Raw genomic sequence first — 56,534 nt, 5'->3', positions numbered from 1 at the left:
CATTCTGCATAGTCCGAAAGGATAGATTTAAGAGGCGCGATATCCCTGGTCGGATTCGTAAAATTAAAAAAAATATGAAGGCGAGTCGTGAAAATCAGGAAGTCGAATAAGACAAATCAGGCTGCGCACCCACTATCCGGTGAGTCTTGCCTGGCCGGGCCGGCATCGGCGTCGGCACCGCATGGACAGGGGCGGCCATGCATGCAGTGCTTTTGACGGATTTTTTTGGAAATTCTGATTTCGTAAAAGTCCTAGTGATATTTTCGAATATTGACGAACAAGTTCTATTGACCGTCATGTAGGGTCGGCTGGCAATATTCGTGTCGTGGAATTGAATTATCCACGTACGGATTTCCGGTGTGAATTTAAAACGCCGGGAGTCGCTTGTTCGAAGCCTATTCTTGATAGAGACCAATCGATGAAACTCAGCAAACTCATTCTGGCGCTCGGCGTTGGCGGCGCGGTGTTCGGCGTCGTGCAAACGGCGCAGGCCGAAGCCGTGTCGAAGAAAATCACGCTGACCGCACAGATCAACGACGCGATCTTCGTGTCGAAGCCGGACGGCTCGTCCTGGTACAACACCGAAGAGCTGGCACCGACCGACTACACGCAGTCGAAGTTCACGAAGACGCTGCCGGTGCGCGTGTTCACGAAGAACGCCGATTTCAACATTTCGCTGGCGCAGCCGCTGAAGATGTCGAGCGGCGCGTACGAAATGAAGAATGCGAAGGTCACGCTGTCGTCCAACGCGGGCCCGTCCGAGGTCAAGTTCGGCGCGGTCCAGAAGATCACGCAGACGACGCCCGGCAACGGCGGCTTCGACGAGATCCACAACCTGAAGATCGACGTCGACGCACCGGCCCAGCTCGGCTCGATCAGCACCAACGGCAGCTATAGCGGCGATCTCGTGATGGTGTTCGAGCCTGCCGCTGCGTCGGGCACGCCGTAACCCACGAACGAGCCCCGCTTCCGGCGGGGCTCGTTGTCCCCTTCACGGCACGGTCATCGCACCGTGCCCGCCCGTCAAGAATCACGTCAGAAGAAAACAGCGTGTCCGCCTATCAAGCTCCGTTTCGCGTCAACAAGCTGTGGCTGGGCGCGTGTCTTTTCATTTCATCGCACTCGTATGCAGAACTGAAAGTATCGTATGGCGTGCCTGATGGATTCAGCGCGGCCGAGCTCGACGATACCGCGAATTACGTGGCGACGTTCAACGGCCGGACGTTGCCGGGTTTCATCGGCTACTCGCCGGAAGCGGCTGCGCTTGTCTTCGACGAGGAAAAGTACGAAGCGAACGGCATTTCGCGCGACGACATCGACACGCTTCGCCGTGTCGTGTCGCAGCTCGACTACAAGGAGTGCAGTCGCGGCTGCGATCTCGACATCGCCGGCTATCACGTCACCGTCGACAAGCTGAGACGCTCGATCGCCATTCGCGACGCGGGCGAGGACACCATCGCACCGCAGACGGGCGTCGGCATCGTCAACAACCAGTCGCTCGATTTGCGCGCGGCGTCCGACGGGTACCGCACGGTCAACGTCAATGGCAATACCTGGGTCGGACTGCCGTTCCAGAGCTTCGGGTATGTCAGCTGGTATGCCAGCCGCACCGAGACGCGCAGTTACAACAGCAGTACGAAAGGCGTGTCGTCGTATTACCTGCAGAAGAATTTCGCCAGCACCTACATGCGGGCGGGCAAGCAGAGCAGCATCGATTACGCGGCCGGGTCGGTCAGCACGCTGCTGACGCCGAGCTTCGACCAGTTCGTGACGCTCGGCAGCCAGACCCACCTGCAAGCCGACACGCGCGCGGGATCGCTGATCCTGTACGCGACGGCGGAAGGCAACTACGAATTCTATCGCGGCGGCCGTCTCATCCTGAAGCGTCCGGCCATGCTCGGCCGCAACGAAATCAATTTCGCCGACCTGCCGGGCGGCTATTACCCGGTCGACGTGCGCCTCGTCGACCGGAACGGCAACGTGATCAATCGCGAGACGCGCGAGATCAACAACCTCAATTTCGGCGCGAGCAACGGTAATTCGTGGCATGTGACGGCCGGCAAGGAGATGAGCGAGGGCGGATATCTGCTCGAGGCCGCGATGAGCCGGAACCTGAAGCTGTTCTACATGAACGCGTCGGCGATTGCCGGGCGCGGCGGCAAGTGGGCGGCCGAAGTGAACGTCACGCGCCCGATGCAGATCGCCGGCGTCGACGTCGCGCCGACGCTCGGCGTGCTGAGCGGCGAGCGCAGCACCGGCGCGTATATCAATATCTCGACCGCGAGCGAAGCGCTCGGCAGCCTGTCGGTGAGCCGGTACCAGAATACCAACGTGTCGCGTTTCTATGCGGGGCAGCCGAGCACGGCCGTGTCCTATAGCCGCAACGTGCGCGGGGTGACGTTCGGCTACAACTACCAGAAGTCGAATTCCGGCGAATCGCAGCAGGCCGAGGCGCGCTGGAACTACCGGCCGAACGGCCTGTGGGGCTCGTTCGCGCTCGGCGTGCAGAAGGGCGGCTTCCAGCCGAACCGCAGCAACGGCTACGGCGTGTACTTCAACATGACGATGATGCTCGATCGTGTGCAAGGCACCGTCAACGCGACCTATGCGGGCGGGAAGACACAGTTGAGCGGCGACGTCCGCAAGGAGTTCATCGACAGCTTCGGGTCGACCACGGCCGGGCTCACTGGTGCGCGCATCGGCAACGAATACAGCCTCAACGTATACGGCACGCGCGCGGGCACGCGCGGCGATGCATCGCTGAACCTCGGCCACAGCAGTGCGGGCAGCAACGTCGATTTCAACTATCGAGGCATGATCGCGGCCGGCCGCGACGGCATCGCATTCGGGCGTTACAGCCAGAGCGGCAGCGCGATGCTGCTGAAGACGCCCGCTCTCGACGGTCTGTCGTACGGTTTCAACGTCGAGGGCAGCCCCGTCGGCGATGGCGGCACCTATGCGGTGCCGTTGAACGCGTATCGCGACGTGCCGTTCGCGCGCGTGCTGAGCAACAGCGAAGGCGTCGACATGAACATCGAGGTGCCCGCGAACATCGTTCGCGCGCACCCCGGGCAGGTGTATTCCGCGAAAGCACGGATCGACATCAACATGATCTACAGCGGCTTCCTGACGGATACGGCTGGCCAACCCGTCAGCGGGAAGATCGTCGAGACGGGCGACACCGTGCACCCGAACGGGCTGTTCTCGATCGTCAGCAAGGCGATGCTGTCGACGATCACGCTCGATTCCGGCGGCCAGCGGCGCACCTGCAACCTGAAGCAGCCGGACGGCAACTACTTCCGCTGCGAATGACGGCTTCGACAATGAACTTTACGGATGGACACATGAATCGGAAATGGCGAATCGCACGCATCGCAGCGGGCGTCCTGTGGCTGGCAACCGCGCTTTCGGCACACGCGGAAGGCGAACTGATGGTGATGCCGGCCACCGTCAAGGTATTCGATGGGCACGAGCAGAAAGTGACGGTGCGCAACCTCGGCGATGCGCCGCTTTATCTGTCCGTTTCCGTGCAGAAGGTCACGAATCCGGGCATGACGCCCGAAACGAAGGTAGCGCTCGGCGATCTGCCGCATCCGGGCATCCTCGCGAGCCCCGACAAACTGACGCTCGGGCCGAACCAGGATCGCTCGATCTCGCTGAAGTCGCTTGCGGAGCCCGGGAACGAGGAGCTGTACCGGCTGTACATCGTGCCGGTGAAATCGCTGAAGGTGGACGATGCGCCGCAAGACAAGATCACCGCGCCGATGTCGGTTTCCGTCGGATACGGCGTGCTCGTCCGGCTGATGCCGCCTCCGGGAAAGCAGCGCAGCGGATGGGCGCATCGGTGTGACGGCGGCGGGTTGACGCTCGAAAACACCGGCAACGTGCGACAGGTCTTCACGGACGTGACATACGACCAGGCGCCTGCCGCGCAAACCGTCGCCGTGTTTCCGGGCACGCCGCAGCGGTTCGCCACGAAGCGGATGACGCTGCGGGTCGACGACAAACCTCGGACACTGCAGTGTCCGTGACGACCCGCCGCGCCCGGATGGCGATGGGCATGCTGGCAGGGCTGGCGTGTGCGGGCAGCAGCGTGGCCGCCGGCGTGCTGAAGCTGTCGCGTGTGGAACTGACGCTGGAGCCGGGCCGGCCACCGGGCGAACTGTATGTCGAGAACGTCGGTGATACGCCGCTCTACCTGGATGTCGAGCAGCACCTGCTGACCAATCCGGGAGAGGCGCCGGAGCGGCGGGTGCCGATTGCCGAAGTGGCACGGCCGAGCTTGCTGGTGCTGCCCGGCCGGCTCTCGCTCGCACCGGGGCAGCGGTACAGGATGGTGCTGAAAGAACTGAGTGTGCCGTCACGGCCCCAGGTATGGCGGGTCACGTTTCGGCCGAACGAGCGGGTACGCGTCGAAGGTGGCGAGCGCGAGGGCGCGGCGGCGCCGCTGTTCGTCAAGATCGGGTACGGCGTGGTGATATACCAGCGCGCGACCGGGAAGGAATAGGCAGGAATGCGAACAGGTTCGTTGTGACGAGAGACTGCAACATGACTGGAGCGACATGAAAAGAGTGATTGGGGTAATCGGAATGGCGAGGTGGCGGCAATCCGGTGCATTGGCATTGGCGTTGGCACTTGCCTTGTTCTCGCGTGGTGCGTCGGCGGCGCTCGAGTTTGGAAACGTCATGGGCTCCTTCACCAAATGCACATGGAGGAGCAACGGTGACGGAACCAGCACGATCGAGCTGAATGTCTTTTACCTACCGATTAGAGACGCACTGGGCAAGGACCCGTCGGGAGCGTTCCGGCCAGATAGCTGGTTCACCTCCAGGCTCGTGCGGGTATATACGTACGACAGCACCGGGAAGCCGGATCCAGGCCCTCAGGCGGCGGCGGCCACATTGGTGACGATGAATGGCACTTACCACACGCGTGCCGGAGCTGTCTACACGGCTCGGATTTATGACGGAGGCACCGTGGCCGGTCCTGTTCCTGGGTGGGATTTCGGAGGTTTCCGGGACGTCACTGTCCGGATTCTGATCAACGACGCGAAGATCAAGGACTGGCCCGCAGTCGGCGTGGGCGCCGGCAACAGCACGCAGAGCGGCTGGGTCTTTGATTACCAGGCGCTTTATGTCAGCGACTTGGGGGGCGGCTCGTGTCGCAAGATCGATCCTGGAATCCGGCCGCCCAAGCCGCCGCCTATCGTCACCGTCGACATGGCCGCTCCGGACTGGGACCTCGGCGAACTGCAGCGGGGCGAACATGAAGTCACGCTCGCCAAGCCCGCGGATCAGCTGTGCTTTACCTATATGGGCGAAGACGGCTTCCGGAATTTCGTCATCGACGCGACGAGCGCAAACGGCGTCGCCGGAAATCGCTATCTGCTTCGGAACGTTCGCCAGCCGGCCCAGAGCATTCCGTACAGCCTGACGCTCGACAGCGGCACCGAACGGTTCCCGTTGCCGAACACGGGCAGTGCGGGCGTGAGACTGAACAAGGCGATGCGCACCTGTTTCATTCCGACGTTCAAGACGTCGGTGGAGATGTCCACCGAGCCCGGCGACTACAGCGATGTGCTGTCGTTCACGGTCATGACCAAAACCTAGGAGTCTGAATGAAGCAGCACATCTGGGGTTGCCTGCTTGCGGCGTCGGCTTGCCTGCCGATGTGCGCGGCGGCGCAGGAGATCAAGGGCAAGACCGTGAGCAAGGTCACGGCTCGCGTGGTGCGCGCGGACAACCTGATCGTGACCGACGACAAGGGCGGCTGGTTCGGCAGCGGTCTGACGATGCAGCAACTCGGCGGCTGGGATACGGCCTACGAAGTGCAGGCGCGGCTGCGTGTCGTATCGACGACGGGACGGTTCCGGGTCCGGATGGACGAACCGCTGGACATCAGGAACCAGGCGAAGCCAGCCGTGGTCTTCCGGTCGCCGGCGGTCAGTCTCGGCGCCGAAGGCGCCGAGCGCAAGCCGCTCGTCGTCGGGCACGGCGTCGATTTCCAGAACCCGGCGGCGCCGTTGCCTAACGTCGACTCCGAGGGCTATTACAACCTCGCTGTTTCCGCCTATCCGCCGGTGGGCGATTTCAAGAGCACGGCGGGGACGTATACGGGCACCTTGTCGCTGGTCTTCGAACCGCTCGTGGCGAAGCCGTGAAAATGCGCCCTTTTCTTTTCCTGCTCGTGACGATGATCGCCACATTTGGCCCCGATCACGCCGGGGCCACAATCGATGTGTTGCCGAAAGAGATGTCGATCGGCTCGGACACAGCCACGGTGCAGGTCATGAACAACGGCGGCCGCGCCGAGTACGTGACCATTTCACTGTCGCGCCTGCTCAATCCGGGTGTGCCGCTGGACGAGGAAAAACTCGAGCCAGTAGGCAACGCGGCCAGGCCGACGCTCTACGCGTCGCCGTTCAGGTTGAGCCTCGGGCCCGGGCAGACCAAGACCATCGTGCTGAAGCCGTTGAGTCCGGTCGATGCGGAGACGGTCTACCGGCTGGACGTCAGGCCGGAAATCAAGGTGTTGGGCACGGAGCAGCAGAAGGCTGTCGGCAACGTCGTCGTCAATCTGGGGTTCAGCGCGCTGGTCCGTCAGTTGCCCGCTCACCCGGAAGAAAAATTGTCCGTCGCGTGCGACGCATCCGGCGCCCGCCTGACGGCCGCGGGAAACGTGCGCTACGAGGTGAAAGGCGCCCGGGTCGACGGGCGCGCGGTCGAGCGCTTCAATGTCTACCCGGGCGTGCCTAGGATGCTGCAAGGGCGCGTCGTGGAGATTCCAGGGCAGCCGGCGTGCCGCGGCGGCGATGCGCGTTGACGGCGCGCCGGTGTGATGCTGGCCGCCGTTAGCCGTTCCTGAAGATCTCCGCATACGCGCTCGAAGCCGGCACCCCGCCCGACTGCGCATACAGCACCTTCGACCCCGGCTCGAATTCCCCGCGCGGCACCGTGTCGGTCATTTCTTGCATCGCTTCCGTCGCAAACCAGAACGGTCGGTGCGCTCTCTAGCCACGTACGCGGGCGGATCGCGTCGAGCATGCCGTTGAGCAACGTATCCGGATCCGGATTGCCGTCGCGCAACGCAAAGCCGCGATCGAGATCATCGGTGCAGGAATGCGGCGGTCGAGATGTCTATCCCGTCCCGGATCAAAGAGCATGGGTCGATCCTATGCATCCGCACCGACCCGTTGACGATCTCTGGGATATCGCGAAAGGGCCGCACACTTCGAAATCGGGCAAGTACTCGCGCGAATGCGTGATCGCCTCGGCACGCGCAATTTCGGTGGGCGCTGCAGATGTTGCCATTTCGGCCGGAAACGAATCTGCAACCCGTGTTCCCGAACCAGGCGTGCCGGCAGGCACGGCAGCGGACGAGCGGTGCGTCGCGGCGATGTTCATCCGCAGGTCGTTGCGCGAAGGCGGGCGGACACACATTGCAGGGCTCGGTCGATCATTGACCACCATCAATCCGTCAGGTACGTAAATGCACTTCATCGAAAAATCGGACAAGACTCGTCCTTATTTATGACGTTTTGGGACGTGACCGATTTAAACCGGAAGATCGTGCAGGCAATATTCGGGTTTGCTTCGTCTCGGTCAGCATTGAGCTCGCCGGCAAGCCGCAGGCGGCAGTCCATCCGGGGTGTGCCGATCCTGTCACCGGAGTTTGAAATTTGACGGTTCATGAAGTTTGGCGGTTAGCCAGCATCCATGAAAAAAGATTCGTATCGCTAAATAATTTTCAGGAATCGCTCTACACTCGATCATCGATTCGTTCCGGCATGACGTGTGCGGCGTGTAGGCACGTTGCTGTCCTGTCGTCGCTCGATTGTGACGGGTGATCGATCAGGGTTATGTCTTCGTTGAACCACGCCAGATACGTCTCCGTCGCGCGCAGGAAGGTTTACCGGTTCGGGCTGGTGGACGCCGGCCTGCTTGTCGCTACCGCATGGGCGGCGAGAAGCTGGCTCGGCGGCTCGTCGTACGCGCGAGCCGACTCCGTGCAGATCGCCATCTCGATCGTTTGTGCGCTGGCCTTGTTCTCGCTGCTCGGTCTGTACGGCGATCCAGGACGCGGCGCACCGCGGCACCGCGTATGGCTGGCCCCGGCCGGCCTGGCCGTCGCGTTGTGTGTCGGTACGGTTTGCGTCACCACGCTCGACGAGCAGTCCGAGGTGGCGCTCGGGTGGGTGATCGGCTGGTTTGCGCTGTCGGCGGTTGCGCTCGCCGCGTCGCAGGCATTGAGGCGATGGCTGGGCGTTCGCGCGGCGGCTCGGCATCTCCGGCGCAAGCCGATTGCGCTCGCCGGATATCGCGAACGCTGTCGGGCGGTCACCCGTCCCGACGCACGGGAAGCGGGCAGTCCGTTCCAGGTGGCCGCGATCTTCGATATGTCCGGTTCGTCGCCGGTCGGCCCGGATGAACCGGAAGTCCATCGCGATCTGGCCGCGTTTGTCGATAGCGTGCGCCGCGCCCACATCGGGGAAGTCTGGATCGTGCTGCCGCTGTCGGCGGCCGATCGCGTCGGCGAGATCGTTCGTGCGTTCGCAGAGGATCTGGTGGACATCCGCTTCATGCCGGACCTGACCGGCATGACGCCGCTTCATCCGCATCGGGCGAATCGCGGTCATGCGCTCGATCTCGTCGCGTCGCCGCTATCGGCGCGGGCGCTGGCAGGCAAGGCGATGTTCGATCGTGCATTCGCCGGCCTGGCGCTGGTCGCGATCGCACCGTTGATGGCCCTCATCGCGATCGCGGTGAAGGGGTCGTCGCCGGGGCCGGTGCTGTTCCGGCAGCAGCGCCGAGGCGCCTACGGGCGCATCTTCACGATCTACAAATTCCGGACGATGCACCGGCACGATGCGGGCGAACAGGGCGAGGTCAGGCAGGCGACGCAAGGCGACCCGCGCGTCACGCGCATCGGCGCGCTGTTGCGGCGCACGAGCCTCGACGAACTACCGCAGTTCTTCAATGTGCTGAAGGGCGACATGTCGGTGGTCGGGCCGCGCCCGCATGCGGTGGAGCATGACCGCTTCTACCAGCCTCTCGTCGACGGCTACATCCAGCGCTACCGGATCAAGCCGGGCATCACGGGCTGGGCCCAGGTCAACGGATATCGAGGCGAAACGGATCGCGTCGAGAAGATGCAGAAGCGGGTCGAACACGATCTCTATTACCTGAACAACTGGTCGTTTGCGCTGGACGTGCGGATTGTGGCGGCCACCGTTCTGTGCGGATTCACGCATCGCAATGCCTATTGAACGACGCGTCGCCGCACGCGGTCTGGATAACGGAAATGGAAACTGGAAAATGGTCGCGCTCAAGGGCGCCACGCCTGCGATCGGTGCTGACGGGGTTGCCCGTCATGCTGCTGTCCGCTTGCGCAGTCGAGCCTGGCATGCACATGAACCTCGCGAACGATACGCGGCAGGATGCCGGTCTCGCGCGGACGCATGACGGTGGCGTGACGGTGTCGATGCATCGCATCGATGCGGCCCTGCTCGATCAGTCGCAACGTGAGCCTGCGCCGCGCGAAGCGGCGCAGGTGCCGATCGGGCCGATCGACGGCGCGCTGATCGCAGCCCAGCGGCGCGACGCGCGCACACAGGGCGAACGCACGCGCGCGGCGCTTTTCGCCAAGCCGGCGCCCTACGTGGTCGACGCGGGCGACGTGCTGCAGATCACCGTGTGGGATCACCCCGAGCTGGCCGCGGCACAGGGCAATCCGGGCAATCAGCAGGTACGCCCCGCCGATCCGCCGGCGGGCTTCGTCGTCGATCAGGCCGGAAGCGTGTCGTTTCCGTACGTGGGTGAACTGCACGTTGCCGGTATGAGTACGAGCGGGATTCAGGCGGCGCTGCGTGCGCGGCTCTCGAAGTGGTTCGTTGCGCCGCAGGTGACGGTGCGGGTCGCGTCGTATCGCGGGAATCGCGTCTATGTCGACGGCGAGGTCCGTGCGCCGGGCGCGCAACCGCTCAACGACGTGCCGATGACGCTGCTCGAGGCCGTTGGGCGCGCGGGGGGCTTCACGGCCGATGCCGACCAGAGCCGGATGACGCTCGTGCGTGCCGGTACCGCCTATCCGGTCGATCTGCCGGCGCTGATTCGCGAGCGCTTCGATCCGTCGCGCATCGTGCTGCGCAACGGCGACCTGCTGCAGGTCGCCGCGCGCGACCAGTTCGGCGTGTACGTGATGGGCGAGGTCAACAAGCCGATGACGGCGCTGCCGCTGCGCAACGGCCGGCTCACGCTGGCCGACGCGCTGTCGCAGGCCGGCAGCGTGAACCAGGGAACGGCCGATCCGAAGCAAACCTACGTGATTCGCGCCGGCGCGGACCGTCAGGCGCAGGTGTTTCATCTGGATGGCAGCTCGCCGGTGTCGATGGTGCTCGCCGATGAATTCGAGCTGCAGCCGCGCGACGTCGTGTACGTCGACAGCACGAAGCTGGCGCGCTTTGGCCGCGTGCTCGCGCAGCTGCTGCCGGCCATCAACGCGGGCCTGACTGCCGCGATCGTCACGAAATGATGCAGCGGATCCTGGTGGTGTGCACCGGCAACGTATGCCGCAGCCCGGCCGCACAGGCGCTGTTGTCGCATGCGCTGCTCGGGCGCACGGTGCAGTCGGCCGGCGTCGCGGCGATCGACGGGACGGTGGTCGACCCCGTGATGAACGAGTTGCTGACCGCGCGCGGTTTCGACCTTTCCGCGCATCGGGCCCGGCGCATCGGTGACCGGACCTGCCAGTGGGCAGACCTGATCCTGGTCATGGAGAGCGCGCATCGCCGACTGATCGAACGGACGTACCCGATGACGCGCGGCCGTGTGTATCGCCTTACCGAGCGCTACCAGACCGACGTTCCGGATCCGTATCGCCGTAGCCGCTACGTCTACGACTATGCGACGAAGCTGATCGAGCACGGCGTTGCCGATTGGGCTGCGCGGATCGCGACGTTGGAACCGAACCGGCCGCAGTGTCCGGATACCGGCGTGGATGCGCCGGAACAATCGCAGTGAACCTCAAATGAATGCATCGAACCTACGCCAACCTCATTTACGCGACGCCGATGAACTCGACGTCCGCGGCCTCCTCGACGTGCTGATCCGGCACGCGGGCCGCATCGTCGCGGTCACGGTGACGTGTGCGGCGCTCGGCGCCGGTTGTGCGTTCGTCGCGAAGCCGGTCTACAAGGCAGACATCGTCGTGCAGGTGGAAAGCGGCAGCTCGGACCTGCGCAGCACGGCGGAAGGCGGGCTCGTCGGCGGCCTCGGCGCGTTGTTCAACGTGAAGTCGACCGACGACGGCGAGATGGAAATCATCCGCTCGCGGCTCGTGACCGAACCGGTCGTCGACGGCCAGCATCTGCACATCGAAGCGCGTCCGCGCCGTGTGCCCGTGATCGGCTCCATCGTCGCGCGCTTCAATCGCGGGCAGTCGGCACCTGGCCTCTTCGGGATCGGCGGATTCGTCTGGGGCAGCGAGCGCATCGATGTTCCGACTTTCGACGTGCCGCGCGACTTCGTGGAGCACGCATTCATCGTCACGACGCTGGGCCACGGGCGCTATCGCCTGTCCGGCGGCGATCTCGATCGCGATGTGGAAGGCGCGACCGGCGAACTGCTGCGCGTGAAGACGGGCGCCGGCGACGTGACGCTGCAGGTGGCCGGCATCGAAGCCGCGGCGGGCGCGCAGTTCGTCGTGAAGGCCGATTCGAAGCAGGTCGTGCTCGCCGAACTGCAGAAGCAACTGACGATAGCGAACCGCGGCAAGGATCAGTCCGGCGTGATCGGCGTGTCGTACGAAAGCCATGATCCGGTGCGCGCGGCCACTGTGCTGAATGCGATCGCCGACAACTACGTGCGGCAGAACGCGAACCGCAAGGCGGCTACCGCCGAGAAGTCGCTGGCGTTCCTGAGCGACCAGATCCCGACCGTGGAGCGGCAGTTGCGCGCGGCCGAAGATCGCCTCAATGCATACCAGGCCCGCCATGAAATCGTGGACCTGACCGAACAGGCAAAGGCGATGCTGACGCAATCGACCGCCGCGCAGACGTCGCTGTTCGAGCTCGAACAGAAGCGGCTGGCGCTGGCGTCAACGCTGACGCCGGCGCACCCGGAGCTCGCGGCGGTCGACCGGCAGATTGCCGCCGCCAAGGCGCAGATCGGGACGATCAACGACACGATCCGGCGCTTGCCGGACGCGCAGCAGAACGTCGTGCGCCTGCGCCGCGACGCGACCGTGCAAACGGAGATCTATGTCGGCTTGCTGAACAGCATCCAGCAGCTTCGCGTGGCGACCGCGAGCAAGATCGGCAACGTGCGCGTGATCGACCGGGCGATCGTGCCGGACGAGCCCGTGCGTCCGAAGCCGGTGCTGGTCGCCGCGATTGCCGCGCTGGTGGGGCTCGTGCTCGGCACGTGCGCCGTCATCGGCCGCGCGGTGTTGTTCGGCGGCGTGACCGATCCGGCGGAGATCGAGCGAGAGACGAACCTGAACGTGATGGCGACGATTCCACACAGTGCTGCTCAACGCCGGGTCGCGCAGCGCTGCGCCGCGGCAGGCGGAGCAACGGTTCTGGCGCTGGCGCGACCGGGGGAGCCCGCTGTCGAGGCGCTGCAGAGCCTGTGCACGGCACTGCGGTTCCAGTTGCTGGACCGGCCCGAGGGCAACCGCGTGCTGATCACCGGACCTTCCGCGGGAGTCGGGAAATCGTTCGTGTCGGCCAACACGGCCGCGCTGCTCGGACGGTCGGGCAAGCGCGTGCTGCTGATCGACGGCGACCTGCGTCGCGGCGAACTGGCGACGCGCTTCGGCATGCAGCCGCGTATCGGCCTGTCGAGCGTCCTTCGCGGCGGCGTGAGCGCCGCCGACGCCATCGTGCGCGACGTCGCGCCGAACGTCGACCTGCTGCCGTCCGGGCCGCGTACCGACCGGCCTGTCGAGCTGCTGTCGTCGAATCGTCTGCCGGCGCTGCTGACGCAAGCTGCGCGCGATTACGACGTCGTGCTGGTCGACGCGCCGCCGCTGTTGCCGGTGACGGACGCGGTCGTGCTGGCCGCGCACGCGGACACGATCCTGCTCGCGGCGCGCGCCGGCGTGACGACCTCGGGCGAGCTGCTGGAATCGGTGAAGCGGATCGAACGCGTCGGCGTGCGACCGACGGCGGTCGTGTTCAACGGCTTCCGGCCGGGGCTGCGCTCCGCTCGGTACGGCAACTACGGCGCGTATGCGTATGACGGCGCCGATGTGCAAACCGCTGTGGATCGCGCGTGATCCGCCGATGGAGAATCCGATGACTCATCGCCACGAAAACATCCTCGTTACGTTCGGCACGCGCCCGGAAGCCATCAAGATGGCGCCGCTCGTCCACGCGCTGCGTGCCCGCGAAGGCGTGCGATGCGGTGTCTGCGTGACGGCCCAGCATCGCCAGATGCTCGATCAGGTGCTCGACCTGTTCGGCATCGTGCCGGATTTCGATCTCGACCTGATGCGCGCCGGGCAGACGCTCGGCAGCCTGACCGGGCACATTCTCAATGCGCTCGACCCGGTGCTGGCATCGTTCCGTCCCGATCTCGTGCTTGTGCACGGCGATACGACCACGACGCTCGGCGCGACGCTCGCGGCGTACTACCGGCGCATTCCGGTCGGTCACGTGGAAGCCGGGCTGCGCACCGGCGACCTGTACTCGCCGTGGCCGGAAGAGGCGAACCGGAAGGTGACGGGCGCGCTCGCGCTGCATCACTTCGCGCCCACCGAAACCTCACGGGCGAACCTGCTGGCCGAAGGCGTCGAAGCCGATCGCGTGCATGTGACCGGCAACACCGTGATCGACGCATTGCTGACGATCACCGGGCGCCTCGAGCACGACCGGGCACTGGTGCGGCAGATGCACGAGCGGTTCCCGTTCGTCGACGACGAGCGGCGCATGATCCTCGTGACCGGCCACCGCCGCGAGAACTTCGGACGCGGGTTCGAGCAGATGTGCGAAGCGATCGCGACCATCGCGAAGCGCTATCCGGAGTGCCGCATCGTCTACCCGATGCACCTGAATCCGAACGTGCGCGAACCCGTCCTGCGGCTGCTCGGCGATATCGGCAACGTCGTGCTGATCGAGCCGCAGGCGTATTTGCCGTTCGTCTATCTGATGAGCCGCGCATGGCTGATCCTGACCGACTCCGGCGGAATCCAGGAAGAGGCGCCGTCGCTCGGCAAGCCGGTGCTCGTGATGCGCGACACCACCGAGCGGCCGGAAGCCGTCGCGGCCGGCACGGTGCGGCTTGTCGGCACCGGGGTCGACCAGCTGGTCGGCGCGGTGGTCGAGCTGTGGGAAGACGGCCGCGCCTATCGCGCGATGAGCCGCGCGCACAACCCGTATGGCGACGGCCGTGCCAGCGAGCGGATCGCGGATCTGCTGGTCTCGCCGCCGGTCCTGACGCAGGGGCCGACATTCCCGGCCGGCTCGCCCTGCTGAATCCCCCGACGTCCTGAGAACCTCATTCATGTCATTCGAAACCGTTTCCGTCATCGGACTGGGCTATATCGGCCTGCCCACCGCGGCGGCCTTTGCTGCGCGCCGTAAAAGCGTGATCGGCGTCGACGTATCGCAGCACGCGGTCGACACGATCAATCGCGGCGAAATCCATATCGTCGAACCCGAGCTGGACATGCTCGTGCATGCCGCCGTGGCGCAAGGCTACCTGCGCGCGACGCGAGCGCCCGAGCCGGCCGATGCGTTCCTGATCGCGGTACCGACACCGTTTGCCGACGGCAACAAGCCGGACCTGAGCTACATCGAGGCCGCGGGCCGGTCGATCGCGCCCGTGCTGAAGAAGGGCGATCTGGTGGTGCTGGAGTCGACTTCGCCGGTCGGCGCGACCGAAAAACTGGCCGCATGGCTCGCCGCGCAACGCCCGGACCTGACATTCCCGCAACAGGCCGGCGAGCGCTCGGACATCCGTATCGCGCATTGCCCCGAGCGTGTGCTGCCGGGCCATGTCGTGCGCGAGCTTGTGGAGAACGACCGCGTGATCGGCGGGATGACGCGCAGATGCGGCACGCGTGCGCAGGCGCTGTACGAGGTGTTCGTGCGAGGCGAATGCATCCTGACCGATGTGCGCACGGCCGAAATGTGCAAGCTGACCGAGAATGCGTTCCGCGACGTGAACATCGCGTTCGCGAACGAGCTGTCGGTAATTTGCGACCGGCTGGACATCAACGTCTGGGAACTGATCCGGCTGGCGAACCGCCATCCGCGTGTCAGCGTGCTGCAGCCGGGGCCGGGCGTGGGTGGCCATTGCATCGCGGTCGATCCGTGGTTCATCGTCGATTCGGCGCCGGAGCACGCTCGGTTGATCCGTACCGCGCGCCACGTGAACGACGACCAGCCGCACTTCGTCTACGAGCGCGTGCGGCAGGCGGCGAGCCGGTTCCGCGACCCGGTGATCGCGTGTCTCGGGCTTGCATTCAAGGCGGATATCGACGATCTGCGCGAGAGCCCGGCAGTGAAAATCGTCGAAGCGCTGGCGGAGAACGCCGGCGCGACGCTGCTGGTCGTCGAACCCAACATCGCGGCGTTGCCGGCGTCGCTCGAAGCGCAGACCCGGCTGTGCGACCTGAACACCGCGCTGGCCGAAGCCGACGTGATCGCGATCCTCGTCGACCACGCGTCGTTTCGGCGCATGGACCCGGTGCGGCTGCAGACCAAGGTCGTGATCGACACGCGTGGCGTGCTGGCGCGCGGGTAACAGGTAGGTGCGCGAAAGCCATGCTGCGGAATACCGACGCCAAAAAGCTGCAGGGCCGTGTCGAGGCGCTTGTCTGCACCGGCGCGCCCGGCCTTTATCGCGTGCTGACATTCTGGCTCGTCCAGCGAATTTATTCGCTGGACGAGCTCGGACAGGCGGCGTCCAACCTGTCGATCGCACAGATGATCGGCTTCTTCACGGCGATCGGCTGGGCGACGCTGATTCTGGTACGCGTACCGGCAACCGACGGGAAGCAGGCGGCGCGTGACGCGTTCTACGCGCTGGTGTCGATGGCGGGATGGACCGCCGTGGCCGCCACGGTCGCCTGCGTGCTGGTGTCCGCGACCGGCCTCGCCGCGTTCGATCTCGGCGGCGTGGTCGCGCTGACGTGGGGTTGGGCCGTGTATCAGCTCGCGCGACATTTTTTCGTGTCGTACCGCCGCTACCGGATCACGATCGCGTTCGACGGCATGCTGATCGCGGGTTCGTGCGCGATGCTATGGGTCGGGATGCGCCACGGCTATTCCGCGTCGTCGTGCCTGGCCGTTGCGTTGGTCGGGGTGGCTGTCGCGATGTTTGCCGCGATCGGGGTGCCCGGTCGTCGCGCGTTCTCGATGCGCATCGACGTGAAGGGGCTGCAGTTCGGGCTGACCAATTTCCTGTCCGGCGGTGTTGCGCTGGTGACGGTGCCGGCGGCGAAGGCGATGTGCGGTGCGTCGTTCGCGGGAATGCTGTCGTTGTTTGCTTCGGTGACCGCAGTTGGCAACCTGCTGCCGCGCGCCATTTCGATCGCGCAATTGCCGGACCTCGTGAAGCGGAAGAAGGACAGGGCGCCGCTCGACGCAACGCTGGGCGCGATGCGGCGCAATATCGGCGTGTCGAATCTGGTTGTACTCGTCGCGAACGTTGCGATGGTGGCGGGGCTGACCTACCGCTATGGGCTCGACGGCGACGGCGTGTACGTGGTGTTCGCGGGCGGCGTGCTGCTGGCGATCCAGTGCGCGGCGGGCGTGCTCGGCGTCGTCAGCAGCAACGTGATGATGGCGTTCGAGGAGAGCGCGATCACCGCGCGGATCAACATCGGCACGTCGTCGCTGTTCGTCGCGCTGCTCGGCGGCAGCATCGCGATCGGCGGCGACGCAGGGTTCTTCTGCATGCTGGCGTCAGCCGTGATCGTCACGCTGATCCGGAACGCGATCGTCGTGATGCAGGCGCGGCGGGTGTGTGCGGCCTATGCAGGCTCGATCGGGGCGGTGGACGTTGCCGATCTGAAAACGGTGCCGGCGTCGTCGGGGGCCCGTTCATGAACGTGGCGGCCCGATTCCCGGCGATCGCGCCACATCGTCGGTCGCGCGTAGCCGACGTGGGCGCCGGACTGCTGGCGCTCGCGTACTTCGTCTTCTGCGTCAGCGACACGCTGCTCACGCTCGACGACGATCGTTCGCAAGCCGTCAAGATGGGCGCGTTCGGCCTCGTGTTCGCGGCAATGCTCTTGCGCCCGCGCTTTCATCGGCTGGCCGTCGTCGTGCTCCCCATCGCCGTGTCGCTCTGCATCGGGATGCTGTTGTCGTTCAACGTCCGTGCCGGGATCGAGGAACTCGTCCGTTTCCTCTTTCCGGTCGCGATCACGGTGGCGATCTTCCCGTACCGAGACCGGCTCGACGTGCTGCTCAGAACGTTCATCGCTGTGGTCGTGAGCAACGACCTGTTCCAGCTGTATTTCTACGTGTCGTATGCGACCGGGTTGCCGCTGTTCATGCCGGTGCGGATCGACTCCGGACTGTTCCTGCGTGCTCAAGGGTGGATGGGGTTCTTTTCGGAGTTCAGCTTCATCAATTTTTGTGCGTTTCTGCTGTGCCGCTGGCACTGGTCCGGCCGTCGCGCGGCGATCGCGTCGTGGGGGTTCCTGTTCTTCGCGTTGCTCGGCTTCTCGTTCAAGCTGTTCGCGGCGCTGGCGCTCTATCCGTTCGTGAGGAACGTCAGGGATATGCGCGCATGGCTGGCCGCTGCCGGCATCGCGGGCACGATGCTCGTGCTGATGGCGATGGGCGTGCTGGATTCGCTGTTGAAGGTCGGCATGGCGAAGATCCTGTTCTACGTCGTCGCGGGCAATTCGGCGCGCGCCGAGTCCTATCGCGTGATGTTCGAGTCGATCCGCAACGGCCATCTGCTCGGCGAAGGGCTGGGCAGCTTCGGCGGCCCGGCATCGGTGAAGTTCTCGTCGCCGCTCTACCCGCTCTATCACTTCGATTGGTACGGGCTGGGCGGGCTGTTGAAGACCACCGACACGTTCTACCCGCACCTGTTCGTCGAGATGGGCGTGTTCGGCGCGATCGCGTGGCTGGCGTTCGTCCTGGCATACGGGCAAGGCCGGCGCAAGCCGGCCGTCTGGTTCTACATCGTCGGCGCGTTCTGCTTCGACAACATCTTCTCGATGGCATTCGTGTCGCCGTCTTACGTATTTTCCTCGCTTCTCACGATGTATGCGTTTTCGTGGGGGCGGCCGCGCGTCGGCTCGGTACGGCGCGGCGGGGAGGTGGAGGTCCGCTCATGAATATTCTCGTCGTGACGAACATGTATCTCGGCAGCAACCGCGCAAGTCCCTGGCAAGGCGTGTTCGTGACCGAGCAGGTCGAGGCGTTGCGGCGTTCCGGCGGTTGCACGGTCGATGTGCTTGTCATCGAGGGGCATGGTGACAAGCGTGAATACCTGCGCTCGGCCTGGCAGGTCTGGAAGACTGCTCGCGCGGGACGGTACGACATCGTGCATTACCACTTCGGCCTGAGCGCGTGTTCCGCGCCGCTGGTCCGGCTGTTCACGAAAGCGCGGGTTGTCATCACGTTCCACGGCACCGACATCCTGGGTCCGCTCTGGATGCGCGCGCTGTCGAAATCGATGGCCTGCTTCGCGCATGCGTGCATTGGCGTGAGTGCGGAAATTTCATCGCGTCTGGTCTGGCTGCGCCGCGGATGCGTGACGATTCCGTGTGCCGTCAATGAGAAGGTCTTCGCTGAGGCTCGCGACGATGCGCTCATGAAATCCGCCGTGCCGATCGTTGTCTTTCCGTCGTCGCCGAAGCGTCGGGAGAAGAACTATCCGCTGTTTGCGCTAGTGCTGCAGCAACTCGCGGAACAGCACGGCATCCGGGTGCAGGAGCGGCATATCGACGGCCTCGATCGCTGCGAGGTGCGCGACCTGCTGGCGCGTGCCGCGTGCCTGCTGATGACGTCGACCCGGGAAGGGTCGCCGCAATCGGTCAAGGAAGCGATGGCACTCAATCTGCCGGTCGTATCGGTCGATGTCGGCAACGTGCGGCAACTGCTCGACGGCGTGTCGCCGGGCATGGTGGTGTTCGGCCACGACGCGGGCCGTCTCACGAACGGCGTTGCGGATGTGTTGATGGACGGCGCGCGATCCAACGGGCGCGAGAAGCTTGCGGCGCTCGGTTACTTCTCCGCCGATGTGTCGGCGAAATTGAAGGCACTGTACGCGTCGCTGCGCGGGGCGCCCCGAATTGTCGACGATACCCCGGATGTCAAAAAAAGATAACGAGGCCCTGCCATGAACCGCGCCGAAATATTTTCATGCCCGATCCATCTGATGTCGATGAACGAGACGGTTGACTGGATCGGCGCGCGAGTCGAGAAACGGCAATTCACGCAGCACGTCGCCGTCAACGTTGCGAAGATCGTCAACCTGCAGCGCGATGCGGAACTCGCCGCGTCGGTCCGCGAATGCGACATCGTCAACGTCGACGGCATGGGCGTCGTCTGGGGCGCGCGGCTGCTCGGCATCCCGGTGCCGGAGCGCGTCGCGGGCGTGGATCTGTTCGATCGTCTGCTGGCGCTGGCCGAAGCGAAAGGGCTGCCGGTCTATCTGCTCGGCGCAACGCCGGAGGTCGTCGAGCGGGTCGTCGCGGTGACGGCGGCACGCTTTCCGCGGCTGCCGGTCGCCGGATATCACCACGGCTATTTCCGGGACGACGAACAGGCCATCGTGGACGACATCCGCCGGTCGGGCGCGCGGCTGCTGTTCGTCGCGATCACGTCGCCGCGCAAGGAAACCTTCATCAATCGCTGGAAATCGCAGTTGGGCGTCGATTTCGTGATGGGCGTGGGCGGGACATTCGACGTGGTGGCGGGGAAGGTGAAGCGGGCGCCGATGTGGATGCGGCGCAGTGGGTTGGAGTGGGCGTTTCGCGTGATCCAGGAGCCGGGGCGGATGTGGAAGCGCTATCTGTGGACCAATAGCCGCTTCCTGGCGATGCTGGCGCGCGCGTATGTATCGCGGTTGTTTCGGCGAAAAGGCGGGCCGAATGCGCGGTAGATTCGTCGTTGCCGCATGCGCGCTCGTTGCATCGGTTTGCCGCGCAGGTCCGGAAAGTGGCAAGCATGACGATGCGCGCTTTTATCGGTCGGACTGGGCGCGTGGCATCGATTCGCGGCTTCGTTTGCAGGCGCCGGTGGCGCAGAACATCACCACTGCCGAAATTTCCGGTATTCACGGCACGCTGTTGAGGGTGACGATGAGCCGTTCGCAGGACTTCAGCGGCGTGGCGAGCGGCACGCCACGTTCCGAGATCAGCTTCTCTCCGGTGTTTCGCTTCGTCAACGGTCGCGACTACGAGGTGCGTTGGTCGACGGTCATTCCCGCCGACTACCGGTTCGATTCCGGACAGCCGGAACTCATCGCGCAGTTGCATCAGGGCGGCAGCGACGGATCACCGCCGTTTGCGTTGCTGCTGAATAACGGAAAGTACGAAGTCGATGTGCGCGGCGTGCCGGGCATGCCGAGCCGATCCATTACGTTCGGCGACCCGTCGGCGGATCGCGGGAAGCCGGTCTGGTGGAGGCTGCGGTATCGAGCGGACGATCAAGGCGTCGACGCGCTGACCGATGTTTTCCGGAACGGCGAACGCGTCGTGCATGTTACGGGTGTCCCGAACGCGTATCCGAACGATCGCAACGCTTACTTCAAGCTCGGCCTCTATAAATGGTGGTGGAAGACTCGCCCGTCCGATGTGACCGAGCGAACGATGTATTACGGCGACATCGAGATGAAGGTATTGCACGAGACGGAGCGGTGAGCGGAGTCGAACCGGGCGGCTGTCTTACCGGTTCGACGGAGGAGCGACGCAGGTGCGCACCACGCCTCCGCCCGGCCCCCATCACCCCTGCCGGAAAATCTCCGAATACGCACTCAACGCCGGCACGCCACCGAGGTGCGCATACAGCACCTTCGACCCCGGCTCGAATTCCCCGCGCCGCACCTTGTCGATCATCCCGTGCATCGACTTGCCTTCATAGACCGGATCGGTCAGCACGCCTTCGAGTCGCGCGCACAGCCGGATCGCTTCGAGCGTGCCGTCATTCGGCAACCCATACTCGGGGCCCGCGTAGCGCGTGTCGAGCACGACGTCGCGCTCGTCGATGCGACGCCCGAGTTCGACGATTTCAGCGGTATGCCGTGCGATGCGCGTGATCTGCGCATGCGTTTTTTCCGGCGTTGCGGACGCGTCGATGCCGATCACGCGATCCGCGCGCCCGTCGGCCGCGAAGCCGACGACCATGCCTGCCTGCGTGCTGCCCGTCACCGAGCACACGACGATGTAGTCGAACTTGAAGCCGAGCTCGGCTTCCTGCTGGCGCACCTCTTCCGCGAAGCCGACGAACCCGAGCCCGCCGAGCGGATGCTCGGAGCATCCGGCCGGAATCGGATACGGCTTGCCGCCCGCCTGCCGCACGCTTTCCATCGCTTCTTCCCAGCTCCGGCGAATGCCGATGTCGAAACCGTCCGCGACGAGCCGCACGTCGGCGCCCATCATGCGCGACAGCTGGATGTTGCCGACGCGATCGTAGACGGGGTCTTCATAGTTGACCCAGTGCTCCTGCACCAGCACGCATTTCATGCCGAGATGCGCGGCGACCGCCGCGACCTGCCGGGTCTGGTTCGACTGGACGCCGCCGATCGACACCAGCGTGTCCGCGCCCTGTGCGAGCGCGTCCGGGATCAGGTATTCGAGCTTGCGGGTCTTGTTGCCGCCGAACGCGAGGCCGCTGTTGCAGTCCTCGCGCTTCGCATACAGCTCGACCTTGCCGCCGAGGTGCGCGCTCAGGCGCTTGAGCGGTTGGATCGGCGTCGGGCCGAACGTCAGCGGATAACGGGGGAAGCGTTGCAGGTTCATCGAAGCGGTCTCCGGTAAGGCGGAATGTGCATGGGAATCGGTGCGCTCGGGAGCAACCGGCACGGCGTCTCCCGATAAAAAATGATAGGCATGCAGGCGAGAAATGAGCTTGCGAAATAAATATCGTCGGCCTACGTTGATAATGATTCGAACATCAATATCAAAATTTGAGTTCGCAGAAACGGAGGAAGACGCAATGAAATTAAGTGGACGTTCGGCTTCGTCGGCTGACGCCGCACCCGCGCTCGATCGCATCGATCGCGCGATCCTCAGGCAGCTTCAGCAGGACGCGTCGATCTCGAACGTGAGCCTCGCCGCGAAGGTGAAGCTGAGCGCGCCGGCGTGCCTGCGGCGCGTCGAGCGGCTCAAGGAGATGGGGATGATTCGCGGGATCGTCGCGCTGCTCGACCCGAAACCGCTCGGGGCCGGCATGCTCGTCGTGATCGGGTTCGTGCTCGACCGCTCGACGCCGGAAGCGTTCGCCGCGTTCGAGAAGGCCGCTCAGAAGGTGTCGGGGTGCGTGGAGTGCCACGTCGTGACCGGTGAATTCGATTACTTCATGCTGGTGCGCACGCGCGACAACGAGAGCTTCAACCGGCTGCACGCGGAGCAGCTGATCTACCTGCCGGGCGTGCGGCAGGTGCGCTCGTTCATGGTGCTCAAGGAGATCCTGTCGACGCACGCGCTGCCGGTGTAGCGCGGCGCGCGGGCGGTTCCCGGTAGTGACGGCTATGCCATTTGGTTGATTGGAAGTTCTCGATTGGTTGCATGCAATGGGAATTCACATTGACCCATTTGGGAGTCGCAATGACGGCGACCACACCCGCGGCGCCGGCGGGCAGTTCGAACGGTCTGGGCGCCGGCAAGGGCGATTTCGACACCTTTCGCCGGATGGCGCCGATGTTGCAGCGGCGCACGATCGCGGAGGGTTTCGATGCGGTCATCATCGAGCGCGTCGCGCGCGAGTTGCTTGGCGTGCCGGTTCAGTCCCTCCTGAGCGCGCTGAGCCTTCCCAGCTCGACCATTCTGCGGAAAATCGCCAAACACGGCCGGTTGTCGCAAGGCGAGTCCGATCGCGTTGCGCGCGTGCTCTATGTGCTGGATCTCGCTACCGATCTGTTTGAAGACCGCGAGCGCGCAGCGGTGTGGATGAGCCGGGCGAACGCGGAGCTCGAACGGTTGAAGCCGCTCGAAGTGCTCGACGTCCAGCCCGGCTACGACCGGGTGCGCGACATTCTGAACCGTGCCCAGTTCGGGGTCGCCGCGTGAGGTTGTATCGTCTCGCGAAAGAACGAAAGGGGCACTACCTGGCCGACGACCTGAGCGGGAACGGCGCGGCGATCGCAGGTGGCCGCTGGAATCCGCGCGGCATGCGTGTGCTGTTCACCTGCTGCCATGCGTCGACGTCGTTGCTCGAGGCGCTCGTCCATCTGTCCGGCTTGCTTCCCGCTGGCGGATTTTTTCTGGTGACGCTGGAAGTGCCCGACACCGTCCATGACAACGCGTACCAGCCGGACCTGCCGGACGATCGGGCGGTACTGTCGCAGGATCCGGAGTCGACCGCCCGGATCGGGCAGGTCTGGCTTGAAGCGGGCGAGCCGTTGGCGATGCGCGTACCGTCAATCGTTTGACCGACCGACTTCAACGTGTTGCTGAACCCGCTGCATGCGGATTTCGCTTCGAGTGTGAAAGTGTTCAGCAAGGAAGCGTTCGCGCTGGATCCTGGCCTCTTTGGCTAACCGGTTGGTTTGCCTGGATCGACGAACAGTCGTCGAGTGCCGGGCGGTCGCGTCGTCCGGTCAGCGCTGCCATGGCGCGACGCCTGGCTGCGCGGGCTTGCCGAGACGCGCTCGCGCGTCGCGCACGACAGCCGCATCGAGTTCCCCATCGTCCGCCAGCGCCTTCAGCGCGGCGAGCACGATGCTCGCGCGATCGACTTCGAAGAACGCACGCAGCGCGTCGCGCGTGTCGCTGCGCCCGAACCCGTCGGTGCCCAGCGTCACGTAGCGGCGCGGCAAGTACGCGCGGATCAGTTCCGGCACCGCGCGCACGTAGTCGGTCGCGGCAATCACGGGCCCGCGCGTTGCGGCGAGCGCGGCGGTCACGTAAGGCATTGTGCCGGTATCCTCACCAAGCCGCGTGAGTCGCTCGGCTTCCATCCCGTCGCGCTGCAGTTCGGTGAAGCTCGTGACGCTCCACACGGCCGCGTCGATCCCCCAGTCGTCCTTCAGCATCCGTTGCGCGGCGAGCACCTCGCCGAGGATCGCGCCCGCGCCGAGCAACTGCACGCGCGCGCGCGCATTCGATTCGGCCGGCAGCAGATGAATGCCCTTCAGGATGCCTTCGCGCAGCACGTCGGGATCGCCGTCCGGCGCGGACGGCTGCGCGTAGTTCTCGTTCGTGACCGTCACGTAATAGAACACGTCGCGCTGCTGTTCGACCATTTCGCGCATGCCGGCATCGACGATCGCCGCGACTTCATACGCGAGCGCCGGATCGTACGCGCGGCAGTTCGGGATCGTCGACGCGGCGAGATGGCTGCTGCCGTCCTGATGCTGCAATCCCTCGCCGCCGAGCGTGGTGCGCCCGGACGTCGCGCCGACGAGGAAGCCGCGCGAGCGCTGGTCGGCGGCGGCCCAGATCAGGTCGCCGATGCGCTGGAAGCCGAACATCGAGTAGTAGATGTAGAACGGCAGCATCGGCAGGTCGTGCACGCTGTACGACGTCGCGGCCGCGATCCACGACGAGATCGCGCCCGCCTCCGAGATGCCTTCCTCGAGAATCTGGCCGCGCGTGTCCTCGCGGTAATAGAGCATCGAACCGAGGTCTTCCGGCTCGTAACGCTGGCCGAGCGGCGAGTAGATGCCGACCTGCCGGAACAGGCTGGCCATGCCGAACGTGCGCGCTTCGTCGGCCACGATCGGCACGACGCGCGAGCCGATGTCGCGATCCTTGATCAACGCGGCGAGCATGCGCACGAGCGCCATCGTCGTCGACATCTCCCGGCCGGCCGCGTCCAGCGCGAACGCTCCCCAGGCCGGCATCGAAGGGACGGTCAGCCCCTTCGATGCCGCCATCCGCCTTCTGGGCAGATAGCCTCCCAGGGCAGCCCGGCGGGCATGCAGGTAACGCATTTCCGGGCTGTCTTCCGCTGGCTTGTAAAACTTCAGTTGCTCGACGTCGCTGTCCGACAGCGGCAACCGGAAGCGGTCGCGGAACGCCTTCAGATCGTCGACGTCGAGCTTCTTCTGCTGATGGGTCGTCATCCGGCCCTGGCCGGCCGCACCCATCCCGTAACCCTTCATCGTCTTCGCGAGAATCACCGTTGGCTGGCCGCGGTGCGCGAGCGCACGCGCATACGCGGCGTGCAGCTTGCGCGCGTCGTGGCCGCCGCGGCGCAGGCGGTCGATCTCCGCATCGGTGAGCTGCGCGGCGAGCGCTTCGAGTGCGGGATCCTGGCTGAAAAAGCGCGCGCGGTTGTATGCGCCGTCGTTCGCGGAGAAGGTCTGGAACTGTCCGTCGACGGTGCCGGCGAACGCGCGCGCGAGCGCGCCCGCGTGATCGCGCGCGAACAGCGGATCCCAGTCGGAGCCCCACAACACCTTGATCACGTTCCAGCCGGCGCCCGCGAACTGCGCTTCGAGCTCGTCGATCACGCGGCCGTTGCCGCGCACCGGGCCGTCGAGCCGCTGCAGGTTGCAGTTGATCACGAACACGAGGTTGTCGAGCCCTTCGCGCGCGGCGAGCGACAGCGCGCCGAGCGATTCGGGTTCGTCCATCTCGCCGTCGCCGAAGAAACCCCACACGGTGCGGCCCGCGGTGTTCGCGAGGCCGCGATGCTGCAGGTAGCGCATGAAGCGCGCCTGGTAGATCGCGTTGATCGGGCCGATCCCCATCGAGCCGGTCGGGAATTGCCAGAAATCGGGCATCAGCCACGGGTGCGGATACGAGCACAGGCCCGGGCCGGCGATTTCGCGGCGATAGTGCTTCAGGTGATCCTCGGTGAGGAAACCTTCGAGATACGCGCGCGCATAGACGCCCGGCGACGAATGCGGCTGGAAGTACACGAGATCGCCGCTGGCCGTGCCGGTTGCATCGCCGGTCTCGGGCGGCGCCGCGCGGAAGAAGTGGTTGAAGCCGGTTTCGAACAGGTCGGACGCCGACGCATAACTCGCGATGTGGCCGCCAAGCTCGCCGTACGCGCGGTTCGCGCGCACGACCATCGCAAGCGCGTTCCAGCGCAGCGCGGCCGACAGCCGTTCCTCCAGGTCGAGGTCGCCCGGATACGGCGGCTGCTCGGCGAGCGCAATCGTGTTCAGGTAGCGCGTGACGGGTGTGCGCGACGATGCGAGGCCCGTCGCGCGCGCATGCTCGGCGAGCCGGTCGAACAGGTATTGCGCGCGGTCGCGGCCGACGTGTGCAACCACCGCGTCGAGCGCCTCGAGCCATTCGGCGGTTTCTTCCGGGTCCGCATCGACGCGCGCGAGGGCCGCGCGCTGCGCGTGTTCGATACCGTTCGACAGATCCGTCATGCCAGTCTCCTCGCGCGCCGGCGGCGGCACGCATCAATGGGACTCATGCTACGCGCCGATCCGCAGAATATGCGTCTGATTTCATTGGGAATTTGTGTCTGGATAGTGTAAATATTCTGGAATCGTCGCGAGATAAGGAATATTCAGGCCATGAGCACCTCCCCGAAGCGGCTCGACCGCATCGACATCGGCATCCTGAACCAGCTTCAGCAGAACGCGCGGATCACGAACGCGGAACTGGCGCGCGCGGTGAACCTGTCGACGACGCCGTGCTTCAACCGCGTGCGCGCGCTCGAGAAGCTGGGGTTGTTCCGGCAGCAGGTCACGCTGCTGGATCCCGAGCCGCTTGGGCTGCGGATCAACGTGTTCATCCAGGTCAGCCTCGAGAAGCAGGTCGAGGACGCGTTGCAGCGCTTCGAGGAGGCGATCTCGCAGCGGCCCGAGGTGATGGAGTGCTACCTGATGTCGGGCGACGCCGACTACCTGCTGCGCGTCGTGATGCCGGACATGCGCACGCTCGAACGCTTCATCATCGAGCGGCTGACGACGATTCCGGGCGTGTCGAACATCCGGTCGAGCTTCGCGCTGAAGCAGGTGCGCTACAAGACCGCGTTGCCGCTGCCGGCGGCGGGGCTCACGCTCGTCGATCCGGACGAGTCGGCGTCCGACTGGAGCTGAGCGCACGACCTGTCCGCCGGTCCGTTCGCTGACGGCGCGGTGACGGAACCATGACGCTCGCCGCACCGGATCGAACCCGTCGCGCGCCAGCGCGTCCTACGGCAGTCGGCCCGCTTGCGCGGTCACGACGCGGCGCGGACCAATCGCGTATGCTCGTTCGGTCGCTGCCGGCTGCGCATGCACGTCCGGCTCATGCGTGTCTCGATCCATCAACAGCGAGGGCATCATGGCAAGACAATCGATGGCGGAATACCTGGCGAAGACGCTGGCGGCAGCGGGCGTCGAGCGCATCTGGGGCGTGACGGGCGACAGTCTGAACGGCCTGTCGTTCAGCCTGAGCCAGATCGGCTCGATCCGCTGGATGCATACGCGGCACGAGGAGAGCGCCGCGTTCGCGGCCGGCGCCGATGCCGCGTCGACCGGGCGGCTCGCGGTGTGCGCGGGCAGTTGCGGCCCCGGCAACCTGCACCTGATCAACGGGCTGTACGACTGCCACCGCAATCACCAGCCGGTGCTCGCGATCGCCGCGCACATCCCGTCCACCGAGATCGGCCTCGGCTACTTCCAGGAAACCCATCCGCAGGATCTGTTCCGCGAGTGCAGCCACTTCGTCGAACTCGTGACGAATGCGTCGCAGTTTCCGCGCGTGCTCGCGCGGGCGATGCGCACCGCGATCGAGGCGCGCGGCGTTGCGGTGATCGTGCTGCCGGGCGACATCGCGCTCGGCGACGGCCCGGAAGAGGCGCCGGCATGGAGCGATTCCGCGCCGCCGTCGATCCTGCCGGCCGATGCCGATCTCGACCGGCTCGCGGCGCTGCTCAACGCATCCGACGCGGTCACGCTGCTGTGCGGCAGCGGTACGCAGGGCGCGCATGACGAAGTGGTCGCGCTGGCCGACATGCTCGGCGCACCGGTCGTGCATGCGCTGCGCGGCAAGCAGTTCGTCGAATGGGACAACCCGTTCGACGTCGGGATGACGGGGCTGATCGGTTTCAGCTCCGGCTATCACGCGATGGAATCGTGCGACACGCTGCTGATGCTCGGCACGGATTTCCCGTACCGGCCGTTCTATCCGACGAACGCGAAGGTCGCGCAGATCGACTGGAAGGGCTCGCAGCTCGGCCATCGCGCGCCGCTTGCGCTCGGCCTCGTCGGCACGGTGAAGGAAACGATCGCGGCGCTGCTGCCGCGCCTGACACGCAAGACGCAGCGGCGCTTCCTCGAGAATGCGCTGAAGCACTACGCGGCGGCGCGCAAGGGGCTCGACGATCTCGCGGTGGCCGAGCCGCCGGGCCGCGCGATTCATCCGCAGTACCTGACGAAGATCGTCGACGAAGTCGCGGCCGACGACGCGATCTTCACGGCCGACGTCGGCACGCCGACGCTGTGGGCCGCACGCTACCTGACGATGAACGGCCAGCGGCAACTGCACGGCTCGTTCAATCACGGGTCGATGGCGAACGCGATGCCGCAGGCGCTCGGCGCGCAAGGCGCGCATCCCGGGCGGCAGGTCGTGGCGCTGTCCGGCGACGGCGGGCTGTCGATGCTGCTCGGCGATCTGCTGAGCGCGCGCCAGCTCAACCTGCCGATCAAGATCGTCGTGTACAACAACAGCCTGCTCGGCTTCGTGTCGATGGAACTGAAGGCGGCCGGCTATCTCGATACGAACGTCGACCTGAGTCCGACCGATTTCGCGGCGATCGCGAAGGGGGCGGGCATCTTCAGCGTGCGCGTCGAGCATTCGGAGAACGTCGAGGAAGCGCTGCGCATGGCGTTCGCGCATGACGGGCCGGCCGTTGTCGACGTCGTGACGTCGAAGTACGAGCTGGCGATGCCGCCGAAGATCGAGTTCGCGCATGCGAAGGGCTTCAGCCTGTTCATGCTGCGCGCGATCCTCAGCGGGCGCGGCGACGAGATCGTCGAGCTTGCGAGAACCAACCTGCGGTGATGCGGTACGGGGCGCGTCGTGGCCGCGCCCGTTTTGCGTTGCCGGTCGAACGACACGGAAGCATGGATATCCTGATTCGCACCTACCAACCATCCGACCTGCACGCACTGTCGGCCATCTGGTTCGACGCATCGATGCTCGCGCATCCATTCCTCGGCGACGCGCGCCTGCGCCAGCAGCGCACGCTCGTCGAGGACATCTACCTGCCTCGCTCGGAAACCTGGGTTGCCTGTCGCGCGGACGAGCCGGTCGGTTTCATCGGCCTGCTCGACGGGGCGATCGGCGGGTTGTTCGTCGCGCCGGCGATGCACGGCCACGGGATCGGTCGCGCACTGGTCGAGCACGCGCTCGCGATCAAGGGCGCGCTCGCCCTGGAGGTGTATGCCGACAATCGCGACGCCCGCGCGTTCTACGGACGGCTCGGTTTCGAGGAAGTCTCGCGGCGCGACGAAGACGACGACGGCCTGCCGTTCGCGAACATCCGGATGCGTTCGACACGCTGAGTGCGCAGGCAGGCTCGGCGTGCCGCGTGCGTTCAGTCCGTCGCCGCTTCGCGTCCGGCAGCGGCCCACTCACGCACGGCCTCGACGAACAGCCGCAACGCGGCTGGCGGATGCCGGTTCGCCGGATAGTAGAGGCACAGCGCGCCGAAGTCCTGGCCCCATTGCGGCAGCACGTGCACGAGCCGCCCGGCGGCCACGTGGTCGGCGACACGCGATGCCGTGACCCACGCGATCCCGAGGCCGCCCAGCGCCGCGTCGATCATCAGGTTCTGGTTGCCGAGTGTCAGCGGCCCGTCGACATCGACGGTCACGCGTCTGCCGTCGCGCATCAGGTCCCAGCGAAGGAGCGTGCCGCTTTCGAACCGGTAGCGGATGCACGCATGACGCGCGAGATCCTGCGGGCTCTCCGGCGCGGCGTGCCGCGTCAGGTAGCCGGGCGATGCAACTGCGATGAAGCGCAGCGGATCGCCGAAGCGCACCGCGATCATGTCGCGCGGCACGTCTTCGTGCACGCGGATGCCCGCGTCGAAGCCGTGCTCGACGATGTCGATCAGCCGCGAATCGACGACGAATTCGACGTGGATGTCCGGATAGCGCGCGGCGAACGCCGGCAGCACGTGCAGGATCAGCGGGCGCGATGCCGCTTCCGACGCGCTGATCCGGATCTGGCCGGACGGCCGGTTGCGGGCGGTCGCGGCGTCGTTCAGCGCATCCTCGAGATCGGCCACCGCGGGCCGGACGCGCAGCAGCAGTTGTTCGCCGGCTTCCGTCAGCGCGACGGAACGCGTCGTGCGGTTGAACAGCCGCACGCCGAGCCGCGCTTCGAGGTGGCGGATCGCGTGGCTCAGCGCCGACGGCGATACGCCCAGGATACGCGCCGCGCCGCTGAAGCTGCGCTGCTCCGCGATCGTGATGAAAGTCGTCAGTTCGCCGATGCCGGTGCGCAGCATTTGTGAGATTCCCTCAATAACGCATGAAATGGTACGCCGATTGTTGAGCAGTATCCATCAACCTACACTGGCTTCCTCGGCATTCGCCTTCATTTTCAGCAGGAGCCATTCATGCAAAAGCGTGCACTGGGAAACAGCGGCCTCGAAGTCTCGGCAATCGGGCTCGGCTGCATGGGATTGAGTTACGGCTACGGCCCGGCCACCGACAAGGCCAGCGGCATCGCGCTGATCCGTGCCGCGTTCGAGCGCGGCGTGACGTTCTTCGATACGGCGGAAGCGTATGGCCCGTTCGTCAACGAGGCGCTGGTCGGCGAGGCGGTTGCGCCGTTTCGCGACCAGGTCGCGATCGCGACCAAGTTCGGCTTCGAGGACGGGCAGGCGATGAAGGGCGTCGACAGCCGGCCGTCGCGTATCCGCGAAGTGGCCGATGCGGCGCTGAAGCGGCTGAAGATCGACCGCATCGATCTGTTCTATCAGCATCGCGTCGATCCGAACGTGCCGATCGAAGACGTGGCCGGCACGGTCAAGGACCTGATCCGCGAGGGCAAGGTCGCGCACTTCGGACTGTCGGAAGCCGGCGAGCGGACGATTCGCCGCGCACACGCGGTGCAGCCGGTCGCCGCGCTGCAAAGCGAGTACTCGCTGTGGTGGCGCGAGCCGGAAGCGCGGATCCTGCCGACGCTCGAGGAACTCGGCATCGGCTTCGTGCCGTTCAGCCCGCTCGGTAAAGGTTTCCTGACCGGCGCGATCGATGCGAACACGACGTTCGCCGCCGACGATTTCCGCAATCTCGTGCCGCGTTTCTCCGAGGAAAACCGCAAGGCGAACGCGGGCCTCGTCGATCTGCTCGGCCGCATTGCGACCGATAAAGGCGCGACGCGCGCGCAGATCGCGCTGGCCTGGCTGCTGGCCCGCAAGCCGTGGATCGTGCCGATTCCGGGCACGACGAAGCTGCACCGGCTCGACGAGAACGTCGGTGCGGCCGCCGTCACGCTGACGGCCGACGATCTCGCCGCGATCGAGGCCGCGCTGCAGCAGATCCGGATCGTCGGCGAACGTTATCCCGCGCACTTGCAGCAGCGCGTCGATCGCTGAACGCGTCCGGCGGCTGATCGGGCACGAATTGATCAGGGGAATCAGGGTCAATCTTCACGTCGCCTTAAGTTTGCGTTTCCTAGAATCGATTTGATCGTCGCTCTTCCTGCGGCGGACCGATTCGTCCAGGAGGATGCGCATGCCAAAGCCCCGTGTCGCCGTAGCCCTGTTCCATCAAGTCTTCGGCACGTCGCCGCGGGCGGCGCAACTGCTCAAGGGCTGCCCATGATGTGGCCGAATGCGTGGCGTGTCTCGGCACTGTTCGTGCGCGAGTGGGTCGGCCGTCCGGCCGCGGTGGGCGCGTTGTGCCCGAGTTCGCGGCACCTGGCGCGCGAGATGGCCGATGCGGTGCCGGACGGTGACGGGCTGGTCGTCGAGCTTGGCGGCGGCACCGGCGCGATCACCGCGGCGTTGCTCGAACGCGGCGTCGCGCCACGGCGCCTCGTCGTGGTCGAGCGTTCGCCGGCGTTCGTGCAGCACCTGCGACGACGCTTTCCCGGCATCTCGGTCGTATCGGGCGATGCGCGGCAGCTCGAGCGGCTGTTGCCGCCCGATGCGCGCGTCGATGCGATCGTGTCGTGCCTGCCGTTGCGCACGCTGCCGCGCGAGGCCGTGACGGCGATCGTCGATCAATGTCGTCGCGTGCTGTCGGCTGACGGCGTGATGATTCAGTTCACGTACGATCTGCGGCCGCCCGGCCGTCATCCGCTCGGCGATTCGGCATTCGTTGTCCGCGGCAGCCGGATCGTCTGGGCAAATATTCCGCCCGCGCGCATCGTGACCGTGCGCAGCGCCACTGCCGAACACGCGGAGTGACGCGGCCACGCGCGGGGTATCCGGACGCGGCGGCCTGCCGCATCCTTTCATAAGTCATACCGATCCTTCCAATTTCCATTCATCTTGCCGTCACATCAGGTTCCTACCATCGCCTTTCATTTCGAAAGCATCAACGGCGGGGAGAACCGGCAACATGAATCGAATCAAAATGGCGGCGCTGCTGTGTGCCGGCGCCTTTGCGCTGGCCGGCTGCGGCAGCGACGACGGCCCGACCAGCTCGACGCCCGCCCCCGTGAAGGCAGCGGCGCGCAACGTGATCTTCTTCCTCGGCGACGGGATGGGGATGACGACGCTGACGGCCGCGCGCATCTACGGTGTCGGTGAAGACGGCGCGCTCACGATCGACACGCTGCCGGAAACCGCGTTCATCAAGACGTATTCGAACGACGCGCAGGTGACGGACAGCGCGCCGTCGATGTCGGCGTACATGACCGGCGTCAAGACCAACAACGAAGTGATCTCGATGTCGCCCGACACGAAGGCGATCGAGCCGAGCGCCGGCCTCACCGGCAACTGCGGCGCGAACAACGGCAAGTCGGTGTCGACGCTGCTCGAAATCGCGAAGGCGAAGGGGATGGCCACCGGCGTCGTGACGACCACGCGCGTCACGCACGCGACGCCTGCTGCAACCTACGCGCACGTGTGCCATCGCGATGCCGAGAACGACATCGCCGCGCAGCTCGTGCCGGGCGGCGCGGGCTACAACGGCGCGCTGGGCGACGGCGTCGACGTCGTGCTCGGCGGCGGCACGCAGTTCTTCGTGCCGAAGGACGGCGGCGGCAAGCGCACCGACGGCCGCCACCTGGTCAACGAACTGAAGGCGAAGGGCTATGCGGTCGCGCAGAACCGCGACGACCTGCTGGCCGCCGATGCGACGAAGAGCGGCAAGCTGGTCGGCCTGTTCTCGTCGAGCCACATGAGCTACGACCTCGATCGCGGCGCGACCAAGGAACCGAGCCTCACCGACATGGCGACGCGCGCGCTCGACGTGCTGCAGAACAACCCGAACGGCTATTTCCTGATGGTCGAGGGCGGCCGGATCGATCACGCGCTGCACGACACCAATGCGAAGCGCGCGCTGCAGGACACGGTCGCGTTCGACAACGCGATCAAGGCGACGCTCGACAAGGTCCGCAAGACCGATCCCGACCTGAAGAACACGCTGATCGTCGTCACGGCCGATCACGACCACACGCTGGTGCTGAACGGCTATGCGGCGCGCACGGGCAAGACCGAAGCGGGCAAGCCCGGCGTGCTGGGCGTGCTGCGCAGCTACCAGACGGGCGCGATCGCGAAGGACGCGGACGGCGCGCCGTACACGATCATCGGCTTCGGCAACGGCGAGAACCGCGTGCAGGGCAGCCGCGCGGGCACCGCGCTCACCGATGCGGTGACGGGCGCCGACGACTATCGCCAGGAGGCGGTCGTGCGGATGGACAAGGGCAACGAGACGCACGGCGGCACCGATGTGTTCCTCGGTGCGATCGGTCGCGGCGCGGATGCGTTCCACGGCGTGATCGAGAACAACAAGGTGTTCGAGCTGGTGCGCAACGCGGTGCAGCTTTGAGCGCCGACAACACGGGTACAGGGGAATACAGGATGTCGACCATCAAGTGCATCGCGGCGGCGCTGGCCGTCGCGGGTTTCGCGTGCGGCGCGGCGCAGGCCGCCGGCCAGGCGAAGAACGTGATTTTCTTTCTCGGCGACGGCATGGGGCCGACGACCGTGACGGCGAGCCGGATCTACAAGGTCGGCGAGTCGGGACAACTGACGATGGAGAAGCTGGCGCGCACCGCGCGCGTCAAGACCTTCTCGAACGACGCGCAGACGACCGACAGCGCGCCGTCGATGGCCGCGTACATGACCGGCGTAAAGATGAACAACGAAGTGCTGTCGATGTCGTCCGACACGCGCGCCGTGGCGCCCGGCAACGACGCCAATGGCAACAAGACCGTCAACAACTGCGCGCCGGGCAACGGCCAGCCGGTGTCGACGCTGCTGGAACTGGCGAAGGCACGCGGCAAGGCGGTCGGTGCGATCACGACGACCGAGCTCACGCATGCGACGCCGGCCGCGACCTATTCGCACATCTGCCATCGCGATGCGCAGTACGACATCGCTGCGCAGGCGGCACCGGGCGGCGCCGGCTACAACGCGGCGCTCGGCGACGGCGTCGACGTGCTGATGGGCGGCGGCCGCAACCACTGGACGCCGTTCGATTCGGTGTCGAACAAGCGCGGGCGCGCGGACGGGCGCAACCTGCTCAACGAGATGAAGGCAAAGGGCTACACGGTTGTTGCCACCAAGGATCAGCTCGCGCAAGCCGGCAACGGCAAGCTGGTGGGCCTCTTCAGCTCGACGAGCCATCTCGAGTACGAACTCGACCGTGTCGCGGGCAAGGGCGAAGGGCCGACGCAGCCGAGCCTGGCCGACATGACGTCGAAGGCGATCGACGTGCTGTCGAAGAATTCGAACGGCTATTTCCTGATGGTCGAAGGCGGCCGGATCGATCACGCGCTGCACGGGACCAACGCGAAGCGCGCGCTCGAGGATACGGCGGCGTTCGACGAAGCGATCCGCGTCGCGCTGTCGAAGGTCGACCTGTCGAATACGCTGATCGTCGTGACGGCCGACCACGACCACACGATGACGATCAACGGCTATTCGAAGCGCGGCAATCCGATTCTCGACATCAGCCGCAATTATCGCGACGGCCAGCCGAGCAAGGATGCCGACGGCAATACCTACACGACGCTGGTGTTCGGCAACGGCGCGAACCGGCCGAACGTGCGTACGTCGGTCGATTCGGCCACCGCGATGAACGAGGCGTATCTGCAGGAAGTGGGCGTGCGGATGGGCAGCGCGGGTTCGGAGACGCATGGCGGCGGCGACGTGATGCTGTTTGCCGACGGCGCGGATGCGAAGGCGTTCAAGGGCACGATCGACAACACGAAGGTGTTCGGTCTCGTCCGTTCGGCGTTCGGTTTCTGAGCCTGGTGATTGCATGATGAACGGGAACGCCCGATGAAACGTCAGATCCTCTGTGCGCTCGCCTGCGGGATGGCTGCACTGCCGGCTTTTGCAGCGGCGGACCTCGACGCCGTGCTGCTGCACGAGAGCCGTACGGTCACGGCCGACGGCGTGACACGCACGACGCTGTATCGCGAACGGATGGTGCGGCGCGACGGGCACGTATGGGTCGAGCGCATGCTGCCCGCCGCGGCGGCCGGCGGCGGTCATGGCGACGATCACGGCCATGACCACGACCATGACGCGGGCCGCCGCACCGGCGTGCAGCCGGCTGCGGCACACGCCGGGCACAAGCACTTCAACTTCCAGGCGGCCGCGCGGCACGTCACGTACGACGGCAAGGCGGCGCGCATCGAGTACGTCGATGCAACGAACCGGACGGTCGTCAGCGTGCCGCCGGCCGAGTACGAAACCACGGGCTTCGACGGCTCGTGGGACAACGCGTATTACGTGACGCCGCCTTCGCAGCTGAAGCGGCTCGCGGTCGCCAGGCGCGGCGACGCGCCCGGTACGCTCTGGTACGAGCAGGCCGTCGATACGCCCGGCGCGCGTGGGGTGAACCGGATCCTGTGGAGCGAGCGGCTGCAGGCGCCGCTGTCGGTCGAATACCGGAGTGCCGATGGGCGCGTCATGCGCAAGCTGACGCTGACCCCGGCGGCGGCCGCGCGGCGCGAGACGTTGCCGTGGCAGACGCTCGCCGGTTATTCGCGCAAGGAATACGCGGACTATCTCGATTGATCGAAGTGTCGTAGGCGGGGCTTGCGGTCAGGCAGGCCGTATCGTTGCGCGATACGGTCGGGTCCTGGCCGATTTTTCTTTCCTCGCCGACGTGCGCGGGAAGCTACACGCGCGCGCTGTCCGTCACTTGCACCGCAGGCCGTAATGCGACCCGCTTGATCAAGCGGTCGAGCGGCGTCGCATAGCCGCGCGCGATGATCGCGCTCAATCCGGCCGACAGCACCAGATACGCGACGAGCAACGCCAGCTTGCCGTCGCCATGCATCGCCGAAGGCGGCCAGAACGTGCGCAGCGCACCGAGCACGATCAGGTGGAACAGATACAGCTCGTAACTGAGCCGGCCGCTCCAGCGCAGCGGTGCGAGCATGCGGCCGTGCGTGCGTTCGCGCTCCGCATGCGCGCCGATCAGCAGCACGGCCGTGCCGAGCGCCATCGCGGAGACGCCGGGCACATGGCTTTCGGCGATCGGCCATGCGAGATACAGCACCACCATCGACGTTGCCGTAATCCATTGCACCGGCGCTGCCGCGAGCGCCTGCCAGCGTGCGCGTTCGGCCAGCAGCGCGGTGCAGCAGCCGATCGCGATGCCGTCGAAGCACGCAAAGTACGCGTAGAGGAAGCCGCCTTCGTCGCCTGGATGCGTGTAGCGGTACACGGGACCGATCGCGGCGATCAGCAGCCAGAACGCGAACAGCCGCGCGTCGCGGCGCAGCGCGATGCACAGCAGCGGGAACGACAGGTAGAACACCTCCTCGACCGACAGCGACCACAACACGCCGAGCGCGTAGTTGACCCATCCGTAGGTGCCGATCAGCACGTTCATCCAGAACGTGAGCGACGCGAGATTCACGAGCCAGTACGACACGGCGACACCCTGCGGCGCATGGTTCGTGAAGATCGGCACGCCGGCCGCCGCGAGGCCGTTGACGAGCGCGAGCAACAGAAGCAGGCACGGGACGATGCGTGCGATACGCGACACGTAGAACGCGCGTACGTCGAGTGCGCCGAGGCTGCCCCAGCGGCGGCGCGCGTTCGACGTGATCAGGTAGCCCGAGATCGCGAAGAACATCGTCACGCCGTAGTTGCCGTTGCGCACGATTGCGTGGAGCGTGTCCCAGCCGAGCACGCGCGCGAGCGCGGTGTCGCGCAGCGAGTACGCGATGTTGAAGTGATGCAGCAGGACGAGCAGGATCGACACGCCGCGCAGCAGGTCGATGCGGGCGTTGCGCGGTCCGGTGCTCATTGCGGCTGGCCCGGCTCGGCGAACGCCGGCAGCGCCGCGAGGAACGTGTCGCGCGAGCGCAGGCCGGCATTCGGCGTCTGCCGCTTGTCGTCCTGGATCAGGTTCGCGAACACCAGCGTGCGCGGCCCCTTCGTCGCCCAGCCGACGAACCAGCCATACGCGTGCGCGCCGTCGTACTTGAGGCCCGGCGAGCCGGTGCCGGTCTTGCCGTGCACGGTCCAGCCGCCCGGTTGCGCGTCGATCAGCGTGATGCGCTCGGTCATGTCGTACGCATGCGCGCTGACGGGTAGCGTGCGGCGCACGATCTTGCGCATGAACGCAACCTGTTCGAGCGGCGAGATCCGCAGCGACGAGTTGGCCCATGCGCCCATCACGCCGCTCAGTTCGCCCTGCTTGCTGGTCACGTCGGCGTTGCCGTAGCCGAACGCGCTCGTGTACTGCTGGAAGCGTGCCTGTCCGAGCGCCTGCGCGACCTGCTCCGAATACCAGAAGATCGACAGCTTCATCCAGCGGGCCGGGTCGGTCGGCTCGCGCCACGGCGCACCGCCCCAGTCGGGGTAGCCGGCGTGGAAGTCGAGCGTGGGCGTGTGCTCGTCCTTCAGTACGCCGGCGTCGAAGCCCATCAGGCTGATCGCGACCTTGAACGTCGATGCGGACGTCACGCGGGCCGCGCAGTCGCCTTGTTGCACGAGCACCTGGCCGGTGGCGGCGTCGGCGACGACGGTGCAGACCGGATGGGCGTGAGAGGACGCGGCGGCCAGGAGGCCGGCGGCGAAGGTGAACAGCGCGCGGCGCCAGGGCTTCAAGTGACACTCCTCGGGGATGGGCAGCAGGCGCACGGCGCGGGCGAAAGGCGGCAGGCCGTGCGCAAGGAAGGCGACGGCCGGCATCGAGGAAGGCGGGGATGGCGGCCGTTGCGCAGGCCCACAGTGTATCGACGGATCGTCGTTCGTTGACCTGTCACGGTTGACGGGGCAATTGCGTGCCCGTTACCCGTTGCCGGCGGCAATGGCCGGTCGCGCGTGGCGGCGCGCATGAAAAAGCCCGCCGGCAGACTGGCGCCTGCGGGCGGGCGAAGACACCTCGGGCCGATCGGCGCGGGTGTCGCGTGAAGAACGGACAGCCGGGTTGCGTCAGAACTTGTGGCGCAGCGCGAGCCGCACGGCCACCTGGTTCGACGTCGACGACGGCGCGTCGGTGCCGGGGATGAACGCGTTGTCGAGGATCGAGTTCGTCTTGTCGCCGGCGATGTGCTGGTACGCGGCCTGCACGTACACGTCGGTGCGCTTCGACAGGTTGTAGTCGGCCATCAGCCCGACCGAGTGGATCTTCGGCTTCGCGTCGCCGGTCGATGCGTCGTATTTCTCGAGCGACAGCACGTACTGTGCGCCGACCATGAACGCCGGCGTGATCTGGTACGAACCGTTCACCTCGAAGTTCTGGTACTTGATCGCGCTGACCGTCGTGCCCGGTGCGATGATCGCGCCCGGCGTGCCGAGGTAGCCGTTGCCGGTCGGGTTCTTGTAGTTCGAGTTCGTGTACGCGAAACCGACCGTCGCGGGCCCGAACGTGTAGTTGATGCCCGCGCCGAACACGCGCATGCGCTCGGCGATGTAGCTCGCGTCGTTCGCGGTGATCGCGCCGGCCGAGCCGTCGCCCGGATGGTTCGCCTGCAGGTACGCGGCGCCGATCAGCAGGCCGTTGTTCTGGTATTGCGCGCCGAAGCTGTACGCGCGGTTGTCCGAGAAGTTCGTGCTGTTGCTGAAGCTGTACGCGCCGCCGAACTGGAAGCCGCCGAAGTTCGGGCTCGCGTACTTCACCGTGTTGTCGAGGCGGAACGAGTTGTCGGTGTTGTCGTTGTCGAACGGGTGCGCAAGCAGGTAGCCGCCCCAGTTGCCGTTGGCCGTGGTCGGCGCGAGATAGTCGACCACGGAATCGTACTGGCGGCCGAACGTCAGCGTGCCGTACTGCGTCTGGCTCAGGCCGACGTACGCCTGGCGGCCGAACATGCGGCCGCCCTGGTTGAGCCGGCCGGTGTTCACGTCGAAGCCGTTCTCGAGCTGGAAGATCGCCTTCATGCCGCCGCCGAGATCCTCGCTGCCTTTCAGGCCCCAGCGGCTGCCTTGCGCGTAGCCGCTTGCCATCTCGTAGACGTGGCCGGTGCCGACGTTGTTCGTGTAGTTCAGGCCTTCGTCGATCACGCCGTACAGCGTGACGCTGCTTTGGGCGAACACGGGGGCTGCGAAGGTTGCCGTTACGGCGAGCGCCGTCAGGGTCTTTTTCATTGAGAGATCTCCGGGATGTCCAGCTTGTATCGGTTGTCGTGAGCGCGTCCGGCGAGGCGCGCCCCGTCATCCGGGGCGTTTCCGGCGCAGCGCGCGCGGCGCCGGAAACGCGCGATGCGCGGCGGCGCGGCGACCGGCTGCGACGGGTCGTGTCTCCTCCGATGACTCCGCGCATTCTTCCGAAGCCGAAAAGGAATCGAAAGCGAGTAATTTCGATGGATGGGATCGGGTTCGCCAATGGGGGCGCGACAGCTCGTTTCGACAGTCGAAACGGTGTGCGCGGCGCGGTGGTTCAAGGCTGGCCGGGCCAGCGCCACGACGCGGTCCGGGCGGGGGCTTGCGCCTCCCGGAATCCCGGCCGAAGCCCGTCCAGCCTGCCTGGCAGGCCGCCCGGCGATCGATTGGCGCAGCCGATTGCACTGATCGGAATTACTCGTTTCCCTAAACAAATTGGCGACGGAAACATGCAGGCTGACCGGACGTGGCGGGATGCACGATTCGCCGGTCGCCGCGCATGCCGCGACGCACAAACAACAGATTCGATTTGGAGACGACCCACCATGCAGATTCGACGACTGAAAACGGTCCTTCTCGCCGCCGCGGCGATTCTTTCCGCGCCCGCGGCGCACGCGGCCGGCGGCGCGTGCGCCGACGGCAAGACGGTCCATTTCGCAGGCATCACGTGGGAGAGCGGGTCGTTTGCGACCGAAGTGCTGCGGCAGATCATGGAGAAGGGCTACGGCTGCAAGACCGACGTCGTGCCGGGCAGCACGGCCGCGACCGAAACGGCGCTCGCGCGCAACGACCTGCAGATCTGGGCCGAGCAGTGGACGGGCCGCAGCGAGATCACCGCGAAGGCCGTCTCGTCGGGCGCAGTGAAGCTGATTGGCGACACGCTGCCGGGCGGCACGACCGAAGGCTGGTTCGTGCCCGACTACGTGTTGAAGGGCGATCCGGCGCGCAACATCAAGCCGGTCGCGCCCGGGCTCGTGTCGGTCGACGATCTGCCGAAGTTCAAGCAGGTGTTCGCCGACGAGGAGGAACCGGACAAGGGCCGTTTCCTGAACTGCCCGACGGGCTGGGACTGCGAGCGCGTGAACACGCGCCTGCTGAAGGTGCTGAAGCTCGATCAGTCGTACACGAACTTCCATCCGGGCACCGGCGCGGCCCTCGACGCGGCGATCGCGTCCGCGTACCAGCGCGGCGCGCCGATCGTGTTCTATTACTGGGGCCCGGCTGCGCTGATGGCGAAATACAAGTTCACCGCGCTGAAGATGCCGGCCTATAACGAAGCATGCTGGAAGACGTTGCGCGACGAGAGCAGCACGCACCAGTGCGCGTCGTCGTACATGGTGTCGCGGCTGACGGTCGGCGTGTCGAAGCCGTTCGCCGATGCGAACCCCGATCTCGTCGGCGTATTCGGCAAGGTGCGTTTCCCGATGGACTTCCTGAACCAGACGATCCTCGAGATGACGACGAAGAAGATCGACGGCGCGGCGATGGCCACGCAGTTCCTGAAGACCCGCCAGGACATGTGGAAGCAGTGGGTGCCGGCCGACGTCGCGCAGAAGATCGCCGGCAGCCTGAAGGGCGCGTAACCTGCGCGCGGCGGCGGGCTCGGGCTCGGGCTCGCCGCCGCCGTCACGCGCCTTCGCGGCGCGACGGAGAATCAACATGAACGGCTTCTTTCTGCACCTGTCGATCGCCGACTGGGTGAACAGCGCGCTCGAGACGTTCGTCGCGCAATACGGCGACAGCTTCCATCACTTCAGCGTGCTCGTGTTGCGCTACCTGCTCGTGCCGCTCGAAGGCGCGCTGCGCGTGGCGCCGCCGTGGCTCGTGCTGCTGGTCGTCGGCGCAATCGCGTGGAACGCGACGCGCCGTATCGGCCTCGGCGCGCTCTTCATGCTGCTGCTCTACGCGATCGGCTGCTTCGGCCTGTGGGACAAGCTGATGCAGACGCTCGCGCTGATGCTCGTCGCGACGGTGCTGTCGGTCGCGATCGGCGTGCCGGTCGGCATCCTCGCTTCGCGCAGCGCGTGGCTGCGCCGGATGCTGCTGCCCGTGCTCGACGTGATGCAGACGCTGCCGAGCTTCGTGTACCTGATCCCGGTGCTGATGCTGTTCGGTCTCGGCAAGGTGCCCGCGATTCTCGCGACGATCATCTACGCGCTGCCGCCGCTGATCCGCCTGACCGATCTCGGCATCCGCCAGGTCGATCCGGACGTGACGGAAGCCGCGCGTGCGTTCGGCACGACGCGCTGGCAATTGCTCGTCAACGTGCAGTTGCCGCTTGCGCGGCCGAGCATCATGGCCGGCATCAACCAGACGACGATGATGGCGCTGTCGATGGTCGTGATCGCGTCGATGATCGGCTCGCGCGGGCTCGGCGAGGACGTGCTCGCGGGCATCCAGACGCTCGATGTCGGCAAGGGCACGCAGGCCGGCCTCGCGATCGTGATCCTCGCGATCGTGATCGACCGGATCAGCCAGGGCTTCGGACAGGAGCGGCGCGCGCGCCGCAGGCTCGCGCAGCAGCGCCGGCAGAAGGGCGCATCGCGCGTGCCGTACCGGCTGCCGCGCAAGGCGCAGTCGGCGGGCGTCGATTCGAATCAGGCGACGCAATCGTCGCGCGCATAGGAACGGAGGCAGACATGACGACCATCGACGTCAAACACGTGTACAAGCTGTTCGGGCCGCAGGCCGCGCATGCGCGCGTGCTCGACCTGCTGCGCTCGGGCAAGCGCAAGGCCGACGTGCTGGCCGAAACGGGCTGCAACGTCGGGCTCAACGACGTGAGCCTCGGCATCGAGTCGGGCGAGATCTTCGTGATCATGGGGCTGTCGGGTTCCGGGAAATCGACGCTCGTGCGGCACTTCAACCGGCTGATCGAGCCGACGGCCGGCGAGATCGTGATCGACGGCAGCGACGTGATCAAGCTCGACGCGCACGGGCTGCGCGAGCTGCGCCGTTTCAAGGTCAGCATGGTGTTCCAGAACTTCGGGCTGCTGCCGCACCAGACCGTGCTCGACAACGCCGCGTATGCGTTGCGCACGCGCGGCGAGAAACGGCACGACGCGCTTGATGCCGCGCGCAACTGGCTGACGAAGGTCGGGCTCGACGGTTACGGCGATCATTACCCGGACGAGCTGTCGGGCGGGATGCGGCAGCGTGTCGGGCTGGCGCGCGCGCTGGCGGCCGATACCGACGTGCTGCTGATGGACGAGGCGTTCTCCGCGCTCGATCCGCTGATCCGCACCGAGATGCAGGATCAACTGCTCGAACTGCAGGCGACGCTGTCGAAGACGATCGTGTTCATCACGCACGATCTCGACGAAGCGTTGCGCATCGGCGACCGGATCGCGATCCTGCGTGACGGCACGCTTGTGCAGGTCGGCACGCCGGACGACATCCTGTCGCGCCCGGCGGACGATTACGTGCGTCGGTTCGTCGAGAAGCGCACGAGCGTGAACTGACGCGCGTCACGCCGCCCAGGCCGCGTACCGCGCTCACTGCGCGCGGTGCGCGGACGTCGTCAGTACGATCTTGCCGACGTGCACGCCGGAGTCGATCAGCACGTGCGCGCCGCGTGCGTCGTCGAGCGGGAAGGTGCGGAACACTTGCGGCCTGACCGTGCCCGCCGCGACGTGCGGCCACAGGTGCCGTTCGAGTTCGGCGATGAGCGCGCCCTTCTCCTCCGGCGTGCGCGAGCGCAGCGTCGAACCGATGTGCGTGAGGCGCTTGGTCATCATCGGCCACACGTCGAGTTCCTTCGCCGGCCCGTTGAGCGCGCTGACCTGCAGAATCCGCCCGTTCATCGCCGCCGCCCGGTAATTGCGCGCGACGTAGTCGCCCGCGATGATGTCGAGGATCACGTCCACGCCTTTGCCGGCGGTGATCCTGTCGACTTCGGCGACGAAATCTTCTTCCCGGTAGTGCACCGCGTGATCCGCGCCGAGCCGCAGGCTCGCGGCGCGATGCGCGTCCGAGCCGACCGTCGTGATGACGGTCGATGCGCCCATCGCCTTCGCGATCATCGTCGCGGTGGTGCCGATGCCCGACGCGCCGCCGTGAATCAGCACCGATTCGCCCGCCTGCAGCCGCCCGCGCTGGATCAGGTTCAGCCAGACCGTCAGGAACGTTTCCGGCATCGCCGCGGCTTCGATCATGTCGAGGCCGGGCGGCAGCTTCATCGTCGTGAGGTGATGGGCGACCGCGTATTCCGCATAGCCGCCGCCCGTCACCAGCGCGCTGACCCGGTCACCCGGCGCGAAGCCGTGCACGGCTTCGCCGGTCGCGACGACTTCGCCCGCGATTTCCAGGCCCAGGATGTCGGATGCGCCGGGCGGCGGGTTGTAGAGCCCCTTGCGTTGCAGCACGTCCGGGCCGTTTACGCCGGCGGCGTGAACCCGGATCAGCACTTCGTCGGCCTTCGGGCGCGGCACCGGGCGACGTGCGGTCGCGAGGACTTCGGGGCCGCCGGGCCGGGTGATTTCGACTGCCGCCATGTCGGCGGGAACGGGGGAAAGCGTATCGGACATGTTTGCCTCCAAAAGACAGGTGAGTGGTCGGTGAAAAAAGTATAGGCTTGGGCATTGATGAATTCGCGCAGCGATTTTCACAACCACCGATGCAGATTTGCATCACACCGGAGAAGCCGCTTGAACTGGGACGACGCACGGATCTTTCTCGCCATCCACCGGGAACGCAGCCTGCGCGGCGCCGCGCGGGCGGTCGGGCTCGACCAGGCGACGGTCGGCAGGCGGCTCGCGGCACTCGAGCGCGCGCTCGGCGCGACGCTGTTCCTGCGCACGTCGGCCGGGTATGTGCCGACCGCGGTGGGCGAGGTCGCGCTGCGCAACGTGGAGAAGATGGAGCAGTCGGTGATCGACCTGGTGCGGCAGACCCAGGGCGTCGACCGGCGCCTGGCGGGCGACGTGCGCGTGACGACGACCGATACGATCGGGCTCGAATTCGTGGTGCGCGCGATGCGCGACCTGCACGACGAGCATCCGGACGTGCGCGTGCTGCTCAACACGTCGACGCAGGTGGAGAACCTGGCCAAGCGCGAGGCGGACATCGCGATCCGCACGATCAAGCCCGACAATCCCGATCTGCTCACGCGCCGGCTGGCCGCGTGGCCGACGGGGTTGTACGCGTCGGAGGAATACCTGGAGCGGCATGGCGAGCCGGTGCCCGGCACCGGCTTCGAAGGGCATGACCTCGTGTGCTTCCTGCCGCACCTGAATGCGCGCAGCCCGCTCACGGTGGTCGGCGAGCCGGTGCGCGCGGGGCGGATCGTGTCGGGGCTGAATTCGAATCTGATGTTGCGCGCGGCGGCGCGCGCCGGGCTCGGGCTCGCCGAACTCCCGGTGCCGATCGCGGAGCGCGACGCGCTGGTGCGCGTGTGGCCGGCACGTACGTCGGCGCGTCCTTACGAAGTCTGGATGGTGACGCACAAGGATTTGCGGCATACCGCGCGGATGAGCGCGATGATCGACCACATCGTGCGGGTGTTCGACGAGGTGGAGGGGCGGAGCGGGGCAGGGGATTGAGGGTGCATCGACGGATGAGGCGCGGCGCGCGTCGATGCATTGGGGATCGACGAGATCCGTGCGGCAGGCGCATCCGATTCCGCTGCGGGTGAACGGGCCTTTCGTGTCGTACGCCGAATGGTCGCAACGATTCTCAAGGGAGTGAGGGGGCTCGATGAATCGATTCAGTGTGGACGGAGCAACGCTTTGCGACTGGAAGAAGTTTCACGACTACTTCGCGAGCGAATTCGGATTTCCGGGTTACTACGGCCGGAACATGGACGCATGGAACGATTGCATGAGCGACTATTGCTACGAGCACGGCATCGTGTCGCTGCGGATCGACGACGCGGAAGCGTTGAAGGATCGCAATCCGGAGATATTCGCCGCACTCGTCGCGTGCAGCGCGTTCATCAATTGGCGCGCGACGAAGGACGGCGGCGATCCGTTGATCGTCTTGTCGTATTGGGCGTAGTCGTGGCGTTGACGTTGCGTTGCGTTGCGTTGAGTTGCGTCGTGACGCCGATCGGCGGGCCGGCATGCAAGCGCATCGTGCGCGCCGGCCCGCAGCGGCGGGAACGCAGCCGCCTCAATGCGGGACCGTTTCCCGTTCGCTTACCCGCACGGCAGACGCTTCGCCGTGCCTCGCATCCGCCAGAATCAGATCCGCGCCTTTCTCCGCGACCATCATCGTCGGCGCGTTGATGTTGCCCGACGTGATGTTCGGAAACACCGACGCATCGACGATCCGCAGCGCCTGCAACCCGTGCACGCGCAGCGACGCATCGACCACCGAGGTCGCCGCGTCCGGTCCCATCGCGCACGAGCCGCACAGGTGGTAGATCGAACCCGACTGCTCGCGGAAATACTGCAGCATCGCGTCGTCGGAATCGACCTGCGGCCCTGGCGAGATTTCCTCGACGGTCATCGACTTCAGCGCCGGTGCGCGCATCAGTGCACGAATCACCTTGCTGCCCTGCACGGCCTCGTCGAGATCCTTCTGCGTGGTGAGCGCGTTGACGTGGATCTTCGCGGCATCTTCCGCGCGGTTGGACGCGATCTCGATCATGCCGCGGCTCGTCGGCCGGCACGGGTTGAACGCGATCAGGAAGCCCGAGTAAGGCTCGGGCTTGATGCTCGCGCGGTCGCTCTTCGGAATCCGGTACGACAGCGGGTTGAAGTAGAGCTGGAGGTTCGGCTCCTGCGCATCGGCCGTGCCGCGGAAGAAGCCGCCTGCCTGGTTCACGCTCATCGCGAGCGGGCCACGCTTCGTCAGCAGGTAGCGCAGCCCGATCTTCATCTTGCCGAGCAGGGTGCCCATCTCGTCGTTTAGCGTCGGCCGGTTCGCCTTGAAATAGAAGCTCACGCACAGGTGGTCCTGCAGGTTGCGGCCGACGGCCGGCAGCGCATGCACGAGCGGCACGCGCCGGCGCGCGAGCAGCGCCGGATCGCCGACGCCCGACAGTTGCAGCAGCTTCGGCGTATCGACCGCGCCGGCCGCGAGGATCACCTCGCGTGCTGCGACGAGCGTTTCGTCGCCTTGCTCGCCCGCGACGACCACACCGGTCGCGCGCGTGCCGTCGAACGTCACGCGCCGCACGAGCACGCCCGAGCGCAGCGTGAGATTCGAACGGCCCAGTGCGGGACGCAGGTACGCGAAGCTGCTGGAGCAGCGTTCGCCGTTCTTCGTGTTCAGGTCGTAGATGCCCGCGCCTTCGAACTGCGCGCCGTTGAAGTCGTCGGTGCGCGGCAGGTTCAGTTGCGCGCAACCCTTCAGGAACGCGTGGACGATCGGATGCACGTCGGCCTTCATCGACGTGATGTGGATCGGCCCCGTCGCACCGTGATGCTGCGGATCGGTCGCACCGGCCGCGTGGGTTTCGAGCTTGCGGAAGTACGGCAGCACGTCGTCGTACGCCCAGCCCGGATTGCCGGCGTTCGCCCAGTCGTCGTAGTCGCTGCGCTGGCCGCGCACGTAGACCATCGCGTTGATCGAGCCCGACCCGCCGACCACCTTGCCGCGCGGGCAGTACAGCTTGCGATCGGCGAGCTGCGCCTCGGGCTCGCTGTAGTACATCCAGTTGTAGCGGCGGTTGTAGTAGGTCTTCGTGAAGCCGACCGGCACCTTGAACCAGAACGACGCGTCGCGTTCGCCCGCTTCGAGCAGCAGCACCGAGTGCCGTCCCGATTCGCTCAGGCGGTTCGCGAGGATGCAGCCGGCCGAACCCGCGCCGACGATGATGTAGTCGTAGCTCATGTCTGTCCTTTGCGCTCAGCCCTTCGCGGGGGCGAGATCCTTCACGTCGACGGGGTGTTCACCCATCTGCAGGTGCAGCCGTTCGCCGGTGTAGGGCGTGTGTCGCCTCACGACGTCCATGTCGAGTTCGATACCGAGGCCCGGCTCGTTCGACGGGATGATGTAGCCGTCTTCCCAGCGGATCGGCGTCTTCACGACTTCGGCGTGGAAACCGCCCCACGTCATGATGCTTTCCTGGATCAGGAAGTTCGGCGTGCAGGTCGCGAGCTGGATGCTCGCGGCCGCGCCCACCGGCCCGTTGTACAGGTGCGGTGCGATCTGCGCGTAGTGCACTTCGGCGAGCGTCGCGATCTTCTTCGCTTCGAGCAGGCCGCCCACGCGCGCGACGTTCAACTGCAGGATCGATGCGCCGCCCGCCTGCAGCAGCTTGTGGAATTCGTACTTGGTGGTCAGGCGCTCGCCGGTCGCGATCGGAATCGACGTGTGCTTCGCGACTTGTGCGATCGCGTCTTCCTGGCCGGGGGGAACCGGCTCCTCGAACCACAGCGGGTCGTACTTCTCGAGCCGCTTCGCGAGCCGGATCGCGGACGACGGCACCATCTGCCCGTGCGTGCCGAACAGCAGGTCAGCCTTGCTGCCGACCGCCTCGCGCACGCGGCGGCAGAACAACTCGCAGCGGTCGAGCACTTCCAGCGACAGCTGGTGGCCGGAGTAGGCCGTGTACGGGCCGGCCGGGTCGAACTTGACGGCCGTGAAGCCGAGCTTCACGTTCTCGGCCGCGCATTCCGCCGCGAGGTCGGGATCGTCGTAGTCGTATTCGCCGTTCGCGTTCTTCGGGTACAGGTACGTGTACGCGCGCAGCCGCTCGTGGATCTTCCCGCCGAGCAGTTCGTACACGGGCTTGCCGGCGGCCTTGCCGATGATGTCCCAGCACGCCATCTCAAGGCCGCTGACGACGCCCATCATCGTGAGATCCGGCCGCTGCGTGAAGCCGCTCGAATAGGCCTGGCGGAACAACCGCTCGACGTGGTGCGGGTCGCGGTCCAGCAGGTGGCGTTCGAACACGTCGTCGATGATCGGGGCCATTGCCTTCGGGCCGAACGTCGCCGAATAGATCTCGCCGACACCTTCGATGCCGTCGTCGGTTTTCAGTTTCACGAAGATCCAGTACATCCCGCCGATATGCGGCGGCGGCACGGCGACGATATGGGTTTCGAGCGAAACGATCTTCATGCGGACTCCTGGATGCGGTGAATGCGGTTGAGGCGGTATTTGAGGAACGCGGCGGCGCCCGCGCCGCAGAGCGCGATGGCCGCGATATAGCCGAAATAGAGCTGGTAGCCATGCGCGCCCGGGTAGGTCTGCGTCACGTAGCCGTTGATCAGCGGCACGAACACGTCGGGCGAATAGCCGAGCACCGAGATCAGGCCGATCGCGAGGCCCGCGCAATGCGTCGGCACCTTGCAGTCGTCGAGCAGCGACCAGTACAGGCCACGGATCGCGTAGGTGAGGATGCCGATGAACAGCACGAGCACGACGAGCATCGCCTGCGGGCTGTGCGCGGGCGCTGCGATCAGCCCGACGAGCGACAGCGCGGCGAGCACCAGTGCCCAGAACAGCACCGACACCTTCGAGACGCGGTCGCCGAGGAAGCCGCCGCCGATACCGCCGACGGGGCGCATCCACAGCTTGAGCGTCGTGATGAAGCCGGCCGCCGTCGCGCTGAGCCCGAAATTGCCTTCGTGCAGGTAGGCCGAGAAGCTGTAGGTCGCCCAGAACACCTGGTAGCCGCAGAACACGATCGCGGCGACGAGCCACAGCTCGGGGATCGCCGCGAGCGTCTTCAGGTCGGTCAGCACGTTGCCTTTTCGGCGTTCCGTCACGGCCTTGCGTTCGCCCGTGCTCGCCGGATCCTTCACCAAAGCGAGCAGCACGCCGAGCGCGATGCAGAAGAACGCGTACAGATGCACGACGAGCCTGAAGCCGGCCGCATCGGTACCGCCGCGCGCCTGCGTCACGTAGGCGAACAGGGTGATCGCGATCGTCGCGAGCAGCGCCTCGATGAGCCCGCGGCCGCCGTCGAGCAGGCCGAAGAAGCGGCCCTGTTCGTCGGGGCCCGCGATCATGTTCACGCGCTTGATCACGGCGGCCCAGAACGTGAGGCCGGTGGACAGCCCCCAGCAGCCGAAGATCAGCACGAGCGTGTCGAACGACGGCCCGGTCGCGTAGACGAGCCCGAGCGCACCCGTCGCGAGCAGCGAGAAGCAGATCAGCCAGCGCGGCGACAGGCGGTCGGCAAGCCAGCCGCTCGGCAGGTAGCTGACGAGGAAGATCGTGCCGAGCGACGAATACAGGTAGCCGAGCTGCACGTCGTCGATATGGAAGAACTGCAGCATCGTCGGCTGGTACACCTGCCGCAGATACAGCATCGGGTAGATCGCGCCCGCGGCAATCACGAGCAGCAGCAGTTGCAGGTAGCGTTGCGCACGGGAATGCTGCGACGCGTGAGCGTCGTCGTGCAACGCGAGCGACGCCGCGGGCGTCGACGGTTGGGTCGGCATGATGTCTTCCTCCATCAGGCGTCCTTGAAGCGGAGGCCTGCAGGTTTTTTATGTTCTGGTCGGGTCAGGGGCGGCGCGCGCGGCGTGGTGTCGTGGGGCGCGCGCCGGTGTCAGTACTTCATGACGACGAGGCGCGTCTGCGTGAATTCGAGCATCCCGTGCTTGCCGTCGTCGCCGCCGAGGCCCGAGCGCTTCCAGCCGGCGTGGAAGCCCTGGTACGGATCGGCCGGCGTGCGGTTCACGTACAGCTCGCCGGCTTCGATTGCGTTGGCGACGGTCATCGCGGTGCGGTAATGCTCGGTGTAGAGCACCGACGACAGGCCGAACTGGTGGTCGTTCGCCTGCGCGATCGCTTCGTCGATCGTCGTGTAGCGCAGCACGGGCATGATCGGGCCGAAGGTTTCCTCCTGCACGATCTCCATGTCCTGCCGTACGCCGGTGAGCAGCGTGGCCGGGTAGAAGAAGCCGGGGCCGTCGGGGATCGTGCCGCCGGTTTCGAGCGTCGCGCCTGCCGCGATCGCGCGTTCGACCATTCCGTGGATGTGTGCGCGCGCCGATGCGCTCACGAGCGGGCCCATCCGCGCGGCGTCTTCCTCACGGTTGCCGATGCGCACGGCCGCCATCTTCTCCTTCAGCAGCGCGACGAAACGGTCGTGCACGCTGTCGTGCACGTACACGCGCTCGATCGCCGTGCAGAGCTGGCCGCAATGGGTCGTCTTCGACGCGACGAGCGCCGCGGCCGCGCGTTCGAGATCGGCGTCCGGCTCGATGATCGCGGGCGTCTTGCCGCCAAGTTCGAGCGACGGCTTCGCGATGTTCGCCTTGCAGTAGTCGAGCACCTTGCGGCCCGCGTTCACGCTGCCGGTTAGCGTGATCATCCCGACTGCCGGGTGCGTGCACAGCGCTTCGGCCGTCGCGTGGTCCATCGTCAGGATGTTGACGACGCCCGGCGGGAAGCCCGCATCGTCGGCCGCCTTCGCGATCTCGAACGCGGAGACCGGCGTGTGGTTGCTCGGCCGCACGACCACGGTATTGCCGGCGATCAGCGCGGGCGCGACCTTGCGCAGCAGCGTGTAGACGGGATAGTTGAACGGGATCAGGCACGCGACGACGCCGATCGGCTCGCGCTGCAGGAACAGGTTCTCGTCGGGCGTGTCGCTCGGGATGATCTCGCCTTCGATCCGGCGTGCCCACTCCGCGTGGTAGCGCGTGATCTGGCCCGCGTAGACGGCTTCGTTCGACGCGTCCTCGACGCTCTTGCCGGATTCCTGCGCGAGCGCCGCGCCGATCTCGGGCGCACGTGCGGTCAGCGCATCGGCGAAACGGTGCAGGTACGCAGCGCGTTCGGCGCTCGGCAGCTTGCGCCACGTCTTCTGCGCGGCGGCCGCGGCGTCGACGGCGGCGAGTGCGTCGGCCGGCGTCGCGGCCGGCACGCGCGCGAACGGCGCTTCGGTGGCGGGATTGTGGACGACGATGAACGCGTCGCTTTCCGGGGCGACGAAACGGCCGTTCACGTAGTTGCGTTCGGTGCGCATGAAGTGACTCCTCCGATGAATGCGGGCGGATCGCTTCGGGTGGCGACACGCGCGGTACGGGACAGAGGTCATTCTCTTCATGCGTTTAGCGCACGACAAACGACTTATTTTCGCGCCGAACATGAGAAAAACGCACGTTAGTCGGCCGATCGGCCGGAATCGTGCGTCCGGCAAGGCTGTCGTGGCGCGGGCCGGGAGCGGGACGGGCGGTGGCAGGGCCGCGGTTGCCGACTGGTCCGAAGGCGCGCGGGGGCGGGAGGCGTTATGGTGTCGGCCGCGCTTGGGGCTTCGGCGCGGACGGGGCGGTCGGCTATGCCTGGGGGGACGGATCGTGCGCTAGGCCAGCGGCACTTGCGGAAGCGGCGACGACGGTTCGAGATGGCGCTTCGCGAGCCACACTTCCTGCTGCAGCCAGTCGCGGAACTGGACGATGTGCGGCAGGTTCGTCTGCTCGGGCCGCGTGACGAACCAGTACGACTGGTGGCCGTCGACGTGCACGTTGAGCACCTGCATCAGTTGCCCGGTCGCCAGTTCGCGCGCGACCATGTGGCGATCGGCGATCGTGATCCCGAGGCCGTCGATCGCCGCGCGGATCGCGTGGTCGAGCAGGTCGAATTCGTAGCCGCCGCGCGTGTCGACGTCGGCGATGCCGGCCGCCTTCAGCCAGTGCTGCCAGGTCAGGTAGCGCTGGTCGTCGGTGGCGAGCACGTGCAGCAGCGTGAAGCGGTTCAGGTCGATCGGCGCGCCGTCCTGTCGCAGCCGCGCATACAGCGCGGGCGCGCAGACGGCGATATGCTGCTCCTGCATCAGCAGTGCGTTGTCGAAGCCGTCCCATTCGCCGTCGCCGAACCGGATCGCGCAGTCGAGTACGCGCGATTCGCCGAGACTGTCGTGTATGCGGGTCGTGAGGCTCAGCTCGAATTCGGGATGCGCGTCGCGCAGCCGGCCGAGCCGCGGCATCAGCCAGCGCGCGGCGAAGGTGGGCGGCACGTTCGCGCGCAGGCGGTTCAGGTGGGTTTTTTCCTGCAGGCTGCGTACGGTCAGCTCGATCTTGTCGAACGATTGCTGCAGCGCGCGCAGCAGCACGCGGCCGGCCGCCGTCAGTTCGAGCTGGTGATGGCGGCGCTCGAGCAGGGTTTCACCGAGCTGGCCCTCGAGCTGGCGAACCTGGCGGCTCACCGCGCTCTGCGTCACGTTGAGCAGTTCGGCCGCGCGTGTGAAGCTGCCGGTGCGGCCGGCCATCTCGAAGGCTTTCAGCGCATTCAGCGCCGGCATCTTGCGTCTCACGGGGCGGTGTCGTGTTTGGTGCGGGATGCTTATTGTAGGCGGGCGGCGCGGGCGCGGGGACGATGAATGGATGCGACGGAGGGCGCGGGCCTCCGGGCAGCTTTATGGCGCGGCGGTTGGCGCGGCGTTGCGACAAGGCTGCGCGCTGAATGGACGGCGGCGCCGGCCGGCAACGGCACGAACGGCACGAACGGCACGAACGATACGAACGATACGAACGATACGAACGATACGAACGATACGAACGATACGAACGATACGAACGATACGAACGATACGAACGATACGAACGATTCGAACGAAAGGGACACACATCATGCGACGCCTGCCATCGTTGATCGCGCTGCGATTTTTCGAGGAGACCGCGCGTCACCTGAGCTTCAACCGTGCGGCGGTTTCGCTGTGCGTGACGCAGGGGGCGGTGAGCCGGCAGATCCGGCTGCTCGAGGAAGCGCTGGGCACGCGGCTGTTCGAGCGCGATCACAAGGGCGTGCGCCTGACCGATGCCGGCCAGCGGTTGCTGCCGTTCATCGGGCAGGCGTTCGACACGATCGAGCGCGGCGTCGACGAAATCGCCGCCACGCGGCCGGGTGCGAAGCGGCGGCTGACGGTGTCGCTGCCGCCGACGTTCGCGACGCAGTGGTTTTCGCCGCGGCTCGGCACGCTCGCGGAGACGCTGCCCGACGTCGAGCTGTCGATCCGCACCGAGCCGGCCGACGACTGCCATTGCCACATCCGCTTCGGGCGCGCGGCGCGCGCCGGGATGCAGTCGGAGCTTCTGATGATGGAGCGGCATGCGCTCGTCGGCGCGCCGCGCTATCGCGGTGACGCGCTCGACGTGCTGCTCGGCCGGCTGCCGTCGCTGCATGTGCTGCACGAAGGCAAGCGTCTGACGCTGTGGGCCGACTGGTGCGAGCAAGCGGGCGTGCCGGTGGCGCGGATCGGCGACGGCATCGAGTTTTCCACGCTCGAACAGGCGATCCGCGCGGCGCGCAAGGGTGCGGGGCTCGCGGTGGTCGACCTGAACATGATCGAGGAGGAGATCGGCGAGGGCAGCCTGGTGCGGCTGTCGCCGGTGCAGCCGATCGGGCCGTTCGGTTATTGGCTCGATGTCGAGCCGGAGAGTATCGCGGTCGAGCCAGTAGTCGCGTTCGCCGCGTGGTTGCGGGGGCAGGCGGGGCGGAAGGGGTAGGGGCGACCGTGGGACGCGACTGATCGGAAGGTGGGGGAAATCGGATCGGTCCGCGCCCGTCGCACGGTGCTTTCAACTTTGGTGTCCGTTAAAGATCGTTACCGACGGGAGACGTGTACGGTCGTTGTCGAGCCGAGCCAGACGGCTTTTCCCGGTCGTTGCCGGCTACGCGTCGGGGTCGTGTCCGAAGTGCATGAGTGTCTCCCGGCGGCCGCTGGCTTCGATTTCGGCGAGCGATTCGACCGGCAACTGGCACTTGGAGAGATCGATACGCCCGACGTTGAAGACGGCGCGTCGCGGCGGGGATGCCGGCATGTCGGCCGGCCGTGTGTCATGCTCGACGGCGGACTGGCGCATGACGCGCGCCAGGCTTCGATGGAGTTCGTTTGCGACGAGCGTATCGAGGAGTTGCCTGGCTTCGGAGACGAGAGCGAGGCGATGCCGGTTCGCCTGCCGGCCCCGCTTTGCCGTGGCGCGCGCGATCCGGAATCCGGCAATCGGCGTGTGCTTTGCGTTCATTCGTAAATCCCCTTTTCGATCAGATGTCTTTGCAACGCCCGCACAGATGTGCCGTGCGGTGCGACGTCGAATGACATCCAGCGATGTGATCCCGCCACACGCCAGAAATCTCGCCCGAATCGTGTGGCATAGAGCGCACGCAGCGACCGGAGCGATCCGTCGGCAAGACCGACCGGGTGCCCCTGGAAATACTGGAACAACGCCGCTTCATCGCTGCACTTGTCGGGAATGGGCGCGTCGAAACCGAACCGTGGCCATGCGTAGTATCCGAGTAGCCGGCGCCCGCCCGGTTTGGGCGCGCCCTTCCGGCCCCCCGCTGCGAATGCAATGATTCGGCTGATGCCCAACGTATCAGATGCCCTGACGATGCGCCACAGCATCGCCGCGCCGAGTCCCGCGATTGCGTTGTCGACGAGATCGATCGTCTTGAGTTCGAGTAGGGATGTGTCCGATTCTCGACGCACCGATACACGGTTTTCGGATCGGATCCAGGTGGTGTTCGTGACCGAGAGCGTCAACCAGCCTCTGCTGTCGAGATAGGCTTGAATCGCCGATCCGGTGGGCGCTCCGCACAACGAAACCAGCAACGCGTCGGGAACGTGACCCTCCACACCCAGCAACGCGGAGATATCCAGGTCGTTTCGATCGATCGTGAGCCGATCGTCGAAGTACGTCGTCTCGTACGGCAGGACATGGCTGAGGTCGACATGCTGAGCGGGCATGGTGGCGGTCGAAAAGCGGAAAACCCCAGCATATCGCCGCGAATCCTGCGGGCCGAGTCAGCCGAACGGCCAATCGCGAGACGGAACGCCCGCCGTTCCGCCCGCCTTACGACCAGTCGAACGTCAACAGCGCCACACGGCTCACCGGCTCGTAAAACAGGAGAATCCAGTCCGCCCCCATCGCGCGATATTCCCATCCGGTTACGCCGGCGACGAAGCGAAAGCGCGCACCGTCGGGGCCGATCGGCCGGATGTTGTCCGGATCGCTGTCGTCGACCGGAAAATCCGAGGTGCCCGACCAGTTGCCCCAGCCCACCGATCCGCCAAGCTGGTCGATGAGGTTGCACGGTTTTTCCTGGCTGAAATCGCGCTCGTCCGGCGCGTACTGGTTGGACGAGTAGAGCACGCCGTATTCGGCGAACCGCTTGCGCGTCGCTTCGATGCTGGCCTGTTGTTCGGCGTAATGCGCCTCCAGTTCCGCGCGATAGCCTGCGTCATGTGTGCCGGGCGGGTTTTCCAGATAGAAGTAGCGCGGGTCGCCGAGCAGCGTGTAGCGGTTGTTTTCGTCGAGCCGGAACCCGATCCAGTTCGCGCGGAGATAGTCGTTGTGGTACGCGGCCGTGTCCTGCCCGACGAGCCCGTCATAAGGTTCGACGGGGCTGAGCAGGTGGATCCAGCCCTGCCACGACGGATTGACCGTCGACAGGTCGATCGACACGAGCGGATGCAGATGGCGCGCGAGTGCGGCATGGGGCTCGGCAAAGACGTCGGTGTCCGGCGGGTAGACCTTCAGGCCAGGTTGTGGCGTGACGATGTCTTCAATCATGATCGGTATCCGCATGGTGAGGATCCGGCAAGGCTACACGAGTAAAGGCGAAACCCGGATGAATACCGGCGCCGTCGCAGCCTGTTCGTAGCGCGTCCCGTTCCGTCCATCCACCCGATCGGCCGTGAAAGCATTCGCGCCGGTCCGTCTGGAGATCGTCTTCTTGATAATAGTTGATAGCCGGGATACGCTTGGCAGATCGAATGCAATCCGGTCGGGAGGTCGACATGATCAGTGCGGAACTGGGCCAGCAACTGGAGGCTTACGTCGCGAAGCTGGTCGAATCGGGGCGCTACGGTTCCAAGAGCGAAGTGCTGCGCGAAGGCGTGCGC

52 protein-coding genes and 1 pseudogene (1 of these 53 only partly in view) are annotated in these 56,534 nt (G+C 66.0%); 37 read left to right on the top strand and 16 right to left on the bottom strand.

Features of this window, described 5'->3' with window-relative positions:
* Positions 1-418: 418 nt before the first annotated feature.
* From ACWMMN_RS30805 to ACWMMN_RS30775, 7 genes are all read left to right on the top strand, one after another.
* On the top strand, positions 419-949 hold the full coding sequence (locus tag ACWMMN_RS30805) for a CS1 type fimbrial major subunit (RefSeq protein ID WP_059237857.1): 531 nt from the start codon (positions 419-421) through the stop codon (positions 947-949).
* A 101-nt stretch (positions 950-1,050) separates the two neighbouring features.
* Positions 1,051-3,312 carry a TcfC E-set like domain-containing protein gene (locus tag ACWMMN_RS30800; protein ID WP_342705629.1) on the top strand — a complete coding sequence of 754 codons (2,262 nt, stop codon included), beginning with the start codon at positions 1,051-1,053 and terminating at the stop codon, positions 3,310-3,312.
* Positions 3,313-3,344: 32 nt separating this feature from the next.
* Positions 3,345-4,031, top strand: a complete 687-nt coding sequence (locus tag ACWMMN_RS30795) for a pilus assembly protein (protein ID WP_342705630.1) — start codon at positions 3,345-3,347, stop codon at positions 4,029-4,031.
* Positions 4,032-4,048: 17 nt separating this feature from the next.
* A complete protein-coding gene (locus ACWMMN_RS30790) occupies positions 4,049-4,507 on the top strand; it encodes a hypothetical protein (RefSeq protein WP_340625757.1) in 459 nt (152 codons plus the stop codon).
* 55 nt (positions 4,508-4,562) lie between these two features.
* Positions 4,563-5,609 (top strand): hypothetical protein, encoded by a 1,047-nt coding sequence (locus ACWMMN_RS30785; RefSeq protein WP_342705631.1) that lies wholly within the window; start codon positions 4,563-4,565, stop codon positions 5,607-5,609.
* 8 nt (positions 5,610-5,617) lie between these two features.
* The gene (locus ACWMMN_RS30780; RefSeq protein WP_059237852.1) at positions 5,618-6,160 is read left to right on the top strand and encodes a hypothetical protein; all 543 of its coding nucleotides are present in this window, start codon (positions 5,618-5,620) and stop codon (positions 6,158-6,160) included.
* A 2-nt stretch (positions 6,161-6,162) separates the two neighbouring features.
* Positions 6,163-6,822 (top strand): hypothetical protein, encoded by a 660-nt coding sequence (locus ACWMMN_RS30775; protein ID WP_486424109.1) that lies wholly within the window; start codon positions 6,163-6,165, stop codon positions 6,820-6,822.
* 28 nt (positions 6,823-6,850) lie between these two features.
* On the opposite strand, the gene ACWMMN_RS30770 is transcribed toward ACWMMN_RS30775, so the two are convergent.
* The gene (locus tag ACWMMN_RS30770; RefSeq protein ID WP_486423592.1) at positions 6,851-6,973 is read right to left on the bottom strand and encodes a hypothetical protein; all 123 of its coding nucleotides are present in this window, start codon (positions 6,971-6,973) and stop codon (positions 6,851-6,853) included.
* Between the two features lie 74 nt (positions 6,974-7,047).
* Between ACWMMN_RS30770 and ACWMMN_RS30765 the strand changes: the two genes are divergently transcribed.
* The 12 genes from ACWMMN_RS30765 to ACWMMN_RS30710 all read left to right on the top strand — a co-directional run bounded on the left by ACWMMN_RS30765 (position 7,048) and on the right by ACWMMN_RS30710 (position 20,832).
* Positions 7,048-7,488, top strand: a complete 441-nt coding sequence (locus tag ACWMMN_RS30765) for a hypothetical protein (RefSeq protein ID WP_486423591.1) — start codon at positions 7,048-7,050, stop codon at positions 7,486-7,488.
* Positions 7,489-7,867: 379 nt separating this feature from the next.
* Positions 7,868-9,265, top strand: a complete 1,398-nt coding sequence (locus tag ACWMMN_RS30760; protein WP_486423590.1) for an undecaprenyl-phosphate glucose phosphotransferase — start codon at positions 7,868-7,870, stop codon at positions 9,263-9,265.
* A gap of 104 nt (positions 9,266-9,369) precedes the next feature.
* Positions 9,370-10,530: a polysaccharide biosynthesis/export family protein gene (locus tag ACWMMN_RS30755; protein ID WP_486423589.1), complete on the top strand. Its 1,161-nt coding sequence runs from the start codon at positions 9,370-9,372 to the stop codon at positions 10,528-10,530.
* Positions 10,527-11,018 carry a low molecular weight protein-tyrosine-phosphatase gene (locus ACWMMN_RS30750; protein WP_256086888.1) on the top strand — a complete coding sequence of 164 codons (492 nt, stop codon included), beginning with the start codon at positions 10,527-10,529 and terminating at the stop codon, positions 11,016-11,018. The genes ACWMMN_RS30755 and ACWMMN_RS30750 overlap by 4 nt, the downstream gene beginning before the upstream one ends.
* A 7-nt stretch (positions 11,019-11,025) precedes the next feature.
* Positions 11,026-13,275 carry a polysaccharide biosynthesis tyrosine autokinase gene (locus ACWMMN_RS30745; protein ID WP_486423588.1) on the top strand — a complete coding sequence of 750 codons (2,250 nt, stop codon included), beginning with the start codon at positions 11,026-11,028 and terminating at the stop codon, positions 13,273-13,275.
* A gap of 19 nt (positions 13,276-13,294) precedes the next feature.
* Positions 13,295-14,473 carry a non-hydrolyzing UDP-N-acetylglucosamine 2-epimerase gene (wecB, locus tag ACWMMN_RS30740; protein ID WP_059240840.1) on the top strand — a complete coding sequence of 393 codons (1,179 nt, stop codon included), beginning with the start codon at positions 13,295-13,297 and terminating at the stop codon, positions 14,471-14,473.
* 28 nt (positions 14,474-14,501) lie between these two features.
* A complete protein-coding gene (gene wecC, locus ACWMMN_RS30735) occupies positions 14,502-15,746 on the top strand; it encodes a UDP-N-acetyl-D-mannosamine dehydrogenase (RefSeq protein WP_486423587.1) in 1,245 nt (414 codons plus the stop codon).
* A 20-nt stretch (positions 15,747-15,766) separates the two neighbouring features.
* The gene (locus ACWMMN_RS30730) at positions 15,767-17,053 is read left to right on the top strand and encodes a hypothetical protein (protein WP_486423586.1); all 1,287 of its coding nucleotides are present in this window, start codon (positions 15,767-15,769) and stop codon (positions 17,051-17,053) included.
* A gap of 56 nt (positions 17,054-17,109) precedes the next feature.
* On the top strand, positions 17,110-18,300 hold the full coding sequence (locus ACWMMN_RS30725) for a hypothetical protein (RefSeq protein ID WP_340625425.1): 1,191 nt from the start codon (positions 17,110-17,112) through the stop codon (positions 18,298-18,300).
* Positions 18,297-19,295 (top strand): glycosyltransferase, encoded by a 999-nt coding sequence (locus tag ACWMMN_RS30720; protein ID WP_486423585.1) that lies wholly within the window; start codon positions 18,297-18,299, stop codon positions 19,293-19,295. Before ACWMMN_RS30725 ends, ACWMMN_RS30720 begins: the two co-directional genes overlap by 4 nt.
* 51 nt (positions 19,296-19,346) lie before the next feature.
* Positions 19,347-20,072 (top strand): WecB/TagA/CpsF family glycosyltransferase, encoded by a 726-nt coding sequence (locus tag ACWMMN_RS30715; protein WP_342705639.1) that lies wholly within the window; start codon positions 19,347-19,349, stop codon positions 20,070-20,072.
* Positions 20,062-20,832 carry a heparin lyase I family protein gene (locus ACWMMN_RS30710; RefSeq protein ID WP_486423584.1) on the top strand — a complete coding sequence of 257 codons (771 nt, stop codon included), beginning with the start codon at positions 20,062-20,064 and terminating at the stop codon, positions 20,830-20,832. Before ACWMMN_RS30715 ends, ACWMMN_RS30710 begins: the two co-directional genes overlap by 11 nt.
* Positions 20,833-20,913: 81 nt before the next feature.
* On the opposite strand, the gene ACWMMN_RS30705 is transcribed toward ACWMMN_RS30710, so the two are convergent.
* Positions 20,914-21,930: a 1-aminocyclopropane-1-carboxylate deaminase gene (locus ACWMMN_RS30705; RefSeq protein WP_340625421.1), complete on the bottom strand. Its 1,017-nt coding sequence runs from the start codon at positions 21,928-21,930 to the stop codon at positions 20,914-20,916.
* A gap of 196 nt (positions 21,931-22,126) precedes the next feature.
* On the opposite strand from ACWMMN_RS30705, the gene ACWMMN_RS30700 reads away from it, so the two are divergent.
* From ACWMMN_RS30700 to ACWMMN_RS30690, 3 genes and pseudogenes are all read left to right on the top strand, one after another.
* Complete coding sequence (locus ACWMMN_RS30700; RefSeq protein ID WP_048249817.1) at positions 22,127-22,627, top strand: Lrp/AsnC family transcriptional regulator; 501 nt, start codon at positions 22,127-22,129, stop codon at positions 22,625-22,627.
* A 110-nt stretch (positions 22,628-22,737) separates the two neighbouring features.
* Complete coding sequence (gene parS, locus ACWMMN_RS30695; RefSeq protein WP_059237842.1) at positions 22,738-23,199, top strand: type II RES/Xre toxin-antitoxin system antitoxin; 462 nt, start codon at positions 22,738-22,740, stop codon at positions 23,197-23,199.
* Positions 23,196-23,669: pseudogene (locus ACWMMN_RS30690) on the top strand (RES family NAD+ phosphorylase). The gene parS and the pseudogene ACWMMN_RS30690 overlap by 4 nt, the downstream one beginning before the upstream one ends.
* Before the next feature lie 60 nt (positions 23,670-23,729).
* On the opposite strand, the gene mdeB reads toward ACWMMN_RS30690, so the two are convergent.
* Positions 23,730-26,462 (bottom strand): alpha-ketoglutarate dehydrogenase, encoded by a 2,733-nt coding sequence (mdeB, locus tag ACWMMN_RS30685; RefSeq protein ID WP_486423583.1) that lies wholly within the window; start codon positions 26,460-26,462, stop codon positions 23,730-23,732.
* 150 nt (positions 26,463-26,612) lie between these two features.
* Here mdeB and ACWMMN_RS30680 point away from each other — a divergent pair, with 150 nt between their 5' ends.
* The 3 genes from ACWMMN_RS30680 (at position 26,613) to ACWMMN_RS30670 (ending at position 29,591) form a co-directional block, all read left to right on the top strand.
* Entirely contained in the window at positions 26,613-27,140 is a 528-nt protein-coding gene (locus tag ACWMMN_RS30680; protein WP_047901851.1) for an Lrp/AsnC family transcriptional regulator, read from the top strand.
* A gap of 226 nt (positions 27,141-27,366) precedes the next feature.
* Positions 27,367-29,088 carry a ubiquinone-dependent pyruvate dehydrogenase gene (gene poxB / locus ACWMMN_RS30675; RefSeq protein WP_486423582.1) on the top strand — a complete coding sequence of 574 codons (1,722 nt, stop codon included), beginning with the start codon at positions 27,367-27,369 and terminating at the stop codon, positions 29,086-29,088.
* Between the two features lie 62 nt (positions 29,089-29,150).
* Positions 29,151-29,591 carry a GNAT family N-acetyltransferase gene (locus ACWMMN_RS30670; protein WP_486423581.1) on the top strand — a complete coding sequence of 147 codons (441 nt, stop codon included), beginning with the start codon at positions 29,151-29,153 and terminating at the stop codon, positions 29,589-29,591.
* 32 nt (positions 29,592-29,623) lie between these two features.
* Here ACWMMN_RS30670 and ACWMMN_RS30665 read toward each other — a convergent pair whose 3' ends face one another.
* A complete protein-coding gene (locus tag ACWMMN_RS30665; protein ID WP_059237837.1) occupies positions 29,624-30,541 on the bottom strand; it encodes a LysR family transcriptional regulator in 918 nt (305 codons plus the stop codon).
* Positions 30,542-30,652: 111 nt separating this feature from the next.
* On the opposite strand from ACWMMN_RS30665, the gene ACWMMN_RS30660 reads away from it, so the two are divergent.
* The 5 genes from ACWMMN_RS30660 (at position 30,653) to ACWMMN_RS30640 (ending at position 36,241) form a co-directional block, all read left to right on the top strand.
* Positions 30,653-31,636, top strand: a complete 984-nt coding sequence (locus tag ACWMMN_RS30660; protein WP_059237836.1) for an aldo/keto reductase — start codon at positions 30,653-30,655, stop codon at positions 31,634-31,636.
* Between the two features lie 225 nt (positions 31,637-31,861).
* Positions 31,862-32,452, top strand: a complete 591-nt coding sequence (locus ACWMMN_RS30655; protein ID WP_256086876.1) for a class I SAM-dependent methyltransferase — start codon at positions 31,862-31,864, stop codon at positions 32,450-32,452.
* 154 nt (positions 32,453-32,606) lie between these two features.
* A complete protein-coding gene (locus ACWMMN_RS30650) occupies positions 32,607-34,040 on the top strand; it encodes an alkaline phosphatase (RefSeq protein WP_256086875.1) in 1,434 nt (477 codons plus the stop codon).
* Positions 34,041-34,072: 32 nt separating this feature from the next.
* Positions 34,073-35,464, top strand: coding sequence for an alkaline phosphatase (locus ACWMMN_RS30645; protein ID WP_059237833.1), 1,392 nt, complete (start codon positions 34,073-34,075; stop codon positions 35,462-35,464).
* A gap of 33 nt (positions 35,465-35,497) precedes the next feature.
* On the top strand, positions 35,498-36,241 hold the full coding sequence (locus ACWMMN_RS30640; RefSeq protein ID WP_486423580.1) for a hypothetical protein: 744 nt from the start codon (positions 35,498-35,500) through the stop codon (positions 36,239-36,241).
* 103 nt (positions 36,242-36,344) lie between these two features.
* Here the strand turns inward: ACWMMN_RS30640 and ACWMMN_RS30635 are convergent, their stop codons facing one another.
* The 3 genes from ACWMMN_RS30635 to ACWMMN_RS30625 all read right to left on the bottom strand — a co-directional run bounded on the left by ACWMMN_RS30635 (position 36,345) and on the right by ACWMMN_RS30625 (position 39,769).
* On the bottom strand, positions 36,345-37,484 hold the full coding sequence (locus ACWMMN_RS30635) for an acyltransferase family protein (RefSeq protein ID WP_174992654.1): 1,140 nt from the start codon (positions 37,482-37,484) through the stop codon (positions 36,345-36,347).
* A complete protein-coding gene (gene blaOXA, locus ACWMMN_RS30630) occupies positions 37,481-38,290 on the bottom strand; it encodes an OXA-1043 family class D beta-lactamase (protein ID WP_059240839.1) in 810 nt (269 codons plus the stop codon). The genes ACWMMN_RS30635 and blaOXA overlap by 4 nt, the downstream gene beginning before the upstream one ends.
* A 327-nt stretch (positions 38,291-38,617) precedes the next feature.
* The gene (locus tag ACWMMN_RS30625; RefSeq protein WP_256086873.1) at positions 38,618-39,769 is read right to left on the bottom strand and encodes a porin; all 1,152 of its coding nucleotides are present in this window, start codon (positions 39,767-39,769) and stop codon (positions 38,618-38,620) included.
* 560 nt (positions 39,770-40,329) lie between these two features.
* Between ACWMMN_RS30625 and ACWMMN_RS30620 the strand changes: the two genes are divergently transcribed.
* The 3 genes from ACWMMN_RS30620 (at position 40,330) to ACWMMN_RS30610 (ending at position 43,245) form a co-directional block, all read left to right on the top strand.
* The gene (locus ACWMMN_RS30620) at positions 40,330-41,367 is read left to right on the top strand and encodes an ABC transporter substrate-binding protein (protein WP_059237830.1); all 1,038 of its coding nucleotides are present in this window, start codon (positions 40,330-40,332) and stop codon (positions 41,365-41,367) included.
* Between the two features lie 76 nt (positions 41,368-41,443).
* Entirely contained in the window at positions 41,444-42,409 is a 966-nt protein-coding gene (locus ACWMMN_RS30615) for an ABC transporter permease (protein WP_486423579.1), read from the top strand.
* 14 nt (positions 42,410-42,423) lie between these two features.
* Positions 42,424-43,245 carry a quaternary amine ABC transporter ATP-binding protein gene (locus tag ACWMMN_RS30610; RefSeq protein WP_059237828.1) on the top strand — a complete coding sequence of 274 codons (822 nt, stop codon included), beginning with the start codon at positions 42,424-42,426 and terminating at the stop codon, positions 43,243-43,245.
* Positions 43,246-43,278: 33 nt separating this feature from the next.
* Here ACWMMN_RS30610 and ACWMMN_RS30605 read toward each other — a convergent pair whose 3' ends face one another.
* On the bottom strand, positions 43,279-44,310 hold the full coding sequence (locus tag ACWMMN_RS30605; protein ID WP_486423578.1) for an NAD(P)H-quinone oxidoreductase: 1,032 nt from the start codon (positions 44,308-44,310) through the stop codon (positions 43,279-43,281).
* Positions 44,311-44,430: 120 nt separating this feature from the next.
* Here ACWMMN_RS30605 and ACWMMN_RS30600 point away from each other — a divergent pair, with 120 nt between their 5' ends.
* A complete protein-coding gene (locus tag ACWMMN_RS30600) occupies positions 44,431-45,324 on the top strand; it encodes a LysR family transcriptional regulator (RefSeq protein ID WP_486423577.1) in 894 nt (297 codons plus the stop codon).
* Between the two features lie 154 nt (positions 45,325-45,478).
* Positions 45,479-45,778: a barstar family protein gene (locus ACWMMN_RS30595; protein ID WP_340625411.1), complete on the top strand. Its 300-nt coding sequence runs from the start codon at positions 45,479-45,481 to the stop codon at positions 45,776-45,778.
* A 114-nt stretch (positions 45,779-45,892) separates the two neighbouring features.
* Here the strand turns inward: ACWMMN_RS30595 and ACWMMN_RS30590 are convergent, their stop codons facing one another.
* The 5 genes from ACWMMN_RS30590 to ACWMMN_RS30570 form a co-directional block, all read right to left on the bottom strand.
* Positions 45,893-47,560, bottom strand: a complete 1,668-nt coding sequence (locus tag ACWMMN_RS30590) for a GMC family oxidoreductase (protein ID WP_059237824.1) — start codon at positions 47,558-47,560, stop codon at positions 45,893-45,895.
* 15 nt (positions 47,561-47,575) lie between these two features.
* The gene (locus ACWMMN_RS30585) at positions 47,576-48,793 is read right to left on the bottom strand and encodes a mandelate racemase/muconate lactonizing enzyme family protein (RefSeq protein ID WP_059237823.1); all 1,218 of its coding nucleotides are present in this window, start codon (positions 48,791-48,793) and stop codon (positions 47,576-47,578) included.
* Entirely contained in the window at positions 48,790-50,121 is a 1,332-nt protein-coding gene (locus tag ACWMMN_RS30580; RefSeq protein WP_340625410.1) for an MFS transporter, read from the bottom strand. The genes ACWMMN_RS30585 and ACWMMN_RS30580 overlap by 4 nt, the downstream gene beginning before the upstream one ends.
* Positions 50,122-50,231: 110 nt before the next feature.
* A complete protein-coding gene (aldA, locus tag ACWMMN_RS30575) occupies positions 50,232-51,656 on the bottom strand; it encodes an aldehyde dehydrogenase (RefSeq protein WP_486423576.1) in 1,425 nt (474 codons plus the stop codon).
* Positions 51,657-51,992: 336 nt separating this feature from the next.
* Positions 51,993-52,931: a LysR substrate-binding domain-containing protein gene (locus ACWMMN_RS30570; RefSeq protein WP_011356424.1), complete on the bottom strand. Its 939-nt coding sequence runs from the start codon at positions 52,929-52,931 to the stop codon at positions 51,993-51,995.
* 328 nt (positions 52,932-53,259) lie between these two features.
* Here ACWMMN_RS30570 and ACWMMN_RS30565 point away from each other — a divergent pair, with 328 nt between their 5' ends.
* A complete protein-coding gene (locus ACWMMN_RS30565; RefSeq protein ID WP_486423575.1) occupies positions 53,260-54,135 on the top strand; it encodes a LysR family transcriptional regulator in 876 nt (291 codons plus the stop codon).
* Positions 54,136-54,300: 165 nt separating this feature from the next.
* On the opposite strand, the gene ACWMMN_RS30560 is transcribed toward ACWMMN_RS30565, so the two are convergent.
* The 3 genes from ACWMMN_RS30560 to ACWMMN_RS30550 all read right to left on the bottom strand — a co-directional run bounded on the left by ACWMMN_RS30560 (position 54,301) and on the right by ACWMMN_RS30550 (position 56,202).
* Entirely contained in the window at positions 54,301-54,654 is a 354-nt protein-coding gene (locus ACWMMN_RS30560; RefSeq protein ID WP_174992663.1) for a hypothetical protein, read from the bottom strand.
* A complete protein-coding gene (locus ACWMMN_RS30555; protein ID WP_486423574.1) occupies positions 54,651-55,376 on the bottom strand; it encodes a hypothetical protein in 726 nt (241 codons plus the stop codon). The genes ACWMMN_RS30560 and ACWMMN_RS30555 overlap by 4 nt, the downstream gene beginning before the upstream one ends.
* 106 nt (positions 55,377-55,482) lie before the next feature.
* Positions 55,483-56,202, bottom strand: a complete 720-nt coding sequence (locus ACWMMN_RS30550; protein WP_256086864.1) for a hypothetical protein — start codon at positions 56,200-56,202, stop codon at positions 55,483-55,485.
* Positions 56,203-56,429: 227 nt separating this feature from the next.
* On the opposite strand from ACWMMN_RS30550, the gene ACWMMN_RS30545 reads away from it, so the two are divergent.
* Positions 56,430-56,534 carry the 5' portion of a type II toxin-antitoxin system ParD family antitoxin gene (locus ACWMMN_RS30545; RefSeq protein ID WP_059237817.1) on the top strand. Its footprint extends 153 nt past the window's final position, so only the first 105 of its 258 coding nucleotides appear in the window; it begins with the start codon at positions 56,430-56,432; its stop codon lies beyond the right edge, outside the window.

It is taken from the genome of Burkholderia cepacia complex sp. TUM26381 (assembly GCF_057439935.1).
The sequence above is the reverse complement of the archived record's forward strand: the minus strand, read 5'-3'. Positions and strand labels throughout refer to the sequence as shown.

Excerpts from the sequence above, each read along its gene's own strand:
- ACWMMN_RS30720 (WP_486423585.1), top strand. The coding sequence starts at position 18,297 with ATGAATATTCTCGTCGTGACGAACATGTATCTCGGCAGCAACCGCGCA.
- wecC (WP_486423587.1), top strand. The coding sequence starts at position 14,502 with ATGTCATTCGAAACCGTTTCCGTCATCGGACTGGGCTATATCGGCCTG.
- ACWMMN_RS30700 (WP_048249817.1), top strand. The coding sequence starts at position 22,127 with ATGAAATTAAGTGGACGTTCGGCTTCGTCGGCTGACGCCGCACCCGCG.
- ACWMMN_RS30635 (WP_174992654.1), bottom strand. The coding sequence starts at position 37,484 with ATGAGCACCGGACCGCGCAACGCCCGCATCGACCTGCTGCGCGGCGTG.
- ACWMMN_RS30595 (WP_340625411.1), top strand. The coding sequence starts at position 45,479 with ATGAATCGATTCAGTGTGGACGGAGCAACGCTTTGCGACTGGAAGAAG.
- ACWMMN_RS30670 (WP_486423581.1), top strand. The coding sequence starts at position 29,151 with ATGGATATCCTGATTCGCACCTACCAACCATCCGACCTGCACGCACTG.
- ACWMMN_RS30610 (WP_059237828.1), top strand. The coding sequence starts at position 42,424 with ATGACGACCATCGACGTCAAACACGTGTACAAGCTGTTCGGGCCGCAG.
- ACWMMN_RS30785 (WP_342705631.1), top strand. The coding sequence starts at position 4,563 with ATGAAAAGAGTGATTGGGGTAATCGGAATGGCGAGGTGGCGGCAATCC.
- ACWMMN_RS30640 (WP_486423580.1), top strand. The coding sequence starts at position 35,498 with ATGAAACGTCAGATCCTCTGTGCGCTCGCCTGCGGGATGGCTGCACTG.
- ACWMMN_RS30560 (WP_174992663.1), bottom strand. The coding sequence starts at position 54,654 with ATGAACGCAAAGCACACGCCGATTGCCGGATTCCGGATCGCGCGCGCC.
- ACWMMN_RS30705 (WP_340625421.1), bottom strand. The coding sequence starts at position 21,930 with ATGAACCTGCAACGCTTCCCCCGTTATCCGCTGACGTTCGGCCCGACG.
- ACWMMN_RS30745 (WP_486423588.1), top strand. The coding sequence starts at position 11,026 with ATGAATGCATCGAACCTACGCCAACCTCATTTACGCGACGCCGATGAA.
- ACWMMN_RS30550 (WP_256086864.1), bottom strand. The coding sequence starts at position 56,202 with ATGATTGAAGACATCGTCACGCCACAACCTGGCCTGAAGGTCTACCCG.
- ACWMMN_RS30555 (WP_486423574.1), bottom strand. The coding sequence starts at position 55,376 with ATGCCCGCTCAGCATGTCGACCTCAGCCATGTCCTGCCGTACGAGACG.
- ACWMMN_RS30755 (WP_486423589.1), top strand. The coding sequence starts at position 9,370 with ATGCTGCTGTCCGCTTGCGCAGTCGAGCCTGGCATGCACATGAACCTC.
- parS (WP_059237842.1), top strand. The coding sequence starts at position 22,738 with ATGACGGCGACCACACCCGCGGCGCCGGCGGGCAGTTCGAACGGTCTG.
- ACWMMN_RS30750 (WP_256086888.1), top strand. The coding sequence starts at position 10,527 with ATGATGCAGCGGATCCTGGTGGTGTGCACCGGCAACGTATGCCGCAGC.
- ACWMMN_RS30710 (WP_486423584.1), top strand. The coding sequence starts at position 20,062 with ATGCGCGGTAGATTCGTCGTTGCCGCATGCGCGCTCGTTGCATCGGTT.
- ACWMMN_RS30715 (WP_342705639.1), top strand. The coding sequence starts at position 19,347 with ATGTCGATGAACGAGACGGTTGACTGGATCGGCGCGCGAGTCGAGAAA.
- ACWMMN_RS30590 (WP_059237824.1), bottom strand. The coding sequence starts at position 47,560 with ATGAGCTACGACTACATCATCGTCGGCGCGGGTTCGGCCGGCTGCATC.
- ACWMMN_RS30620 (WP_059237830.1), top strand. The coding sequence starts at position 40,330 with ATGCAGATTCGACGACTGAAAACGGTCCTTCTCGCCGCCGCGGCGATT.
- ACWMMN_RS30805 (WP_059237857.1), top strand. The coding sequence starts at position 419 with ATGAAACTCAGCAAACTCATTCTGGCGCTCGGCGTTGGCGGCGCGGTG.
- wecB (WP_059240840.1), top strand. The coding sequence starts at position 13,295 with ATGACTCATCGCCACGAAAACATCCTCGTTACGTTCGGCACGCGCCCG.
- ACWMMN_RS30665 (WP_059237837.1), bottom strand. The coding sequence starts at position 30,541 with ATGCTGCGCACCGGCATCGGCGAACTGACGACTTTCATCACGATCGCG.
- ACWMMN_RS30730 (WP_486423586.1), top strand. The coding sequence starts at position 15,767 with ATGCTGCGGAATACCGACGCCAAAAAGCTGCAGGGCCGTGTCGAGGCG.
- aldA (WP_486423576.1), bottom strand. The coding sequence starts at position 51,656 with ATGCGCACCGAACGCAACTACGTGAACGGCCGTTTCGTCGCCCCGGAA.
- ACWMMN_RS30790 (WP_340625757.1), top strand. The coding sequence starts at position 4,049 with ATGGCGATGGGCATGCTGGCAGGGCTGGCGTGTGCGGGCAGCAGCGTG.
- ACWMMN_RS30680 (WP_047901851.1), top strand. The coding sequence starts at position 26,613 with ATGAGCACCTCCCCGAAGCGGCTCGACCGCATCGACATCGGCATCCTG.
- ACWMMN_RS30570 (WP_011356424.1), bottom strand. The coding sequence starts at position 52,931 with ATGCCGGCGCTGAATGCGCTGAAAGCCTTCGAGATGGCCGGCCGCACC.
- ACWMMN_RS30650 (WP_256086875.1), top strand. The coding sequence starts at position 32,607 with ATGAATCGAATCAAAATGGCGGCGCTGCTGTGTGCCGGCGCCTTTGCG.
- ACWMMN_RS30645 (WP_059237833.1), top strand. The coding sequence starts at position 34,073 with ATGTCGACCATCAAGTGCATCGCGGCGGCGCTGGCCGTCGCGGGTTTC.
- ACWMMN_RS30605 (WP_486423578.1), bottom strand. The coding sequence starts at position 44,310 with ATGTCCGATACGCTTTCCCCCGTTCCCGCCGACATGGCGGCAGTCGAA.
- ACWMMN_RS30580 (WP_340625410.1), bottom strand. The coding sequence starts at position 50,121 with ATGCCGACCCAACCGTCGACGCCCGCGGCGTCGCTCGCGTTGCACGAC.
- ACWMMN_RS30615 (WP_486423579.1), top strand. The coding sequence starts at position 41,444 with ATGAACGGCTTCTTTCTGCACCTGTCGATCGCCGACTGGGTGAACAGC.
- ACWMMN_RS30585 (WP_059237823.1), bottom strand. The coding sequence starts at position 48,793 with ATGAAGATCGTTTCGCTCGAAACCCATATCGTCGCCGTGCCGCCGCCG.
- ACWMMN_RS30775 (WP_486424109.1), top strand. The coding sequence starts at position 6,163 with ATGCGCCCTTTTCTTTTCCTGCTCGTGACGATGATCGCCACATTTGGC.
- ACWMMN_RS30625 (WP_256086873.1), bottom strand. The coding sequence starts at position 39,769 with ATGAAAAAGACCCTGACGGCGCTCGCCGTAACGGCAACCTTCGCAGCC.
- mdeB (WP_486423583.1), bottom strand. The coding sequence starts at position 26,462 with ATGACGGATCTGTCGAACGGTATCGAACACGCGCAGCGCGCGGCCCTC.
- ACWMMN_RS30565 (WP_486423575.1), top strand. The coding sequence starts at position 53,260 with ATGCGACGCCTGCCATCGTTGATCGCGCTGCGATTTTTCGAGGAGACC.
- ACWMMN_RS30770 (WP_486423592.1), bottom strand. The coding sequence starts at position 6,973 with ATGCAAGAAATGACCGACACGGTGCCGCGCGGGGAATTCGAGCCGGGG.
- ACWMMN_RS30660 (WP_059237836.1), top strand. The coding sequence starts at position 30,653 with ATGCAAAAGCGTGCACTGGGAAACAGCGGCCTCGAAGTCTCGGCAATC.
- ACWMMN_RS30780 (WP_059237852.1), top strand. The coding sequence starts at position 5,618 with ATGAAGCAGCACATCTGGGGTTGCCTGCTTGCGGCGTCGGCTTGCCTG.
- poxB (WP_486423582.1), top strand. The coding sequence starts at position 27,367 with ATGGCAAGACAATCGATGGCGGAATACCTGGCGAAGACGCTGGCGGCA.
- ACWMMN_RS30655 (WP_256086876.1), top strand. The coding sequence starts at position 31,862 with ATGATGTGGCCGAATGCGTGGCGTGTCTCGGCACTGTTCGTGCGCGAG.
- ACWMMN_RS30795 (WP_342705630.1), top strand. The coding sequence starts at position 3,345 with ATGAATCGGAAATGGCGAATCGCACGCATCGCAGCGGGCGTCCTGTGG.